This window comes from Alteromonas profundi, from assembly GCF_010500865.1.
GTDB classification, from domain to species: domain Bacteria; phylum Pseudomonadota; class Gammaproteobacteria; order Enterobacterales; family Alteromonadaceae; genus Alteromonas; species Alteromonas profundi.
Window position 1 is genome coordinate 57672 of record NZ_JAAAWN010000012.1, and the last position, 57671, is coordinate 115342.

Annotated in this window: 51 protein-coding genes and 1 tRNA gene (1 of these 52 only partly in view); 36 read left to right on the forward strand and 16 right to left on the reverse strand. The window is 44.8% G+C overall.

Features of this window, described 5'->3' with window-relative positions:
* Window positions 1-42: 42 nt before the first annotated feature.
* The 7 genes from GTH32_RS10475 to rlmE form a co-directional block, all read right to left on the reverse strand.
* Window positions 43-128 (reverse strand) — tRNA-Leu (locus GTH32_RS10475).
* A 6-nt stretch (window positions 129-134) separates the two neighbouring features.
* A complete protein-coding gene (gene secG, locus GTH32_RS10480) occupies window positions 135-524 on the reverse strand; it encodes a preprotein translocase subunit SecG (RefSeq protein WP_163085496.1) in 390 nt (129 codons plus the stop codon).
* Between the two features lie 10 nt (window positions 525-534).
* A complete protein-coding gene (tpiA, locus tag GTH32_RS10485; protein ID WP_163085497.1) occupies window positions 535-1278 on the reverse strand; it encodes a triose-phosphate isomerase in 744 nt (247 codons plus the stop codon).
* Between the two features lie 95 nt (window positions 1279-1373).
* Window positions 1374-2717 carry a phosphoglucosamine mutase gene (gene glmM, locus GTH32_RS10490; RefSeq protein ID WP_163085498.1) on the reverse strand — a complete coding sequence of 448 codons (1344 nt, stop codon included), beginning with the start codon at window positions 2715-2717 and terminating at the stop codon, window positions 1374-1376.
* 15 nt (window positions 2718-2732) lie between these two features.
* Complete coding sequence (folP, locus tag GTH32_RS10495) at window positions 2733-3554, reverse strand: dihydropteroate synthase (protein ID WP_163085499.1); 822 nt, start codon at window positions 3552-3554, stop codon at window positions 2733-2735.
* Window positions 3555-3639: 85 nt separating this feature from the next.
* A complete protein-coding gene (gene ftsH, locus GTH32_RS10500) occupies window positions 3640-5586 on the reverse strand; it encodes an ATP-dependent zinc metalloprotease FtsH (protein WP_163085500.1) in 1947 nt (648 codons plus the stop codon).
* A gap of 111 nt (window positions 5587-5697) precedes the next feature.
* Complete coding sequence (gene rlmE, locus GTH32_RS10505; protein ID WP_163085501.1) at window positions 5698-6327, reverse strand: 23S rRNA (uridine(2552)-2'-O)-methyltransferase RlmE; 630 nt, start codon at window positions 6325-6327, stop codon at window positions 5698-5700.
* 95 nt (window positions 6328-6422) lie between these two features.
* On the opposite strand from rlmE, the gene yhbY reads away from it, so the two are divergent.
* Together yhbY and GTH32_RS10515 are read left to right on the forward strand one after the other, a co-directional pair.
* Window positions 6423-6716, forward strand: coding sequence for a ribosome assembly RNA-binding protein YhbY (yhbY, locus tag GTH32_RS10510; RefSeq protein WP_163085502.1), 294 nt, complete (start codon window positions 6423-6425; stop codon window positions 6714-6716).
* A gap of 98 nt (window positions 6717-6814) precedes the next feature.
* A complete protein-coding gene (locus tag GTH32_RS10515; protein ID WP_163085503.1) occupies window positions 6815-7591 on the forward strand; it encodes an SDR family oxidoreductase in 777 nt (258 codons plus the stop codon).
* A gap of 144 nt (window positions 7592-7735) precedes the next feature.
* On the opposite strand, the gene GTH32_RS10520 is transcribed toward GTH32_RS10515, so the two are convergent.
* Complete coding sequence (locus GTH32_RS10520) at window positions 7736-10132, reverse strand: Lon protease family protein (RefSeq protein ID WP_163085504.1); 2397 nt, start codon at window positions 10130-10132, stop codon at window positions 7736-7738.
* A gap of 517 nt (window positions 10133-10649) precedes the next feature.
* Between GTH32_RS10520 and leuS the strand changes: the two genes are divergently transcribed.
* From leuS to GTH32_RS10595, 15 genes are all read left to right on the forward strand, one after another.
* Entirely contained in the window at window positions 10650-13253 is a 2604-nt protein-coding gene (gene leuS, locus GTH32_RS10525) for a leucine--tRNA ligase (protein ID WP_163085506.1), read from the forward strand.
* A 2-nt stretch (window positions 13254-13255) separates the two neighbouring features.
* On the forward strand, window positions 13256-13780 hold the full coding sequence (locus GTH32_RS10530) for an LPS-assembly lipoprotein LptE (RefSeq protein WP_163085610.1): 525 nt from the start codon (window positions 13256-13258) through the stop codon (window positions 13778-13780).
* A gap of 3 nt (window positions 13781-13783) precedes the next feature.
* On the forward strand, window positions 13784-14812 hold the full coding sequence (gene holA / locus GTH32_RS10535; protein WP_163085508.1) for a DNA polymerase III subunit delta: 1029 nt from the start codon (window positions 13784-13786) through the stop codon (window positions 14810-14812).
* Window positions 14813-14816: 4 nt separating this feature from the next.
* Window positions 14817-15470 carry a nicotinate (nicotinamide) nucleotide adenylyltransferase gene (gene nadD, locus GTH32_RS10540; RefSeq protein WP_163085510.1) on the forward strand — a complete coding sequence of 218 codons (654 nt, stop codon included), beginning with the start codon at window positions 14817-14819 and terminating at the stop codon, window positions 15468-15470.
* 12 nt (window positions 15471-15482) lie between these two features.
* On the forward strand, window positions 15483-15800 hold the full coding sequence (rsfS, locus tag GTH32_RS10545) for a ribosome silencing factor (protein ID WP_163085517.1): 318 nt from the start codon (window positions 15483-15485) through the stop codon (window positions 15798-15800).
* Window positions 15801-15880: 80 nt separating this feature from the next.
* The gene (rlmH, locus tag GTH32_RS10550) at window positions 15881-16351 is read left to right on the forward strand and encodes a 23S rRNA (pseudouridine(1915)-N(3))-methyltransferase RlmH (protein WP_163085519.1); all 471 of its coding nucleotides are present in this window, start codon (window positions 15881-15883) and stop codon (window positions 16349-16351) included.
* A gap of 14 nt (window positions 16352-16365) precedes the next feature.
* A complete protein-coding gene (gene mrdA / locus GTH32_RS10555) occupies window positions 16366-18255 on the forward strand; it encodes a penicillin-binding protein 2 (protein ID WP_163085521.1) in 1890 nt (629 codons plus the stop codon).
* Between the two features lie 2 nt (window positions 18256-18257).
* A complete protein-coding gene (gene rodA / locus GTH32_RS10560) occupies window positions 18258-19373 on the forward strand; it encodes a rod shape-determining protein RodA (RefSeq protein ID WP_163085523.1) in 1116 nt (371 codons plus the stop codon).
* Complete coding sequence (locus tag GTH32_RS10565) at window positions 19370-20248, forward strand: septal ring lytic transglycosylase RlpA family protein (protein WP_163085525.1); 879 nt, start codon at window positions 19370-19372, stop codon at window positions 20246-20248. Before rodA ends, GTH32_RS10565 begins: the two co-directional genes overlap by 4 nt.
* Before the next feature lie 242 nt (window positions 20249-20490).
* Window positions 20491-21681, forward strand: a complete 1191-nt coding sequence (locus GTH32_RS10570) for a D-alanyl-D-alanine carboxypeptidase family protein (protein WP_203565454.1) — start codon at window positions 20491-20493, stop codon at window positions 21679-21681.
* An 89-nt stretch (window positions 21682-21770) separates the two neighbouring features.
* Window positions 21771-22034, forward strand: coding sequence for a DUF493 family protein YbeD (gene ybeD / locus GTH32_RS10575; RefSeq protein ID WP_163085527.1), 264 nt, complete (start codon window positions 21771-21773; stop codon window positions 22032-22034).
* A gap of 9 nt (window positions 22035-22043) precedes the next feature.
* Window positions 22044-22691, forward strand: a complete 648-nt coding sequence (gene lipB / locus GTH32_RS10580; protein ID WP_163085528.1) for a lipoyl(octanoyl) transferase LipB — start codon at window positions 22044-22046, stop codon at window positions 22689-22691.
* Window positions 22684-23646 carry a lipoyl synthase gene (gene lipA / locus GTH32_RS10585; RefSeq protein WP_163085530.1) on the forward strand — a complete coding sequence of 321 codons (963 nt, stop codon included), beginning with the start codon at window positions 22684-22686 and terminating at the stop codon, window positions 23644-23646. The genes lipB and lipA overlap by 8 nt, the downstream gene beginning before the upstream one ends.
* 99 nt (window positions 23647-23745) lie before the next feature.
* Complete coding sequence (ansA, locus tag GTH32_RS10590; protein WP_163085532.1) at window positions 23746-24753, forward strand: asparaginase; 1008 nt, start codon at window positions 23746-23748, stop codon at window positions 24751-24753.
* Window positions 24754-24765: 12 nt separating this feature from the next.
* Window positions 24766-25608, forward strand: coding sequence for a DUF2797 domain-containing protein (locus tag GTH32_RS10595; RefSeq protein ID WP_163085534.1), 843 nt, complete (start codon window positions 24766-24768; stop codon window positions 25606-25608).
* On the opposite strand, the gene GTH32_RS10600 is transcribed toward GTH32_RS10595, so the two are convergent.
* Window positions 25605-26156, reverse strand: a complete 552-nt coding sequence (locus tag GTH32_RS10600; RefSeq protein WP_163085536.1) for an NAD(P)H nitroreductase — start codon at window positions 26154-26156, stop codon at window positions 25605-25607. The two genes, GTH32_RS10595 and GTH32_RS10600, sit on opposite strands and share 4 nt — an antisense overlap.
* A gap of 151 nt (window positions 26157-26307) precedes the next feature.
* On the opposite strand from GTH32_RS10600, the gene GTH32_RS10605 reads away from it, so the two are divergent.
* The 3 genes from GTH32_RS10605 (at window position 26308) to GTH32_RS10615 (ending at window position 28996) form a co-directional block, all read left to right on the forward strand.
* The gene (locus tag GTH32_RS10605) at window positions 26308-26517 is read left to right on the forward strand and encodes a hypothetical protein (RefSeq protein ID WP_163085405.1); all 210 of its coding nucleotides are present in this window, start codon (window positions 26308-26310) and stop codon (window positions 26515-26517) included.
* Window positions 26518-26618: 101 nt separating this feature from the next.
* Complete coding sequence (gene sppA, locus GTH32_RS10610; protein ID WP_163085538.1) at window positions 26619-28484, forward strand: signal peptide peptidase SppA; 1866 nt, start codon at window positions 26619-26621, stop codon at window positions 28482-28484.
* A gap of 17 nt (window positions 28485-28501) precedes the next feature.
* Window positions 28502-28996, forward strand: coding sequence for a SprT family zinc-dependent metalloprotease (locus GTH32_RS10615; RefSeq protein ID WP_163085614.1), 495 nt, complete (start codon window positions 28502-28504; stop codon window positions 28994-28996).
* Here the strand turns inward: GTH32_RS10615 and yfbV are convergent.
* Window positions 28993-29442 (reverse strand): terminus macrodomain insulation protein YfbV, encoded by a 450-nt coding sequence (yfbV, locus tag GTH32_RS10620; RefSeq protein WP_163085540.1) that lies wholly within the window; start codon window positions 29440-29442, stop codon window positions 28993-28995. The two genes, GTH32_RS10615 and yfbV, sit on opposite strands and share 4 nt — an antisense overlap.
* A 366-nt stretch (window positions 29443-29808) precedes the next feature.
* Here yfbV and trxB point away from each other — a divergent pair, with 366 nt between their 5' ends.
* The 4 genes from trxB to infA all read left to right on the forward strand — a co-directional run bounded on the left by trxB (window position 29809) and on the right by infA (window position 32582).
* Window positions 29809-30774, forward strand: coding sequence for a thioredoxin-disulfide reductase (gene trxB, locus GTH32_RS10625; protein ID WP_163085542.1), 966 nt, complete (start codon window positions 29809-29811; stop codon window positions 30772-30774).
* 57 nt (window positions 30775-30831) lie between these two features.
* Window positions 30832-31578, forward strand: a complete 747-nt coding sequence (gene aat, locus GTH32_RS10630; protein WP_163085544.1) for a leucyl/phenylalanyl-tRNA--protein transferase — start codon at window positions 30832-30834, stop codon at window positions 31576-31578.
* Window positions 31575-32288 carry an arginyltransferase gene (locus GTH32_RS10635; protein WP_163085546.1) on the forward strand — a complete coding sequence of 238 codons (714 nt, stop codon included), beginning with the start codon at window positions 31575-31577 and terminating at the stop codon, window positions 32286-32288. The genes aat and GTH32_RS10635 overlap by 4 nt, the downstream gene beginning before the upstream one ends.
* A gap of 75 nt (window positions 32289-32363) precedes the next feature.
* A complete protein-coding gene (gene infA, locus GTH32_RS10640) occupies window positions 32364-32582 on the forward strand; it encodes a translation initiation factor IF-1 (protein WP_008844395.1) in 219 nt (72 codons plus the stop codon).
* A gap of 111 nt (window positions 32583-32693) precedes the next feature.
* Here infA and clpA read toward each other — a convergent pair whose 3' ends face one another.
* Window positions 32694-34970, reverse strand: a complete 2277-nt coding sequence (clpA, locus tag GTH32_RS10645) for an ATP-dependent Clp protease ATP-binding subunit ClpA (protein WP_163085548.1) — start codon at window positions 34968-34970, stop codon at window positions 32694-32696.
* Window positions 34971-34994: 24 nt separating this feature from the next.
* Window positions 34995-35315, reverse strand: coding sequence for an ATP-dependent Clp protease adapter ClpS (gene clpS / locus GTH32_RS10650; protein ID WP_163085550.1), 321 nt, complete (start codon window positions 35313-35315; stop codon window positions 34995-34997).
* Window positions 35316-35511: 196 nt separating this feature from the next.
* On the opposite strand from clpS, the gene cspD reads away from it, so the two are divergent.
* The gene (gene cspD, locus GTH32_RS10655) at window positions 35512-35730 is read left to right on the forward strand and encodes a cold shock domain-containing protein CspD (protein WP_163085552.1); all 219 of its coding nucleotides are present in this window, start codon (window positions 35512-35514) and stop codon (window positions 35728-35730) included.
* A gap of 452 nt (window positions 35731-36182) precedes the next feature.
* On the opposite strand, the gene GTH32_RS10660 is transcribed toward cspD, so the two are convergent.
* Complete coding sequence (locus tag GTH32_RS10660) at window positions 36183-38402, reverse strand: NADP-dependent isocitrate dehydrogenase (protein ID WP_163085554.1); 2220 nt, start codon at window positions 38400-38402, stop codon at window positions 36183-36185.
* A 393-nt stretch (window positions 38403-38795) separates the two neighbouring features.
* On the opposite strand from GTH32_RS10660, the gene GTH32_RS10665 reads away from it, so the two are divergent.
* The 7 genes from GTH32_RS10665 to GTH32_RS10695 all read left to right on the forward strand — a co-directional run bounded on the left by GTH32_RS10665 (window position 38796) and on the right by GTH32_RS10695 (window position 45744).
* The gene (locus GTH32_RS10665; RefSeq protein WP_163085616.1) at window positions 38796-39338 is read left to right on the forward strand and encodes an rRNA large subunit pseudouridine synthase E; all 543 of its coding nucleotides are present in this window, start codon (window positions 38796-38798) and stop codon (window positions 39336-39338) included.
* Window positions 39339-39624: 286 nt separating this feature from the next.
* A complete protein-coding gene (mnmA, locus tag GTH32_RS10670; protein WP_163085556.1) occupies window positions 39625-40752 on the forward strand; it encodes a tRNA 2-thiouridine(34) synthase MnmA in 1128 nt (375 codons plus the stop codon).
* Entirely contained in the window at window positions 40752-41378 is a 627-nt protein-coding gene (gene hflD, locus GTH32_RS10675) for a high frequency lysogenization protein HflD (RefSeq protein ID WP_163085558.1), read from the forward strand. The genes mnmA and hflD overlap by 1 nt, the downstream gene beginning before the upstream one ends.
* Window positions 41379-41392: 14 nt before the next feature.
* Window positions 41393-42760, forward strand: coding sequence for an adenylosuccinate lyase (purB, locus tag GTH32_RS10680; protein ID WP_163085560.1), 1368 nt, complete (start codon window positions 41393-41395; stop codon window positions 42758-42760).
* A gap of 67 nt (window positions 42761-42827) precedes the next feature.
* On the forward strand, window positions 42828-44039 hold the full coding sequence (locus GTH32_RS10685) for an adenylate/guanylate cyclase domain-containing protein (protein ID WP_163085562.1): 1212 nt from the start codon (window positions 42828-42830) through the stop codon (window positions 44037-44039).
* Between the two features lie 118 nt (window positions 44040-44157).
* Window positions 44158-45273 (forward strand): JmjC domain-containing protein, encoded by a 1116-nt coding sequence (locus tag GTH32_RS10690; protein WP_163085564.1) that lies wholly within the window; start codon window positions 44158-44160, stop codon window positions 45271-45273.
* 12 nt (window positions 45274-45285) lie between these two features.
* Entirely contained in the window at window positions 45286-45744 is a 459-nt protein-coding gene (locus tag GTH32_RS10695) for a GNAT family N-acetyltransferase (RefSeq protein ID WP_163085566.1), read from the forward strand.
* On the opposite strand, the gene ydiJ is transcribed toward GTH32_RS10695, so the two are convergent.
* On the reverse strand, window positions 45741-48794 hold the full coding sequence (ydiJ, locus tag GTH32_RS10700) for a D-2-hydroxyglutarate dehydrogenase YdiJ (RefSeq protein WP_163085568.1): 3054 nt from the start codon (window positions 48792-48794) through the stop codon (window positions 45741-45743). The genes GTH32_RS10695 and ydiJ overlap by 4 nt on opposite strands.
* Window positions 48795-49166: 372 nt before the next feature.
* Between ydiJ and GTH32_RS10705 the strand changes: the two genes are divergently transcribed.
* The 3 genes from GTH32_RS10705 to GTH32_RS10715 all read left to right on the forward strand — a co-directional run bounded on the left by GTH32_RS10705 (window position 49167) and on the right by GTH32_RS10715 (window position 52473).
* Window positions 49167-49391, forward strand: coding sequence for a tellurium resistance protein TerC (locus GTH32_RS10705; RefSeq protein ID WP_163085570.1), 225 nt, complete (start codon window positions 49167-49169; stop codon window positions 49389-49391).
* Between the two features lie 320 nt (window positions 49392-49711).
* Window positions 49712-50218, forward strand: coding sequence for a (2Fe-2S)-binding protein (locus GTH32_RS10710; RefSeq protein ID WP_163085572.1), 507 nt, complete (start codon window positions 49712-49714; stop codon window positions 50216-50218).
* The gene (locus tag GTH32_RS10715) at window positions 50215-52473 is read left to right on the forward strand and encodes a xanthine dehydrogenase family protein molybdopterin-binding subunit (RefSeq protein WP_163085574.1); all 2259 of its coding nucleotides are present in this window, start codon (window positions 50215-50217) and stop codon (window positions 52471-52473) included. The genes GTH32_RS10710 and GTH32_RS10715 overlap by 4 nt, the downstream gene beginning before the upstream one ends.
* A gap of 73 nt (window positions 52474-52546) precedes the next feature.
* Here the strand turns inward: GTH32_RS10715 and ppsA are convergent, their stop codons facing one another.
* Entirely contained in the window at window positions 52547-54919 is a 2373-nt protein-coding gene (gene ppsA / locus GTH32_RS10720) for a phosphoenolpyruvate synthase (RefSeq protein ID WP_163085575.1), read from the reverse strand.
* 257 nt (window positions 54920-55176) lie between these two features.
* On the opposite strand from ppsA, the gene ppsR reads away from it, so the two are divergent.
* Window positions 55177-55989 carry a posphoenolpyruvate synthetase regulatory kinase/phosphorylase PpsR gene (gene ppsR, locus GTH32_RS10725; RefSeq protein ID WP_163085577.1) on the forward strand — a complete coding sequence of 271 codons (813 nt, stop codon included), beginning with the start codon at window positions 55177-55179 and terminating at the stop codon, window positions 55987-55989.
* 81 nt (window positions 55990-56070) lie between these two features.
* On the opposite strand, the gene GTH32_RS10730 is transcribed toward ppsR, so the two are convergent.
* Window positions 56071-57671, reverse strand: partial view of a tetratricopeptide repeat-containing sulfotransferase family protein gene (locus GTH32_RS10730; RefSeq protein ID WP_163085579.1) — the 3' portion only. The gene runs 358 nt beyond the window's last position; only the last 1601 of its 1959 coding nucleotides appear in the window; its start codon lies beyond the right edge, outside the window — the gene reads right to left on this strand; its stop codon occupies window positions 56071-56073.

Here is a 57671-nt window from a genome sequence, read left to right on the forward strand (position 1 = left end):
TACAAAAAAACCCGTATATCTACGATATACGGGTTTCTAAATTGGTGCGGAAAGCGGGACTTGAACCCGCACGAGCTATGCTCACCACCCCCTCAAGATGGCGTGTCTACCAATTCCACCACTTCCGCTAAAACTTAATTTGGTACGTCAGACGTATTTTCTTCCACCTGAGGAACATCATCCCCGGCTACCGGCGTGTCAACGACAGGTACATCTTGATCAGCTGATGTTTGAACAGGTGCTTCAGCTGCTGGAATTTCTAAATTTTCCCAGTCATCTACAGCACTTTCTTTATTCGCTGTTAACGCGCCAAGCGTTAAACTAATAAAGAAGAACAAACCGGCTAGAATTGCCGTGGTTCTGCTCATAAAATTACCTGAACCTGAAGAACCAAATACTGTGTTAGAGCCGCCACTACCGAAAGAAGCGCCCATATCTGCACCTTTCCCCTGTTGGATAAGTACAAATCCAATAAGCAGTAACGCTACAACCAAATAGGCTACAAGTAGCACTTCATAAACCATAATTACCTCGTCAGTTTGCCGCTTGGCAAATTGAAATAAAATCTTCTACTTTTAAGCTGGCGCCACCAATGAGGCCACCATCCACGTCGGCTTGAGCGAATAATGTCTTCGCATTATCCGGTTTTACGCTACCGCCGTATAAAATGCGCAAACCGTTCGCAAGTGCTTCGTCTACTTTAGCGAAATACTCACGAATAAATCTATGTACATCTTGTGCTTGTTCAGGTGAGGCAGTTTTACCTGTACCTATGGCCCAAATTGGTTCATAAGCAATCACACATTTTGCGAGCTCATCTACACTTAGTGCAGTGATTAACGCATCTAATTGCTCTGCAATATAACTTTCTACGTTACCTGCTTCTCGTACTGACAAAGGTTCGCCTACACACACGATAGGGGTTAGCTTACCTGCGAGTACTTTTTTTGCTTTATCGGCAATAAGGGCGTTACTCTCACCGTGGTCTTCTCGACGTTCAGAATGCCCCACGATAATATATTCACAACCCGCTTCTTTAAACATGTCTACCGACATATCACCGGTATGCGCACCATTATCTTGCGCGCTTACATCTTGTGCACCTAGGCTAAATGACGCTGAGTTAAACGATGAAAGAAGCACAGCTGGTGGACAAATTACAACATCCACATGTTGAGCTACGTCACTGTCTAGTGAAGCAACAAAACTTTCAACTAACGAACGGTTTCCGTTCATTTTCCAATTGCCTGCCACAAATGGCTTTCTTTTATTATTCACACTACAGACCTTAGCCCTGTCTTAAAGCGGGCGTGATATTAACGATTTCAGTAAAAATATACAAGCATAAAACGCAAAATTTCCTGACAGGCCAATCAATTGGCGACTTTACGAACAGTTTCTGCGATATGTTGCGCCCACTTATCCGATTCGGCGCTATCATCTGATTCCACCATAACCCGAATAAGGGGTTCAGTTCCACTTTTGCGCAGCAATACACGCCCTCGCTTTCCTAAGGCCGCTTCTGCTTCCACTTGAGAGGCTTTAACTTTCTCATGGGACAAATAGTCTACCCCCGCATTTTGATAGCGAACATTGATAAGTCGTTGTGGGAACATATCAAAACCACTACTTAAATCGTGTAAATTCATATCGGCGCGTAACATAGCAGCAATAACTTGCAACCCAGCCACTATGCCGTCTCCTGTTGAAGATGTAGAAAGGTTAAGGATATGGCCAGAATTTTCGCCCCCTATGGTCCATCCTTTTTCTTGCAGTAATTCCATCACATAACGATCGCCTACATTGCTGCGGGCAAAAGGAACACCCAGACGGCTAAGGGCAACTTCCAAGCCCAGGTTACTCATTAGGGTGCCAACCACACCGCCGTTAAGTTTGCCGCTTTTAAGCGCATCGCGAGCAATCATATACACAATCTGATCGCCATCAATTACGTTACCGAGATGATCTACCATCATAATGCGATCACCATCGCCATCCAGCGCAAACCCTAAGTCAGCCTGATGGCTTTTTACTGCCTCAACAATCGCAGCCATAGAGGTAGCGCCTACATCTTGATTGATGTTCAAACCATTTGGAGAGGTGCCAATTTCTACCACATTGGCCCCGAGCTCACGAAGCACGTTAGGGGCAATATGGTAGGTAGCACCGTGGGCACAATCTACGACAATTTTTAGCCCAGTTAATGACAATTTCGAGGGGAAAGTCCCCTTACAAAACTCGATATATCGGCCCGCCGCATCATTAATGCGCGTCGCCTTACCCAATTTATCTGACGCAACGCATGTCATAGGTTCATCAAGCATGGCCTCAATTGCAGTTTCAATATCATCATCTAACTTAAAGCCGTCCGCTGAGAAAAATTTAATGCCGTTGTCGTAGTAAGGATTATGTGAAGCACTAATAACGATACCGGCTTCCGAGCGGAAGGTTTTAGTTAGGTAGGCAATGGCAGGTGTGGGCATGGGACCAAGTAAGCCGATATCGATACCCGCTGCGGATAAACCTGCCTCTAACGACGACTCAAGCATATACCCAGAAATCCGAGTATCTTTACCAATAAGTACTTTATTGGTACCTTTTCCGGCAAGCACTTTTCCGGCTGCCCAACCTAATTTTATGACGAATTCGGGATTAATATTACTCTCACCCACTTTGCCGCGGATGCCATCAGTACCAAAATATTTGCGCTGCGCCATTTATCGTTATCCTTATTAAATCTGGTTCAACATGTTCACAATTTTTACTGCATCACTCGTTTCCTGAACGTCGTGAACACGCAGAATTTGAGCTCCCATTTGGGCAGCAATTGTAGCGACTGCCACACTCCCCGCCAAGCGTTCATCAACATTTCTATTGAGCAGGTTGCCAATCATAGATTTACGGGACATACCCACCAATAACGGAAACCCTAACTCAAGAAGGCGAGGAAGGTATTTCAATAACGCGTAGTTATGTTCTAGGCTTTTGCCAAAGCCATAACCGGGGTCGAAAATGATGTTCTCTTTTCTTATACCGGCATCAATACACACCTGTGCTTGTGTACATAAAAACGCCCCCACTTCTTCGACCACGTCATCATACTGTGGGTTTTGTTGCATACTGCGGGGCTGCCCTTGCATATGCATTAAACACACAGGAACACCGGCTGCAACCGCTGCATCTAACGCGCCCGGTTCACGCAACGCCCTCACATCGTTAACGAGCGCGGCTCCCGCTTTTGTGGCTTCTTCAATCACCACGGCTTTACTGGTATCTATCGAAATAACGCAGTCTATTTCCCGATTCAGTCGTTCAATAACGGGAATAACTCGGTCTAATTCCTCTGTTTCATTGACAGCCTTGGCGCCGGGGCGCGTGGACTCACCGCCCACATCAATAAAACTTGCGCCTTGTTCTACCATTTTACGCGCATGCGCTATTACTTGATCTAACGAAGTGTGCTGCCCCCCATCAGAAAATGAATCTGGGGTAACGTTCAAAATACCCATCACTTGCGGGCGAGATAAATCTAAGTTACGGGTGGCAAACTGCATAGTGCTCACTTTTTTATTCTAAGGTGTAAACAAAAAACGCCAGATTAACTGGCGTTTTTTTAAACTCTAAATGAAAACCAACGCGTTAGCTTGGTATATCGCCTGGCTTACCTACAGAGGGCTTATCAACGCCATCATTGGTAATTTCGCCTTCACGAGCTGGCTTACCGCCGCTTGGCTTATCGCCCCCTTTCGGCGCGCGGTCATCCCAATCTGCAGGCGGACGAACTTCTTTACGCTTCATCAAATCATCAATTTGCTTAGCATCTATGGTTTCGTACTTCATAAGCGCATCTTTCATCGAATGAAGAATATCGATATTTTCTTCAAGAATTTTATGTGCGCGATCATAGTTGCTATCAATTAACGATTTAATTTCTGCATCAATGGCTCTAGCGGTGTCATCAGACATATTCGTGGCCTTAGACATAGATTTACCTAAGAACACTTCACCTTCATCTTCCGCGTAAAGCATAGGTCCCATCTTAGTAGAAAGACCCCACTGTGTAACCATTTTACGGGCTATCTCAGTAGCACGTTCAATGTCATTAGAAGCACCCGTAGTCACCTTGTCATCGCCGTAAATAATTTGTTCGGCAATTCGACCACCAAACAAGCTAGATATCATACTTTCAAGGTGTTGCTTAGAGTGACTCACGCGGTCTTGCTCTGGCAAGTACATTGTCACACCTAACGCTCTACCGCGAGGTATAATAGATACTTTGTAGACAGGATCATGTTCTGGAACCAAACGACCTACGATAGCGTGACCCGCTTCGTGGTATGCGGTCATTTCTTTCTCAGACTCTGTCATAACCATAGACTTACGTTCTGAGCCCATCATGATCTTATCTTTGGCTTTCTCAAATTCTTCCATTGAAACCAAACGCTTGTTACCTCGAGCGGCAAACAACGCAGCTTCATTAACAAGGTTGGCTAAGTCAGCACCAGAGAAACCTGGAGTACCGCGGGCAATCACGCTGGCTTCAACGTTGTCAGACACAGGCACTTTGCGCATGTGCACTTTCAAGATTTGCTCGCGGCCACGAATATCCGGCAGACCTACAACAACTTGACGGTCGAAACGGCCAGGACGCAATAACGCAGGGTCAAGAACATCTGGGCGGTTGGTCGCAGCAATAACAATAATGCCTTCGTGGCCTTCAAAGCCGTCCATTTCTACCAGCATTTGGTTAAGCGTTTGTTCACGCTCATCGTGACCACCACCTAAACCTGCTCCACGCTGGCGACCTACTGCATCAATTTCATCAATGAAAATAATACAAGGGGCCGCTTTCTTCGCTTGTTCAAACATGTCACGTACACGGGATGCACCCACACCAACGAACATCTCAACGAAATCAGAACCAGAGATAGTAAAGAACGGAACTTTTGCTTCACCTGCAATGGCTTTTGCTAATAAGGTTTTACCCGTGCCTGGAGGACCTACCATAAGCACGCCCTTAGGAATTTTACCGCCTAGCTTCTGGAACTTAGAAGGATCTCTTAGGAAATCGACGAGTTCAGACACATCCTCTTTCGCTTCATCACACCCTGCTACATCAGCAAACGTGGTTTTAATTTGGTCTTCGCCTAAAAGACGGGCTTTACTCTTACCAAACGACATTGCTCCGCGACCACCGCCGCCTTGCATTTGACGCATGAAAAAGATCCACACACCAATAAGCAGAAGCATGGGGAACCAAGAGATAAAGATAGACGTTAAAATTGACTGTTCTTCTGGTGGTTCACCATAAACTCGAACGTCGTTTTTAACTAAGTCTGATACTAATTTATCATCGAAGTAAGGTACGTTGGTTTGAAACGTTTCCCCTGAACGCTTTGTACCACGAATCTCGCCATCATTACTGATGCGAACTTCACGGATATTTCCCTGTTCAGCTTCTCTTAGGAATGTTGTGTAATCTGTTTGTGACCGAGCTGATTCACTAGGTGAAAAGCTCTGGAATACAGACATCAACACAACGGCGATAACCAACCATAAGATTAAATTTTTTGCCATATCGCTCAATGCTACTAACCTCTAAAAAAACCGAAAGTCTGCTTGTTAGAGTAACAATATTGAATATTGTTCACTTAACCTACAACCTTTCGCAACGAAAATCGCTTACTCGAAAGAGTACTACACTTTATACCCACAAGCCACCAAATACACTTCACGAGAACGCGAGCGGGATGAATCTGGTTTACGTGTTTTTATGCTGGTAAATGAACCGCGCAATGCCCGCAAATATTCATCAAAGCCCTCTCCCTGAAAGACTTTAATTGCAAAGCTACCGCCTGGTTTAAGTACCTGATGACACATATCTAACGCAAGTTCGCACAGATACATAGATCCAGCTTGGTCAACAGATGCGTTGCCTGACAAGTTAGGTGCCATATCAGATAACACTACGTCTACGTTCTTTCCGCCAATTCTGTTCAAAAGTGCATCTAAAACTGCATCTTCGCGAAAATCGCCTTGTAAGAAGTCTACCCCTACAATGGCATCCATAGGTAAAATATCACACGCAATAACTTGTCCGTTATCGCCGACTAATTCTGCCGCTAACTGAGACCATCCCCCTGGCGCAGCACCTAGGTCGACTACTGTCATACCCGGTTTAATAAGCTTATCTTTTTGCTGCACTTCTTCTAATTTGAAGAAGGCACGAGAACGCTTACCCTGCTTTTGTGCTTTTTGCACATAATGGTCATCAAAATGTTCTTGTAGCCAACGTTTACTGCTGGCGGAGTGTTTCTTTTTTGTCATTCTATTACAATGTCATTAGGATTGTAGAGAAGATGGCGTTAGAATACGTTATTTCAAGCTAAAACTTATAGATAAATTGTAAGAATATTGACTACATGAAACTTTCAAATAAACAGAAACAATTTCTTAAAGGCCTTGCGCACCCGCTCAAGCCAATTGTGCAACTAGGTGCAAACGGCCTTACAGAGGGGGTTGTAGCGGAAATAGACAACGCCCTAAACTTCCACGAATTAATTAAAGTTAAGGTACCAACTGACGATCGCGACGAAAAATCGCTCATCATTGACGCTATAGTTCGTGAAACCAATGCTGAAAAACTTCAGGTTATTGGTCACACACTAATACTATACCGCCCAAGTGAAGAGCGTAAAATACAGTTGCCAAAATAAATCACTCACCTTTGCCGGTTTCGGCCGGCATCGTAGTTTTTCCCCGCCTTACCCGTTAAGATTATGTTAATAACTATAATCTAATTCACGGGAAATATATGCAATTAGAAAATTTAACTGCCCTTGTAACTGGCGGCTGCTCCGGTCTTGGTCATGCCACCGCAGTAGCGCTTAGAAACTCGGGGGCCAACGTTTGCTTACTCGACATGAATGGCGATGTTGGCGCGCAGCGCGTGGCCGAGTTAGGCGAAGAACATACCTTTTTCGTACAGGTAGATGTACGCGATGAGTCGAGTGTCGCTAATGCGCTCGAGGCCTGTAGCGATAAATTTGGCGATATTAGGTTATGCGTTAACTGCGCGGGTATAGCCCCGGCGAAACGAATACTCGATAGGGAAGGCACGCCTGCGCCTTTAGCCGAATTTCAATCAACCATTGATATTAACTTAGTGGGTAGTTTTAATGTCGCCCGTTTAGTTGCCAGTGTTATGGCAAAGCAAGCGCCTATCAATGATGAGGGTGAACGCGGTGTCATCATAAATACCGCCTCTGTGGCCGGCTATGAAGGTCAAATTGGTCAAACTGCCTACGCAGCCAGTAAAGGTGGCATTATTGCGCTAACGCTACCCATGGCGCGAGATTTAGCGCCTTTGGGAATTCGTGTAAACACCATAGCGCCGGGAGTAATGGGCACGCCTATGCTACTCGCGATGCCGGAAAAAGTACAAGATGCCCTATCGGCGAACGTGCAATTTCCTAAACGTTTAGGGTTACCAGAAGAATTTGCCAAATTAGTTATACATTTGGCGCAAAACAGTTATATCAATGGCGAAACAATACGTTTAGACGGTGGTTTACGGATGCCCGCTAAATAATTGAGCGCCCGTAGACACATTACCCCTCCTCTAACAGCGTAGGAATTATATCAATGGCCACTTGTTATCGTGGCCATTTGTTATCGTGGATACGGTTGCAGGCAAATTAGGCACCGGAACAAGGGGCATAGATAAAGCCTATCGCTATTCGCCCTCCCCCCCATTGACCATGAGGGAAATATTATAAAGGCGATTCAATGCATGGTAGTTAATGGTATTTTTTGGGTAGCGGCCGCGACTACTTAGCACACCAGCATCTTGTTGCATAAGAATGGCGAGCGCGTCATCTACCGTTTCCACCGTATATATGTGAAACACGCCTTTTTTCACAGCTTCAACCACAGTTGAGTCTAATACCAGGTTAATAGCGTTAGATTTCGGAATGATAACCCCCTGTTTGCCGGTTAAGCCACGGTGCTGACAGAGGTCGAAAAAGCCTTCTATTTTTTCATTCACCCCGCCCACCGCTTGAACCTCGCCATACTGATTGATAGACCCAGTAATAGCCAGTGCTTGTAAGCAAGGGATCTCGGTTAGCGCCGAGATAAGCGCGACTAATTCACCAAGCGAGGCACTATCACCATCAATATGCCCGTATGATTGTTCTAACGCTATATTTGCAGAGAGAGTTAATGGAAAGTGTTGGGCGTACTTGTAGCCAAGATAGCCAGTAAGTAACATAACCCCCTTTGAATGAATAGGTTGGCCGAGTTCTACTTCACGCTCGATGTCTACCACGCCGCTAGCGCCGGCAAATACGGTAGAGGTAATTCGCGCTGGCGTACCAAAAGCGGTATCGCCTATATCAAGCACGGTAAGCCCGTTTACCTTACCTACTGCATTTCCGTCTGTGGCAATAAGCACATGGCCTTCTTTAATATCGTTCAGTAATGCTTGGCTTACTCGCCCTGTACGTCTTTTTTTCGCTGCCAGTGCCGTCTTTACATGGTCAAGTTCTAAAGTATCACTGCCTGCTTTCACGCAAAAATAATGGGCTTCGCTAACTAACTCGATGACTTCTGCGAAATGGGCAGAAAGCTTTTCTTGGTGTTCAGCCATGCGCAGAGAATATTCCACCAAACGGCACATGGCGTTTGCCGTGATCCCAGCTAAGTTGAGGCTTGTAAGATGCATTCTTACTTTTCCAACGAAATCGAAAAGCGCTTGTCTTGTTACCGGAATTTCTAAATCAAAATCAACCAATACACGAAACAATTCATCAAATTCATCATCAAAATCTTGCAAGGTGTAATAGAGATCCCGTGAGCCCAACAGGATGATTTTCACCTGCAAATCGATGGGTTGCGGGGTTAAGGTAATAGCGTTAACCATCCCCACATCTTGTTGTGGCAGGTCCATTTTTATGCGACCGGATTTAACCGCTAGCTTTAATGTATCCCATACATAGGGTTGCTCAATAAGCTGATCGACATCTAATAACAAATAACCACCATTCGCTCTATGCAGTGCGCCGGGCTGTATCATCCTATAATTCGTATATACACTGCCGTGAATATTGGTGTACTCAATTTTGCCAAATAAATTCTGATAAGTTGGGTTAGGTTCGTAGATTATCGGTGCACTGTCGCCAAGGGTATTTGATACCAATACATTAGGTAGAAACTGCTCCTCTAAGAACAAACGTTTATCGAATTCGTCGCTCTTTTCGTCTTTACGCTCTTCTTGCACTATTACTAAAATAGCGTCTACCAATGCAGTTTTAAGTTGTTTTAAGTATTTTAAAATGCCAAGTTCTGCTGCGTACTTGTGTTCTAGCAACTTTATAAGCGGCTTAATTCCCTGCTCTGCTGTCAGCTTATCGAGGGCACGCAGGCGCTCCGAATTTTCTCTTTTCCACGACGGAAGGCTTAATAAACTCTCACTTAAACGGTTTTCGAGATCATCAATTAGCGCATAAAACCCTTCTCTGTCTGTCTCGTTAAGGGTGGCAAAATCGCTGTCGTTAATGGGTTTTCCATTTACTATAGGTGAAAACGATATGGTGCCCTCTTCTTCAAACATCGCCACGCCGTTGGCTTTTGCATAGCGTTCTAGCGCTTCAATAGCGCTATCGTATTTTTTATCAAAGTCCCGCGAAATAGCGGCACGACGGCGTTGGTAGCCTGGGTTATCGAACGTCACTGGCAATGTATCAAGTACATCGTCAATCAGCTGCTTTATATCAGCGTGAAAGGCTTTACTCCCCGCGGTAGGAAAACGCAGCGCAACAGGTTCGCGTTCGTCATCAAAATTATTTATATAGCACCAATCGTCAGGTGGATTTAATGCCATTACATGGCGCTCTATATAATCTTTAACTAACGAAAAGCGCCCGGTTGCCGGTTCACCCATTACATACAAATTATACCCTTTGGCATGTATGCCTAATCCAAAGGTAAGTGCTTCCCGCGCCCGCTCTTGCCCAATAAAAGTAGCATGGAGAGCTTCATCGTCTTTAAGCGCACTATTAATCGCTCTACGATTGATGGTGGGAGTAAGAGAAGAAGGAGTAAGTGCTGTATGCTTAATTTCGCCTGACATAGTTCTTATATTTTGAATCTTTGTGGTAAGTGAAACCCGTTAATGAAGGTCTGTCAAACCCTTATGCTGCATTATTACACTTGGCCTCTCTAATAGATGAATAAAGCAGCAAGTTTTAATAAAAAACCGAGGCTTGATCGCTAAAACACGCTTTTTTGAGGTCCCGTTTGGTAATTGTATTGCCTTCGGCTTTTTAAAAACCAAAACAGAACCCTGTTACAGTGAGGCACGAAAGCATGAGACGGTAAATAACTTTAAAAAACTCACACAGGTTCATTTCAGCGAAATTAAGCCGTCTATTAGTCAGGAATGATTAGTTTTTCAACAAGCACAGATAAATATAGCACTATAACTCCCTAAGCTATTGAGCGCGGATACGTCGCTAGGGTATTCTATAAGGCTATATGTAAGTTAAATTTCTATAAATACGTTTTCGGCTTATGCCGTTTAGCCTTTGCGCGTATTCATAGAGGATTTATTAACGTTAAACCTATATTAATGTGGAAGCCTAAGTTTCATGGCCGAAAATCAGTACAACCCTAAAGAATTAGAACAACGTGTTCAGCAATACTGGGAAAAAAATCAGTCATTTAAAGCAAATGACGATGCAGATAAAGAAAAGTTCTACTGCCTCTCTATGTTCCCTTACCCCAGTGGTAGACTCCATATGGGGCACGTTCGAAATTACACCATTGGTGACGTAATCAGTCGTTACCAACGTATGCAGGGTAAAAATGTACTTCAGCCTATGGGATGGGATGCGTTTGGTCTGCCTGCAGAAAACGCAGCTATTAATAACAAAACAGCCCCAGCAAAGTGGACTTATTCAAATATAGATTACATGAAAACTCAGCTGCGCTCGCTAGGCTTTGGGTATGATTGGGATCGTGAAGTCGCCACCTGTAAACCTGATTACTATCGATGGGAACAGTGGTTCTTTACCCGCTTATATGAAAAGGGTTTAGTCTATAAAAAGAACTCTACGGTTAACTGGGACCCTGTTGATCAAACCGTTTTAGCGAATGAACAAGTCATCGACGGCCGTGGTTGGCGTTCAGGCGCGCTGGTGGAACAAAAAGAAATTCCTCAATGGTTTATCAAAATCACAGATTATGCAGAAGAGTTGTTAACTGATCTTGAGCAACTAGAAGAGTGGCCTGATCAAGTTCGCGCCATGCAGGCAAATTGGATTGGTCGCTCAGAAGGTGTCGATATTACCTTTGATTTGGCAAAAAACGCCAGCGGCATACATGATCTTACCGTCTATACCACCCGTCCAGATACATTTTACGGTGTTACCTATGTTGCCATTGCAGCGCAACATCCTTTAGCAGAGTTTGCGGCTAACAATAACCCTGAACTTGCGGCTTTTATTGACGAGTGTAAAAACACTAAAGTAGCGGAAGCAGAGCTTGCGACTATGGAGAAAAAGGGGTGCGCTACAGGTATTGAAGCTATTCACCCCCTTACCGGCGAGTTGCTGCCTGTGTGGGTAGCAAACTTCGTATTAATGGATTATGGCTCTGGCGCAGTTATGGCCGTACCCGGACACGACCAGCGGGATTGGGAATTTGCGAGCAAGTATGGGCTAACCATTAAGCAGGTTATTCGCGCGCAAGAAGACGCACAACAAGAGTGCGATCTTACGCAAGCGGCATTTACCGAAAAAGGCACCTTAATCAATTCTGATAAATTTGATGGGTTAGCCTTTGATGAAGCCTTCGATGCTATTGCAAAAGAACTAGAAAGCAAAGGTCGAGGTAAGCGTAAAGTTAACTACCGTCTTCGCGACTGGGGCGTTAGCCGCCAGCGTTACTGGGGTGCGCCTATCCCTATGTTAAACTTAGAAAACGGCGAGTCTGTTCCTGTTCCAGCCGATGAGCTTCCCGTTGTATTACCCGAAGACGTTGAAATGGATGGCGTTATCTCGCCTATTAAAGCCGATCCCGAGTGGTCGAAAGCAACCTATCAGGGGCAGGCAGCCACGCGTGAAACTGATACCTTTGATACCTTTATGGAATCGTCGTGGTACTACGCGCGTTACGCGAGTGCAACTAATCACGATGCAATGCTTGACCCAACGTCATCGAACTATTGGTTGCCGGTAGATCAGTATATTGGCGGTATTGAGCATGCAATATTGCACCTATTGTATTCACGTTTCTTCCACAAGTTACTTCGTGATGAAGGCTTAGTAGATTCCGATGAACCATTTAAGCGTCTGCTTTGTCAAGGTATGGTACTGGCCGACTCTTATTATCGTGAAGATGAAAACGGCAAGAAAACATGGTACTCACCTACCGAAGTATCCGTTGAAAAAGATGAGAAAGGACGAATAGTTAAGGCGTGGTTAACCCGCGACGGCGAGGCGGTTATTCATGGCGGTATGACAAAGATGTCAAAGTCGAAGAACAACGGCATCGACCCTCAAGAGGTTATTAACCAATACGGCGCTGATACCGTGCGTTTGTTTACTATGTTTGCCGCGCCACCGGAACAAACGCTTGAGTGGGTAGATTCTGGTGTTGAAGGCGCAAACCGTTTCCTACGTCGTATTTGGAAGCTGGTTACCGAGCATCTTGAGAAAGGCGACGCGGTTGCAATTGACGTTAAAGCGCTGAACAAAAATCAGCAAGCACTGCGCCGCGAAGTACACAAAACAATTCAAAAGGTGAGTGATGATCTTGGCCGCCGTCAAACATTTAACACGGCCATAGCAGCAATTATGGAATTGTTAAATCATCTTCAAAAAGCGCCTCAAGATGAAGCGCAGGATATAGCCGTTATGCGCGAAGCGGTTGAATCGGTACTGCTGCTACTCAACCCTATTACCCCGCATATTTGTCATACCCTATGGCACATGCTCGGCTACGACAGCGACATCGAGCAAGCAGCTTGGCCTGAAGCGGATAAGGATGCGCTAGTAGAAGATGAAAAGCTGATTGTAGTGCAAGTGAACGGTAAAGTTCGTGCGAAAATTACGGTGGCCGCGGATGCCAGTAAAGAGAGTATTGAGGCAGATGCAAAGGCGCAGCCAAATGTACAACAATTTATTGACGGCAAAACAATCCGCAAAGTCATCGTAGTTCCTGGCCGCCTTGTTAACATAGTGGCGAACTAATGATGCGCCGTTTTTTCCTCTACACAGTAGCAATGATGGCAGCGGTAATCATTTCAGGGTGCGGCTTTCACCTACGCAGTGCCCCGAGTCTGCCTGACAACGTTAATGCGGTTATTATAGGCAGTGCCAAGGCACATGCTCCTCTTAGCCGCGCACTCTATAAGCGTTTAACTGTGTATGGCTTAAACGGCATTTATCAACAACAAATTACCGAAGAAACAAAAAGCGGCGTGGCTGTGTACCTTATGCCCGAGGCGTTAGAGCGCCGCTTACTGTCTGTATACCCGTCAGGACAGGTAGCTGAGTATGAACTTATTTACAACGTTCGCTATAAGGTCCAGTTTCCTGATAAGCAGGCTATTCTCGCGAATTTTGAAGTAATCCGTGATTATCAAGACGACCCTGATCAGGTGCTTGCAAAGTCAAGGGAACTCGATTTAGTGCTAGAAGAAATGCGCGTTGAAGCGGCCGACATCATTATTCGTCGCTTATCCAGTCAAGCCAACGTACAACAGACTAACCTCTAGTTTATGCAAATTTATCCTAACCAGTTTAACAAGGAAATAGCGCAAGGGTTGAAACCGTGTTATCTGGTATTTGGTGACGAGCCTCAACAAAAATTCGATGTTATCGAAAGTATTCGCGCCCTTGCTAAGAAAAATGGCTTCGAAGAACGTACGGTTTTAGTCGCCGATACAGGGTTCTCTTGGAACCAACTGTTAGACGCCACCCAGAGTATGTCGCTATTCTCTTCTCAGCAATTTATTGAGTTAGAGTTACCCACGGGCAAGCCAGGGGCAGAAGGCAGCAAGATGTTGCAGCAAATAGCAGACACATTGAACCCAGATATTTTATTGTTGGTTCATGGCCCCAAAATAGGTAAAGACGTGCAACGGGGTAAGTGGTTTAAAGTACTTGATGCGAAAGGCGTTTCAGTACTTTGCTATCCCTTAGAAGGACGGCAACTATCCAGTTGGTTAAATCAGCAACTTCAACATCATGGTTTGTCCGTCAGTGCCACCGGGCTTAAAATAATTGCTGATTTTTGTGAAGGGAATATGCTTGCTGCCAAGCAAGAAATAGATAAATTGGCCCTGCTCTACCCAAAAAGTACCGTGACCGATGAGCAAATTGAGTACGCAATGGTGGATCAATCCCGCTATAACGTTTTTCAATTGGTTGATGTCATGCTAGCAGGGGATAGTACGCGCTGTGTAAAAATGCTCTATAGGTTAGAAAGTGAGGGGCTAGAACCCAATATTATTATTTGGGCGCTAATACGCGAATGGGAAACCTTGTGGAAGCTTCACGCTGCTGCCCAAAGCCGCGAGCCAATACAATGGCAAAAATACGGTATTTGGCGAAACCGTCAAGCTTATTACCAACAAGCAATGAATCGTCTTAACGCGGAAAGTTTATTGAGTATACAACAGGCACTCACTGAAGCTGACTTAGCTTTTAAACAAAATGTGGTTAGCAAGCCTTTCGTAAAGTTATGTCACTTATGTATGCTATTTATGGGCATTAATATTTATCACATTCCGCTTATGGAAGCCTAGCAATATGGCGTTGCGTGCAATACTCGGTGGCACCTTCAATCCCCCGCACTACGGGCATATTAAGCCCGCCTTATCTTTACTTGATAGCATAGGCGTTTCTGCTTTAGGACTCATGCCCTGTAAGATAGCGCCGCACAAACAGGTGTCAGTGAATGAAAACCATCGGGTAAACATGGTGGAATTATGCTGTACCGAAGACCCCAGGTTATATGTAGAATCGCTGGAACTGTCATTGCCCAGCCCATCATATACCGTTCGTACACTGGAATGTTTACAGCAAAAACATCAAGATTCAATCTGCTTTTTCATTGGCGCAGATTCTCTGTATAATATTGAGTCTTGGTTTGAGTGGGAGCGTCTACTCGATTACTGTCACTTAGTAGTGATGCGTCGCGATGGCGAGCGTTTTTCGCCTCCATCGTCGATAGTAGCTTGGTTAGATGCTAATAAAACCGACGATTATTCCCAATTACATGAAAAACAACATGGTTGTGTAATACTCGCAGATACCCCACTTCACCCCGTGTCTTCAACCGAATTGCGCAGCGCCGTCGCTTCGACATCGTCAGCGCAGGCAGACCTATTGAAAAAATGGGTTCCGCCTAAGGTTATAGACTATATCGACACACATCAGTTATACCAAGATTTATCAAATTAGTGAGGAAAACACTTGGAGAGTCAACAACTCAATCAGTTCGTTAAAGACAAAATAGACGACATGAAAGGCCGCGACATTATCGAACTGGATGTTCGTGGCAAATCTAGCATTACAGATACCATGATTATTTGTTCAGGTAACTCTAAACGCCATGTGGTTGCAATTGCAGAAAATATGGTGGTAGAAGCTAAACAGGCTAATATCGCACCTACCAGTATTGAAGGTAAAGAAACTGGAGAATGGGTCCTTGTCGATTTTGGTGATGTTATTGTGCATGTTATGCAAGATGAATCGCGTGACTTTTACCAGTTAGAAAAACTCTGGTCATAGTCTACATCGTCTAAATACACGCCACCTTGCCGTATTTTTTGCGGCATAGGTAGCCATGCAAAATAGCAAAGGAACCTGTAGTGCGAATACAAATTGTCGCTGTTGGTACTAAAATGCCAGCCTGGGTTAATACAGGCGTAGATGAATTTATTCGCCGCTTCCCTGCCGACCTGCCTGTCTATTTTACTGAAATAACCGCAGGTAAACGAGGTAAAAACGCTGACATAAAGCGCATCCTTGATAAAGAAGGCGAGCAAATGCTTGCTGCCATTCCTAAAGGTAATAAAGTGGTAACCCTTGAGGTAACTGGAAAACCTTGGGATACCCCTACCTTAGCGAAACAATTGGACAGTTGGAAGATGGATGGCCGTGACGTCAGTCTACTTATCGGTGGCCCTGAAGGGCTCGCGCCCTCGTGTATTGCTGCCTCTGAACAAAAGTGGTCATTGTCTGCGCTAACCCTGCCCCACCCACTTGTACGTATCATCCTTGCTGAGAGCCTGTATCGCGCATGGTCAGTTACGCAAAACCACCCCTATCACCGAGAGTAATGGACTTCTAGCCTATGCAGCGCAAGCGTCAAATGATTCGCGATCACTCGGCAGAAGCCAATTTATTTGCGCGTCGGGCAGTGATTGCCTTTGCTGTTGTCGTGCTTATGTTAGGTATTGTGCTTAATAATCTGTATTCGTTACAAGTCGAACAGTATGAAGATTATCAAACCCGTTCTAATGGCAATAGAATAAAAGTACTGCCGGTAGCCCCTAACCGCGGCCTAATTTTTGATAGAAACGGGGTGTTGTTAGCCGAAAACCGCCCAGTGTTTAATTTAGAAATTATTCCAGAACAAACCGACGATTTAGAACAAACGTTGCGCCGTCTTACCCAACTAATGGGAATTACCACCGAAGAGCGAGAACGCTTCGAGAAAAGTTTAAAGGGCCAACGCCGTTTCAAACCAGTTGCTATTCGCACCACGTTAAGCGAAGAAGACGTCGCCCTTTTTTCTGCCAGTAAGCACTTGTTCCCTGGGGTGCAAATAGAAGCTCGCCTCGCCCGCCATTATCCGTACAAAGAAACCCTAACCCATATGCTTGGTTACGTGGCGCGTATCAATAAAAAAGATTTACAAAAACTGGTAGAAGCTGGCCAAGAAGCCAATTACGCCGCCACTCACGATATTGGTAAGCTGGGTATCGAGAAGTACCATGAAGAATTACTTCATGGCACCGTAGGGTATCAGCAGGTGGAAGTGAACAACCAAGGGCGCATAATTCGCGTGCTCGATACTACCCCGCCGGTCCCTGGCAAAGACATTGTGCTTAATATCGATATTGAATTGCAACTAGCTGCACAAAAAGCCTTAGAGGGTCAGCGAGGTGCGGTGGTAGTAACCGATGTGAAGACCGGGGGGGTTTTAGCGCTTTATTCTAACCCTAGCTACGATCCAAACCTATTTGTTCATGGCATTAGTAGCAAGAATTACTCTGCCTTACTTAATTCAACAGATCGCCCTTTGATAAACCGAGCAACCCAGGGCCAGTATCCCCCCGCCTCGACTATAAAACCACACTTAGCGTTACTAGGCCTAGAGGAAGGCGTGGTTACAGAAGACTATACTATTTTCGACAACGGCCGCTACAAGCTACCTAACGTATCTCATGTATGGCGCGATTGGAAAAAATGGGGCCACGGCGAAGTAAATGTATCAAAAGCGATTGAAGTATCTTGCGATACCTATTACTACGATTTAGCCTATAAGCTAGGGATTGATAAAATTAGTGAAGCCATGTATCAATTTGGTTTTGGTGATTTTACCGGTGTCGATTTATACGAAGAGTCAGATGCTAATATGCCTAGTAGAGGGTGGAAACGCGCCCGTTTTAATCAACCATGGTATATAGGCGATACCATTCCTGTGGGCATTGGGCAAAGCTTCTGGACAGCCACACCAATACAATTGACCAACTCGCTAAATACGCTTATTAACCGCGGCGAACGCGTTATCCCGCAAATTATTCGAGGCTATAAAAATAGCGATGACAGCGTAGATGTATTGCCGCTCAAACATCTTGCACCAATGCTAATAAAAGACCCAAATAACCTCGATATCGTCCTTAGCGCTATGCATGATGTTATCCACGGTGAACAAGGTACTGCACGGAATGCGTTCAAAGGCACTGAATACGACCCCGCCGGAAAAACCGGTACTGCACAGCTTTTTTCGGTAGGTCAAAACGAAAAATACGACGCAGAAAAAGTTGACGAGCATCTACGCGATAATGCCATGTACGTAGGCTTTGCGCCGTTCAACGACCCCGAGATCTCCCTGACTGTAGTATTAGAAAACGCCGGCGGCGGTAGCTCCAATGCTGCCCCCGTGGCGCGTCAAATTATGGATTTTTACTTCCGCGATAGATTGTTTGAACCTGCCATTGCCAAGGGGCACCCCTAAGCATGAAAAGCAATACCTTAAACCCTAACAAAACCAACTTCTTACAACGTATTCATATTGATGGTTGGCTATTATTAGGCTTACTCGTATTAATGTCTGTTGGCCTTGTTACCTTATATTCGGCTTCAGGCCAAGATGAGGGGCAGGTAGAGCGACAAATAACCCGTCTAGCTATAAGCTTTATCGTAATGATAGTACTTGCCCAGTTTCCCAGTGGCGCATATCGGCGACTCTCGCCATACGCCTATATTGTGGGGCTGTTAATGTTAGCGGCGGTGCTGCTGTTTGGTGATGTAGGTAAAGGAGCGCAGCGCTGGCTAGATTTAAAGGTTTTGCGGTTTCAGCCTTCAGAGCTAATGAAACTTGCGGTACCTATGATGGTTGCTTGGTATATCAGTCAGTTTAATCTGCCTCCCCGTTTAATGAATATTGTCATCGGTTTCGGTTTGGTAGCTGTCCCTACGGTGCTTATTGCCAAACAACCGGATTTGGGCACTGCACTGCTTATTGCAAGTTCTGGCGTGTTTGCCATATTCCTCGCCGGTATGAGTTGGCGATTAATCGGCTTCGTTAGCTTACTGGGCGGCGCATTTGCACCCATTATGTGGTTTTTCCTTATGAAGGAGTATCAAAAGCAACGGGTACTTACCTTTTTAAACCCAGAAAGCGACCCGCTTGGGTCGGGTTACCATATTATCCAATCGAAGATCGCCATAGGTTCTGGCGGTATCGATGGCAAAGGCTGGCTACAAGGGACTCAATCGCAATTAGAGTTCCTTCCTGAGCGCCACACCGACTTTATTTTCTCCGTATTTAGTGAAGAGTTTGGGCTTACAGGCGTAATGGTATTGCTTGCCATCTACCTTTTTATTATTTTGCGGGGACTTATTATTGCTAACCGAGCACAAGATGCGTTTTCAAAGTTACTCGCTGGCAGTATTACTCTTACCTTTTTTGTGTATGTTTTCGTTAATATGGGAATGGTATCAGGGCTATTGCCCGTGGTAGGTGTGCCCTTGCCGTTGGTAAGTTATGGAGGCACGTCAATGGTGACATTAATGGCTGGTTTTGGCATGCTCATGTCAATTGCCACACAAACCCGATTAATGTCACGATGAAAACCTGCTACTTTGTTATTTTTTTCGTTGCTTGTGCCTTGTTAGCTGGCTGTCAGACAGCGCCTAAGAGCCGCTACACGCAACAGCAAGATTCAGCCCCCCGACATGTGGCCAAAAAGCCTGAAACATTAGATGCGGTGCCAAGGTACGAAGCCTATCGAATGTTCAATAGCCGCCCCTATGAGGTACTAGGCAAACAATATACCCCGCTTACAACAGGCAAAGGGTTTGAACAAGTTGGCTATGCCAGCTGGTATGGTCAAAAGTTTCACGGCCACCTTACGTCAAACGGCGAAACGTATAATATGTTCGCGATGTCTGGTGCCCATAAAACGCTGCCCTTACCTTCTTACGTTAGAGTGACCAACCTAGATAATTCAAAGCAAGCCATCGTTCGGGTGAACGACCGCGGGCCATTTCATGATAACCGTATTATCGATTTATCTTATGCTGCGGCGGTAAAATTAGATTACCATCAAAAAGGAACCGCTAAAGTGAAGATTGAAGTAATTCACTTTGATGAAGACAACAATGTAACGGTAGGTAAGCAGCCTACTATTAGCTATGATGAGTATATTGGTATTACTCCCCCAACAGAACCCGCTTTGCTTTCTAATGTTGAGCAAAACAACGAAGTATCCGTGCAAGATGGTATCTATATACAAGTAGCGGCACTATCGGACATGGCCCGGGCAAAATCTATTTCAAACGTACTTTCCGCCCTCTATCAAGTGCCTACTCAGTTGCCTCTTGTGGATAATATATACAAGCTTCAATTAGGGCCTATTGCCGATGATTCAACCGCCGAGGCGTTGTTAAATCAACTTAAAGAAAATGGCTACCCGAATGCCTACACGGTAAAACGTACGTTATAAGCACACGCAGCTATGGGCAATTGTGGCGACAATAAGGCACAGCGAGGCAGAATTATCGCCGTTTACAGTTCATTAGGGGGCATTCATCGCCTAATCCCTAGTTTCTAGTAAACTTTTTCGTTAAAACCTAGTCGTAGTAGATGCCATACGTTAGAATTCCACCCTAACAGTACTTACGGCTAACATGGGTTCGCCCAACCGTTAGCTATACACGGATAATAAACGGTCAAAGAACTATAATCATGCTCAGAACAAGTCAACGCGCTAACCCGTCTTTCCTTTCTTTCGCTTTTTTACTGATGAGTGTTTTAACCCTCGTCGCTAATTCTGCGAATGGTGCTGTGGTAACACCACCGGCACCGTCAGTTGCCGCTGAAGGTTTTCTTTTAACCGACTATGAAACAGGCCATGTCATTGCCGATAAAAACGCAGACATGCAACTTGCACCAGCCAGCCTTACAAAAATAATGACCATTTATGTCATCGGTAAGGAATTGCAAGCAGGCAACATTAGCCTTGATGATGAAGTTACTATCTCAGAAAACGCCTGGGCTAAGAAATTCCCCGATTCGTCTAAAATGTTTATTGAAGTAGGCACGCAAGTTTCTGTACGCGACTTACTGCGCGGTATTGTAGTGCAATCAGGAAACGATGCGTGCGTGGCAATGGCCGAGCATGTAGCAGGTTCGCAGGCCGCCTTTGCAAGCATGATGAATGCTCACGCTGCAGCATTAGGTATGACAGGCTCAAACTTTGTTAATGCCCATGGTTTACACGACCCTGATCATTACACTACGCCCCGCGATATGGCTACGCTATCCCGTGCCCTTATCGCTGAAACGCCTGAGATGTATAAGCTATACAGCGAAAAAGAGTTTACCTATAACGGCATTAAGCAATACAACCGAAACAGCCTTTTATGGGACAAAAGCCTAAACGTAGATGGCATTAAAACAGGACACACTTCAGATGCTGGCTATAGCCTTATCACCTCAGCTGAGCAAGGGGGTATGCGCCTTATTTCAGTGGTCATGGGCACAGATAGTGAGCGCGCCCGTAAGGTAGAAAACAAAAAGCTACTAAAATATGGCTTCAGATTTTTTGAAACCCTTACCCCTTACCAAGCGGGGCATAGCTTCGTAGCCCACCGTATTTATATGGGAGACAGAGAAACAGTAGATCTTGGAATTAATCAATCTACCCCCATTACTATCCCACGCGGCCAGGCAGCTAACCTAGAAGCGAACTTTGAACTAGATAAAAAGCTTGAAGCACCGCTGGCAAAAGGTGAAGTTGTAGGTACGCTTTACCTGCAGCTAGATGGTGAAGATGTAGCAACCTATCCATTGGTTACCTTGCAAGAAGTAAAAGAAGGCAGCTTCTTTAATCAAATAAAGGATTACATTATGCTTCAACTGGGTTTCGATGACTAAATAAACCCGTTTAAAGCTAGTTCAAGGACGGCCAGATTTGTTATAATCCGGCCGTTTTTGTATTTAACGACTGTACCCGAGGATATCGCATGGATACCCGTTTTGACGAACTTCTTGATTTTCCAACCCATCAAACCTTTAAAGTGATGGGTGTGGCAGATGAACAACTCCCGCATCATGTTATTGCCTGCTTACAAGAGCATGCACCGGGCGATTACGCCCCTTCTGTAAAACCTAGCAGTAAAGGTAACTACCATTCTGTATCGGTAAGTGTGCGCGTAACCAGTAAAGAACATATGGAACTTATTTATACTGAGTTGGCAAAACTAGAACTTGTTCGGGTTGTACTATAAGTGAGTGCAGTGACCGACACGGTGCTTATTCGCCAACTGGGACTGCGTGATTATGAGCCAGTATGGCAGGCCATGCAGGCTTTTACAGATAACCGTGATGCGTCTACGCAGGATGAAATCTGGCTGGTCGAGCACCACCCGGTTTTTACCCAGGGCCAAGCGGGCAAAGCCGAGCATATTCTTATGCCCGGAGATATTCCTGTGGTTCAGGTAGACCGAGGCGGCCAAGTTACCTATCATGGTCCTGGTCAACAAGTTATCTATTTATTGCTGAATATTAAACGCCGTAAGCTAGGTGTACGTCATTTAGTTACCGCAATGGAAGAAGCGGTGGTGAATTTTCTCGCTAAATTCGATATTACGGCATACCCTAAGCCCGATGCGCCAGGTGTATATGTGGACGAAAAAAAGGTTTGCTCATTGGGGTTACGTATTCGTAACGGTTGTTCATTTCATGGGCTAGCATTAAATGTTAATATGGATCTATCACCGTTTCAGCGTATTAACCCTTGCGGTTATTCCGGTATGGAAATGATTGATACTGCAAGTTTAAATGGGCCCGACTCTCTGAAAGACGCAGGTCAGGCGCTAACCAACCTGCTACTAGACGCACTTTCAATCACGGACAAAGAATTTAAAGAAGGTTTTGATGAGTAACGCACGACCTAGAGCTGGAGTCAAACTCCGCGATGACGAAAAAGTAAAACATATTCCCGTCACCATTGTTCCTACCGAAAAGGAAGAAATGCTGCGTAAGCCTGAGTGGATTAAGATCAAGTTGCCTCGTACCACTGATCGTATTGACCATATCAAGAAAACATTGCGCAAAAATAATCTTCACTCGGTATGCGAAGAGGCCAGTTGTCCTAATTTGGCCGAGTGTTTCAATCACGGCACGGCTACGTTTATGATCCTGGGTGATATTTGTACCCGTCGTTGTCCATTTTGTGATGTTGCGCATGGGAAGCCTCTGCCCCCAAGTGCGGAAGAACCTGAAAAACTGGCTAAGACCATCGCTGAAATGAAACTACGTTATGTGGTTATTACATCAGTAGACCGTGATGACTTAAGAGATGGCGGCGCGCAGCACTTTGTTGACTGCATCAATGCTATTCGTGAGCATAGCCCTGAAACGACAATTGAAGTTTTAGTGCCCGATTTCAGAGGCCGTATGGATCGCGCCTTAGAAATATTTAAAAATGGCGTGCCTGATGTATTTAACCACAACTTAGAAACGATACCTAAGCTATATCGCGAGTGCCGCCCTGGGGCTAATTACCAGTGGTCACTCGATCTTCTAAAGAAATTTAAAGCACAACATCCTAATGTACTAACCAAGTCTGGTTTGATGATGGGTATGGGTGAAGAAATTGAAGAGATAGAAGCGGTACTTCGTGATTTGCGTGCCCATGATGTTGACATGCTAACGCTAGGGCAATACTTGCAACCTAGTCGTCACCACTACCCGGTGAAGCGCTATGTTCATCCAAAAGAGTTTGATGCCCTCGGCGCATATGCCAAAGAAATAGGCTTTACCCATGCCGCCAGCGGCCCTATGGTTCGTTCTAGCTATCATGCGGATCAACAGGCTGCCGGCAAAGAAGTTAAGTAAATAGCTTAACCTCAAAGGCGAAAAGGAAGCGGCATGTTAGCCGCTTCTTTGCGTTTTAGTATTACCTATAATTAAAAAATAGTACCCAAAGGTTACTTCATGCGTAAGCACATTTATATTGCCTATACAGGCGGCACTATCGGTATGAAGCCTTCCGCGCAAGGCTATGTGCCAGCGGCAGGCTTCTTAGGGAATACGCTTTCAAATATGCCCGAATTCCATCGGCCAGAAATGCCCTTATTCACGTTACATGAGTATGATAATTTAATTGACTCTTCTGATATGGACCCGTCTGACTGGCAACGTATAGCTGAAGATATATTAGCTAACTATGACAAGTATGATGGGTTCATTATACTGCATGGTACTGACACCATGGCTTATACCTCTTCAGCCCTTAGTTTTATGTTAGAAGGGTTGAGTAAACCGGTTATTGTAACTGGCTCTCAAATACCGCTCGCAGAATTGCGTTCAGATGGCCAAGTAAATCTTCTTAACGCTCTCTATGTGGCGGCAAACTACCCTATTGCCGAAGTTAGTTTGTTTTTCAATAATCGTTTGCTACGTGGCAACCGAAGCAGAAAAGTAGACGCCGATGGATTTAATGCCTTCGACTCACCCAACTTTCCCCCATTATTAGAAGCTGGAATAAATATTCGCATGAAGGCGGGCGAAAAAGCCCAGCCAAGTAATAAGCCATTGGTAGTATCGCCCGTAGAAGCGCAACCTATTGGCATGGTAAGCCTGTATCCAGGTATTTCTTCTGAAGTATTAAAGAACACCTTACAGCAGCCGGTTAATGCACTTATTTTGCTTAGTTACGGTGTAGGCAACGCACCACAAACAGCGTCTCTTATAGAGCAACTCGATTATGCACGGGAGCGAGAAATCCCGGTGCTTAACTGTACCCAATGTATGCGCGGGCGTGTAAATATGAGTGGCTATGCCACCGGTCACGGTTTGCAGGAAGCCGGAGTTCTTTCTGGTAGCGATATGACGCCAGAGGCGGCCCTTGCTAAGTTGCATTACCTACTAAGTAAGAAGCTGCCATTTAATGAAATGAAAACACTTCTCACCCAAAATTTACGCGGTGAGTTAAGTGAATAGGAAAGATTAATAATGACAACTGTATATACAGGGGCGCTTCGTAAGATGCGCCCTCTTGCTGATGAAAATAACCATGTGTCGTATCAATTGCCCATTGGCGAGGCAAGGGTCGAGCTGAATCCTTTGATTGGTCAACAGGTATCTGTTCGCCACCTAGGCGAGATAAACTGCGTTCACTGTAATCGCAAGACTAAAAAGAGTTTCAATCAAGGCTATTGTTACCCGTGTTTAATATCGTTGGCACAATGTGATAGCTGTATTATTAAGCCGGAAAAATGTCATTATCACGAAGGTACATGCAGGGAACCCGAATGGGGCGAAGAGTTTTGTTTTAGCGATCATTTTGTCTATATCGCAAACACCGGCACGCTAAAAGTGGGAATTACTCGCCATGTTACCGACCAAGTTTCGTCACGTTGGATAGATCAAGGCGCTACGCAAGCTACAGTGATGCTAAGGGTTCCAGACCGCCTTACCAGTGGATTAGTGGAAACCCTATGCAAAGCACACATAGGCGATAAAACGAATTGGCGTACTATGTTAAAAGGCCAACCCGAAGGAGCAGATTTAGCCCAGGTGAAACGCACGCTGCTTGATAATATTGCTGATGGCTTAGCGTCACTACAACAAGAAAAAGGCCTACAGGCGGTATCTGAAGTCGATGGCCCTATCCATGATATCCACTACCCGGTTACCGCCTACCCCGAAAAAATAAAGTCTATAAACTTAGACAAAACACCGGAATTTAGGGGTATTTTGACAGGGATTAAAGGGCAGTACTGGATGCTTGATAACGACCGTGTTATCAACATCCGTAAATACGCAGGTTACCAAGTAGAATTGGCGCTGGATTAGCGCCAAAATTCAAAGTAATCGCTGGCGTCGCGTTGCGGCTTTGGCGCTGGCTCAAAAGAAGGTGTTCCTAGGTATAAAAAACCAACCAACTCGTCTTCTTCAGCCAGCCCCAAGCCGCGGCGTACAATTTCACAGTGAGCATAACTTCCTGAACGCCACATGCCGTTAAAGCCTTGTGCTACTGCTGCCATTTGCATGGCCATGACACCACATGCCGCTGACGCGACTTGCTCAACTCTAGGCACCTTTTCATGCTCTACATATTTTGCGGTAGCCACAATAACCATAGGCGCACGATGCGGTAATTGCACTGCCCTTTCTATCTCTTTTTCACTCTTGTCATTCGCTATGGCTGACTGTTCGAATAAGTTACCTAATTTGTCGAGCCCTTTGCCTTCACATACAATGTAACGCCACGGCGTCAAACAAGCGTGATCAGGGGCGCGTAACGCGGCTTGCATAATGTTCTCTAATGCTTCTTGGCTAGGCGCTGGCGCGCTTAAACGAGGTTGTGAACTGCGGTTTAATAATAGGGTAAGTGCGTCCATGGGTTATCCTTTCTAACAGGCTTAAGGGAGTTACGTGTGATCCTACGATTTGTCTACCAAAAAGACCAGTGACAAAGAATGATTTTAATCCCGTGAATTAACACGCTACTATGGCATAGCAACAAGGCTATATTCGGGAGAAATTAACTGCGTGAAACACAAAGCAAAAACGTCCTCCAGACAAGCTATGGCCAAAAAGCCAGGCTCGGCACTTAACCGGTTATTCACCCGTGGCCACCAAAAGGTGCACTATAAAAAGGCAAATGGCGAACTAATGATGTTGTTTAGCGAGAACGAGCATAAACGTATCGCACAACTTATTGCGCAATGGATAGCACACGACGATAATAGTGACGCTTAAATGCTAGTGTCATCAGGTTACAAAGAATTACAATTAAGTTATCGATCTAACTAGGGCGCGGTAACATAATAGGGATAATCTAACTAAAGGTAGTAATATATATGGCAGCCAAAGGAAACTGGACTAAGTCCTTGTTCACCGGCTTATGGGCGGTATTAAATTTTTCACGAAAACTATTTTTCAATATTATATTCTTAGTACTTTTCATCGGTATTATCATAGCCATCGCATCCCAAGACGATAATAAACTCTCCGTTAAGTCGGGCAGCGCCTTAATGCTAACCCTAGAAGGGCGTTTGGTAATTGAAAAAGTTAGTGTCGATCCTTTCGAACAATTTTTGCAAGACGCTTTAGGTTCAGAACCAGAAGAAGCCGAAATTTTGGTTAGAGATGTCTTAAAGGTGATTGAAAACGCTAAACAAGACAGACGAATTAAAGCCCTTGTCCTTGATCTTCAAGGCTTATCCGGCGGCGGTCTAGATAAGCTTCGTACCATTGCAAATGCCCTTGATGACTTTAAAACCTCTGAAAAGCCTGTTTACGCAATTGGCGATTATTACACACAGGACCAATACTACTTAGCTGCTCATGCCGACCATATTTACCTTAACCCAATGGGTTCAGTGCTTCTTGATGGCTATGGCCGCTACGGGCTATACATTAAAGACTTGCTAGATAAGCTTAAAGTCACTACCCATATTTTCCGTGTTGGCACCTACAAATCTGCGGTAGAACCCATGATCCGCAATGACATGTCAGAAGCATCTAAAGAAGCGTCGAAAAAGTGGCTTGAAGCCTACTGGTCACAGTATAAACATGATGTAGCTGAAGCCCGTGGTGTACCACTATCAAACTTTGATGAAACCTTAGATGGTTTGGTGGCGAAGTTTGAACGTGTAGGCGGCGACTTTGCACAGTATGCCCTCGACAATAATTGGGTAGATGGATTAAAAACCCGCGAAGAAGTGCGCAGCGAACTTATTGAATTAGTGGGTGAAGATGATAACCCTAGTGGTGTAAACATTACCGCCTATGATACCTATTGGAATGTAATTAACGCCCCTGTGCCTGAAATACCTAACGATTTAGATAAAATTGCGATTGTGGTAGCGAAAGGAACGATTGTGGACGGCGACCAGCCTGCAGGCACCATAGGCGGCGATAGCACAGCCCGTCTTCTTCGCAAGGCTCGGTTAGACGACGAGGTAGAAGCAGTAGTATTACAAATCGATTCTCCTGGAGGTAGTGCCACTGCGTCAGAGGTAATACGACAAGAAGTATTAGAACTTCAAAAAGTAGGCAAGCCTGTGGTAGTTTCAATGAGTACCTACGCAGCCTCTGGTGGTTATTGGATTGCTGCGGGGGCCGATCGCATATTTGCAAGTCCCAGTACAATTACCGGGTCAATTGGCGTATTTGGTATGTTCATGACCTATGAGAACTCTCTTGATTATCTCGGTGTGCATACTGATGGCGTCGGCACTACTGAACTAGCGGGTTTCTCACCGCTTCGTCCTTTGCCGCAGCAATATGGTCAAGTTATTCAATACAGTATTGAAAATACCTATTCAAAATTTCTTAACATTGTTTCGAGCGCTCGTGAGCTAAGTATTCAGCAAGTTGACGATATCGCGCAAGGTCGCGTTTGGGTGGGAACAGATGCATTGGAACGCGGTTTAGTTGACGAACTGGGTGATCTTGATGACGCTATCGCATCGGCCGCAGAAATTGCAGAACTCGATAATTACGATACGTTTTATGTAACTCGCTCGCTTTCTCCCCAAGAATTATTTTGGAAAGAGTTTTTCGGCCAAGCGCTTGCGGTAGTCGGAAAGTGGCAGTTCGCCCATTCTAATACTGCACTTATAGGTGAAGTAAAACGTGTACTTGGTGAGTTTGATACGTTTAGCAAACTAAACGACCCTATGGGCACCTATGTGTTATGTTTGCCTTGTAACGTTGAATAATAAAGGGTAGACCCTTTATCGCTACTTACGACCTAACATCGGCACAGCGTCAGCGAATAGCGGGGCGTGTCGATGTTTTATACCAACAGGCTGATGCCTATTTCAATCGTACTTTCCCCCGCCCTACACTCTCTTTTCGACGTTCAGGAAAAAACGCCGGTACTGCATTCCTTCAGCAAAATAGAATCAATCTACATCCACTGTTATATAGCGATAATGAATCGGAATACCATGACGATGTAATACCACATGAGATTAGTCATTTACTCGTATGGCAATTATTTGGAAAGGTTAAACCCCATGGTAAAGAATGGCAATCAATCATGCTGGGTGTGTTTAAACGTCCCCCGAATACTACCCATAGTTTTGATATTAATGCTGTGTTAGGTGACAGATTTGCGTATCAATGTGGATGTGGTGAACACCGACTAAGCATCCGTCGACACAATAAAATTCAAAAGGGTACGAAATACCAATGTAAGCGCTGCAAGCAGGTTTTATCGCCGGTTTAACGAAACCATTGCTGGGTAAATACCCTATCTAAGTCGCTAAACGCAGTTTTCAACAAGGCGGCTAATTCTCGATATCGAGGTTTTGATTTTATGGCAGCAACATTGCAGCCTTGAGCGCGCATTTTACCATGAATTTCCTGATACCACTGCTTTAGTGCGGGGGGCAATTGTTGGTTTGAGCGATGACCTAACCAAAGTAAACCTTGAAGGGGTAAGCTTAGGAAGAATGCCCCAATAGCGATAGTTTGCGGTATATAACTTATCCCCATATTCTGTAAAAGTAATGCGCACGCCAATATCGCCGCGGGCGGCATGGCTTTTATTGAGAAGCGAGTAGCAGAGACCACACGACAGTCAGGAAAATGAGCGAATAGCTCCTTTCGAACCGGCCAAGTATCTAAATATTGCTGCCCATCTTTTAGCATCGTCACCATAGACACAGACATATAGCACCCCATTAACTTTTACGTAAAACACCCTTTAGACGCCCAATGTAAGCGCTTTGAGTATAATGACATTAAAGCGCATAGTAGCATAAATTGGAATACGCTTTTTGACTAATACCCTGCTTACTATCTAGGGGAACAGCATTAACAAAGCCCTTAATAAGGTTCACCCTTTAATATACGAATAAAGTATAGCCTAGCGTATACGTTAAGTGACATTTGTTTGCCATAGAGGCATCATATAATAAAGTACGAAGTATATTATCTCAGGATTGAGATAATAGGTTGAAAACAGCCGGTATCGTCCTCAATTAGCAAAGTATTATAGAATTTGTTCCTCGTGCGGAACATGAATTGGAGATAAAAATGACAGAAAGTAGACATGTTCGTCTTCTTATATTAGGTTCTGGCCCTGCTGGCTATTCTGCTGCCGTTTACGCAGCCCGCGCAAACTTAGAACCTGTTCTTTTGACTGGTATACAACAAGGCGGACAGTTAACAACTACAACTGAAGTTGAAAATTGGCCCGGCGACCCTGAAGGATTAACAGGGCCGGACTTGATGGTTCGTATGCAAAAGCATGCTGAGAAGTTTGATACTGAAATCATTTTTGATCATATCAATAAAACGGACCTCACTAAGCGCCCTTTTACCTTATACGGCGACAGCGGCACTTACACATGTGACGCACTCATTATTGCCACGGGCGCGTCTGCAAAATACTTAGGAATGGAGTCAGAGCAAGCGTTCATGGGTAAAGGTGTGTCTGCCTGTGCCACGTGCGATGGATTCTTCTACCGTAACCAAAAAGTTGCAGTTGTAGGCGGCGGTAATACCGCTGTTGAGGAAGCGCTGTACTTATCAAACATCGCCTCTGAGGTGCATGTTATCCACCGTCGCGATAGCTTCAGAAGTGAAAAAATCTTAGAACAACGTTTACGGGAGAAAGCAGAAACCGGTAATGTTGTGCTTCACTTAAACCGTCAACTTGACGAAGTATTAGGTGATGAGATGGGCGTTACAGGGGTGAGAATTAAAGATACCCAAGGTGATGGCACTGAAGAATTAGATATTATGGGCCTATTTATTGCTATCGGGCATAAACCCAATACCGATATATTTGCTGGCCAGCTAGACATGAAAGACGGTTATATTACAGTAAATAGCGGCACCCAAGGCAACGCAACGCAAACCAGTGTTGAGGGTGTATTTGCCGCTGGCGATGTGAGCGATCATATCTACCGCCAAGCAATTACTTCTGCTGGCACCGGATGTATGGCCGCGCTCGATGCAGAGAAATTCCTCGATGGCATGATGCCAGAACAAGGCTAGCCTTTAATGTAGCCAAAAGCCCTGCCCTGTTACGCAGGGCTTTTTATTTGCAAAATTATGATAACGCTTCCCAAATTAGATTCAGATACTCCTTTTCCTCCGGTAGACGAGGCGCTCGCAGAACCAAATGGGCTACTCGCATTCGGTGCAGACTTAAGTCCGCCTCGACTTTTTAGCGCCTATTCGCAAGGAATATTTCCATGGTTTAGCGAAGATGAACCCTTACTGTGGTGGTCGCCTGCGCCCCGCGCTATTATCGAGCTGGACGACTTTATTTGTTCAAAAAGCTTAGCGAAGTTAGCGCGTAAACGCCGTTTTACCGTAACCTTGAATAAGGCATTTACGGCGGTTATAGAAGCCTGCGCCAGTATTCCTCGACAGCAGCCCTCAGCAGGGAATATAAGCAACGAAACTTGGATAACCTCCGATATGCAGCACGCCTATACACAATTGCATACCCTAGGTTTAGCGCATTCCGTTGAAGTGTGGGATGGCAATGAACTCGTTGGCGGTTTGTATGGTGTAGGTGTGGGAAAAGTCTACTGCGGCGAATCTATGTTTCATCGCCAAAGCAACACATCTAAATTGGCGATGTTAGCATTAGTTAAGCACATGAAATCTCAAGAAATGGCCTTTATTGATTGCCAATTACCTACCGAGCATCTTGCGTCGTTAGGTGCAAAACCTATCTCCCGGGCTCGTTTTATTGCTATGCTGCAACAAAATAACCATACGTTGACCGAAGAAGGTAGGCTAACGCCTCGCTACCAAGCTCAATGGCAGTCACAGGATATTACTCCATGAAGTTCGGCATTACCCAAACGTTCGATTGCAGTTATTTACCTGATCGTAAAGAGCAGCTTCTCGTTTATGCTGAACAAAGCTCGCAGCAAGCTTTACGCTATGGGCAACTTATTCAAGTAGGGTTTCGTCGTAGCGGTGAACAAATTTATCGCCCACACTGTCCACAGTGCACTGCGTGTCAATCTATACGCATACCGGTTGATGAATTTGTCGCGTCTCGCAGCCAAAAGCGCATTTTAAAGCGTAACGCTTCCTTCCGTACTCAGATGGTGACTACGCCTAGCCGCGATTATTATCCCTTGTACGAACAATATATTTGCGCACGACATACCGAAGGCAGTATGTACCCGCCCAATAAAACCCAATTTGAACACTTTATTTTGTGTGAATGGCAAGGACCGGCGTATATCGAAGCCTATGATGGCGATAAACTTATTGCCGTGGCTGTTACTGATGTTATCGATAACGGCACTGGTCATCGCGCACTATCCGCTTTGTACACATTTTTTGATCCTAATTACGCCTCTGCTTCGTTAGGAACTTGGATGATTATGATGCAAGCGCATCATGCGAAATTGCAAAATCGGGAATATCTGTACTTAGGTTATTATGTTGCCGGAAGTCAGAAAATGTCCTATAAGCAGCAATTTTTCCCCTTCGAACAGTTTAACGGCAACAAATGGCAACGTTTTTGCAAAAAACCTGCTTAATTACTTTACACACACCGCAAGATTGGTTAATGTCTGCGCGGCAAAAAATTTGAATTACTGAGGTAACTGCTTTACATGGCAAAAGAAGATTGTATTGAAATGGAAGGTACGGTACTTGATACCCTACCTAATACTATGTTCCGAGTTGAACTAGAAAACGGTCACGTAGTGACTGCACATATTTCTGGTAAGATGCGTAAGAACTATATCCGAATTCTTACTGGCGATAAGGTCACCGTTGAGATGACTCCGTACGACTTAACTAAAGGTCGTATCATTTATCGCGCCAGATAATGAGCCATTAAGCGGTAACACCGAATGAAAAAAGCCCGACGTGATTGCGTCGGGTTTTTTGTTGGTATTAAAGAAAACCAAAGCCAATAGGTTTTGGTAATGAGCCTAGCGTTAGCTAGACTCAGCTTCTTCTTTTAACGAATCAACTTTGGTATAAGCAAACGACAATTTGTCATTGTCGAGATCAACTTTAACGTTACCGCCTTTCGTTAACTCGCCAAACAAGAGTTCGTTCGCCAACTCTTTTTTAAGCTCTTCTTTGATAAGACGTGACATGGGTCGGGCTCCCATCGATTTGTCGTAGCCTTTTTCAGCAAGATACGCGCGCGCTGCTGGGGTTACTTCAAGAGATACCCCTTTCACATCTAACTGGGCTTGCAGTTCGATAATAAACTTATCAACAACTTGCAAAATAATCTCTGAATCTAGGTGATTAAACCAAATAATACCATCCAATCTGTTTCTAAATTCAGGCGTAAACACTTTATTGATTTCCGATAACGCATCATGACTATGGTCTTGCTGCTTAAACCCTATCGACTTACGCACGGTTTCCTGGACACCCGCGTTTGTAGTCATCACTAGCACTACGTTTCTAAAATCGACTTTACGCCCGTTATTATCGGTTAACGTACCGTGATCCATCACTTGCAGCAGAATATTGTAAATATCGCTGTGTGCCTTTTCGATTTCGTCTAATAGCACCACCGAATAAGGGTTTTTAATCACCGCATCGGTAAGTAATCCACCTTGGTCGAAGCCAACGTAACCGGGAGGAGCACCTATTAAACGACTGACTGCGTGACGTTCCATGTATTCAGACATATCGAAACGTACAAGCTCAACCCCCATGATTTTCGCCAGTTGCTGAGTAACCTCGGTTTTACCTACACCGGTAGGACCAGCGAACAAAAAGCTCCCTATGGGCTTTTCTTCAGCCCCTAACCCTGAGCGAGAAAGTAGAATGGCGTCATTAAGGGTCTCTATCGCCTTGTCTTGACCAAACACCACCATCTTAAGGTTACGCCCCAAGTTCTTCAGAACTTCTTTGTCAGACGCTGATACAGACTTTTCAGGGATACGCGCCATTTTCGCAATAATTTGCTCGATATCACCTACCCCAATCGTTTTCTTACGCTTCGATTGTGGTAACAAACGTTGACTCGCTCCGGCTTCATCCATTACATCAATGGCTTTATCGGGTAAATGACGCTCGTTAATGTATTTCGCCGACAATTCTGCGGCAGCTTGAATGGCTTTTTGGGTAAAGCGTACACTGTGATGATCTTCATAACGGCTTTTAAGGCCAAGTAAGATTTTCGTGGTATCGCTAACACTAGGCTCGGTTACATCCACCTTCTGAAAGCGACGAGCTAGCGCACGATCTTTCTCAAAAATACCTTGGTATTCCTGGTACGTGGTAGAACCAATACAACGTAATTCACCACTCGATAGCTTTGGCTTGAGTAAATTCGACGCATCCATAACCCCACCTGACGCCGCACCGGCCCCAATGATAGTGTGAATTTCATCGATAAACAAAATGGCATCTTTGTCTTTACCTAGCTCTTTTAAAATTGCTTTTAAACGCTTTTCAAAATCGCCCCGGTATTTCGTTCCCGCCAGTAGGCCACCTAAATCTAATGAATAAACGGTACTATTACTAATAACATCAGGTACATCATCATTCACAATGCGATAGGCTAAACCTTCTGCAATCGCCGTTTTACCTACGCCAGCCTCACCGACTAACAAGGGGTTGTTTTTACGGCGACGACAAAGAATCTGAATGGTACGTTCCACTTCAGAATCGCGCCCAATTAGGGGGTCTATTTTCCCCTCTTTGGCGTGCTTATTAAGGTCGGTAGAATACTTACTTAACGCCGATGCGTTGTCATCTGCACTCTCACTCTCCTCTGATGTCTCTGGGTTGATAGGCGCATCGTCTTCAGATTTGCTCACACCATGGCTAATGAAATTTACAACATCGAGACGGGTAATATCGGATTTTTTAAGAATGAATACCGCTTGCGACTCTTGTTCACTAAAAATAGCAACCAATACATTCGCGCCGGTAACTTCATCTTTACCGGATGATTGCACATGGAAAACCGCCCGTTGCAACACCCGTTGGAAACCAAGTGTAGGTTGGGTTTCTCTTTCATTAAGTTGGTCATCAAGAATAAGTGGCGTAGTGTCTTTGACGAACGCTATCAATTCACTTTTCAATGCTTCTACATCTGCACCACACGCATGGAGTGCTTCGCGAGCTGCGGAGTTATCCAACAATGCCAACAGAAGATGCTCAACAGTCATAAACTCATGACGGTGTTCTCTGGCAAATACAAACGCATTATTTAACGTTTGTTCTAATTCTTTATTTAACATATCGCTCGCCCTCTACAAATTGACTTACGCCTGCTCCATCGTACACATAAGTGGATGGCCTTGTTTACGTGCATATTGATTCACTTGCATCACTTTTGTCTCTGCAATCTCTGCAGTGAATATGCCACACACTGCTTTACCTTGATAATGCACAGTGAGCATGAGTTGATTAGCTTTCTCAGCATCCATATTGAAAAAATGCGTGAGTACTTCAATGACGAAATCCATGGGTGTGTAGTCATCATTGTTTAACAACACCTTGTACATGGGTGGCGGCTGCGGTTTTTGCCGCTGCGCGTCTTTCTGTTTTTCCTTTTCGATATCGATAGCGTTGTCTTTACTCATAACTTAATAATAGTGCTTTGTTCGCAGTTGTCGTCATAACTTTTGAATAAAATTAATTCACATTAGCTCTTGACATAATATGGTTAAAAAATCTACATTTTGATAGTGGTACTTGCTAACAGCAATATCGCAATGCGTCCAATTCTATTGTGGGGGCATAAACGTGTGAGTTCAAGGATTAAGAGGAAGTCGAAGTATGGCGGTTGGAAAAGTTAAATGGTTTAACAACGCAAAAGGGTTTGGTTTTATTGTTCCCGAGGATGGTGGAGAAGATATTTTCGCGCACTACTCTACAATCCAGATGGAAGGATATCGCTCACTTAAGGCGGGTCAGGAAGTAACCTATGAAGTACAGCAAGGCCCTAAAGGGTTACACGCTGAAAACATCGGTTTCTTAGAAGAACCTGAACGTTAAAATAAATTAATTTTTAAAGCTTATTTCCCACACACCCAGTGTGACGGAAATAGGCTTTATTCGGCTGGTTGTTTACTTAGCTTCCGGCTTTGGTAGTGTTGTGCCAAATAAAATCATGACTCTGTTGAAATCATGACTCTGTTGTAATTGTTGTGCCTATTTTCACGGTCGATTTTTCGAATGTGTTTGCCCGTAACCAGTGGCCGTGTGGCGAATTGCGTGCTTTTTTTAGTGAATAAACCCGTGGGGCCCTGTGCCCCCAGCCGTTAAGTAGATGCTAAGTAGCTGTTACGTAGCGCCTGCATCAATTGTTGTAAACCCACGTAAAAACGCCTCAATGGAAGTAAGAAAGCCCTATTCATTGCTATTCTTACGTCTGCCTCCTCAATCGCTGCGAGGATAAATAAAAAAGCCCCTAAATAGGGGCTTTTTAGGTTTAAAGACGTTAGAACTTATGCGCCAAGGATGGCTTTAAGTGTCTGGCTTGGTGACATAGCAGCAGCCACCTTATCTTCGTCTGGGTAGTAGTAACCGCCAATTTCTTGCGCGTTACCCTGTGTGGCATCAATTTCAGCAAGAATAGTATCAATTTTTTCTGAAAGTTCGTCATAAACTGGCTTAAATTGCGCAGCCAAATCGGCATCTTCTGTTTGAGATGCTACTTCTTCTGCCCAATATAGACCTAGATAAACATGGCTGCCACGATTATCAAGTTGCCCTGCTTTACGCAATGGCGACTTACCGTTATTTAGCAGTTTTTCGGTTGCCTTATCTAGTGCTGTTGCAATGATTTTCGCTTTATTATTAGAGTGCTTAATAGCAACGTCTTCAAGCGATACTGCAAGCGCTAAAAATTCGCCAAGTGAATCCCAACGCAAGTGCCCTTCTTCCACAAACTGTTGCACGTGTTTAGGTGCAGAACCACCTGCGCCCGTTTCGTACAAGCCACCACCGGCCATTAATGGCACGATTGACAGCATCTTAGCACTCGTACCTAGTTCCAAAATTGGGAATAAGTCAGTTAGGTAATCACGTAAAACGTTACCCGTTACCGAGATAGTATCTAAGCCACGAATAGCTCGCTCCATGCTAAAACGTATAGCACGAACAGGTGACATGATAGAAATATCTACACCATTTAGGTCGTGGTCTTTTAAGTACTTCTCAACTTTCATAATAAGTTGAGCATCGTGAGCACGTTCGTCATCTAACCAAAATACTGCAGGCATGCCCGATTGGCGTGCACGGGTTACTGCCAGCTTAACCCAATCTTGAATAGGTGCATCTTTCACCTGACACATACGCCAGACATCACCTTCTTCTACGTTGTGTTCAATAAGAACGTTGCCGTCTTGATCTACAATTTGAACCGTACCGTCAGCTTCCATTTCAAACGTTTTATCGTGAGAGCCGTACTCTTCCGCTTTTTGCGCCATTAAACCAACGTTAGGCACTGTACCCATGGTTGTTGGGTCAAAGGCACCGTGTGTTTTACAGAAGTTAATCGCTTCTTGGTAAATAGTGGCGTAAGTACTTTCTGGAATAACCGCTTTGGTATCGTGTGCCTTTCCATCTGGACCCCACATTTGCCCAGAATTACGGATCATTGCAGGCATAGAGGCATCGACAATTACGTCACTTGGTACGTGTAAGTTAGAAATGCCTTTGTCAGAATTTACCATCGCGATAGGAGGACGGTCGGCGTAGCATTTGTTGATGTCAGCTTCAATTTCAGAACGTTGACTTTCCGGTAACGTCGATATTTTATCGTAAACACTGCCTAGCCCGTTATTTGGGTTTACGCCTAACTCTTCAAATAGGTCACCCCATTTATTGAATAGGTCTTTATAGAAAACTTTGACACAGTGACCGAAGACGATGGGATGAGACACCTTCATCATGGTGGCTTTTACATGCAACGAAAATAAAACGCCTGTATTTTTAGCGTCTTCGATTTGCTCTTCGAAGAATTCACACAGTGCCTTTTTGCTCATGTACATGCCGTCGATAACTTCGCCAGCTAACAAATCAACACGAGGTTTAAGGGTTTTCTTAGCACCATCTTTGCCAGTGAATTCAATGCTTACGTAACCGTCTTTTTCAACCGTCACCGATTTTTCAGCAGAATAGAAGTCCCCACCGCGCATATGTGCTACGTGTGAGCGTGATGCCTGAGACCATTCGCCCATTGAATGCGGATGTTTACGGGCATAGTTTTTAACCGCAGTAGGCGCTCGGCGATCTGAGTTCCCTTCGCGAAGAACGGGGTTTACCGCACTTCCTAATACTTTTCCATAGCGTTCACGAATCTCTTTCTCTTCGTCTGTTTTCGGCGAATCTGGGAAAGCGGGAACATCAAAGCCTTTGGCATTTAGTTCTTTAATGGTGGCACGAAGTTGAGGAATTGACGCACTGATATTAGGAAGCTTGATAATATTGGCATTGGGGTCTTGGGTCATCTCACCAAGCTGTGCTAGCGCATCTGGCACCTTTTGCTCTTCGGTCAGATAGTCTGAAAAGTTTGCCAATACACGGGCGGCAAGGGAGATATCGGTGAGCTCAATATCAATGTCTGCTGCGCCAGCAAATTTTTCGATAATTGGAAGCAGCGAATACGTCGCCAGCATAGGCGCTTCATCTGTCTTCGTGTAGATGATGGTAGACTTGGTCATTATATACCTCAATGTTGTCGGTAATAGGTTACCGTTTTCGTCCATTATGTCGCACTCATCAGAAAGCGAGGTTATGCTAACCTACGATCAATGCGAAATGTAATTGATGTTTTGTACGCCGCCAGCAGTTCGCTAACAGCACCACTTGTTGTTGTCATTGTACTAGCTTATAACGTCCCTCAACACCTAATACAATGTGCAGCGTTTATAACTAGCTGCGCCCATTAGTATAGGGTCGAAAGTTGTAGTTACAAGTCATACCATTGTCTTATCCGTTAGGATCGTTGAATTTAACTGAAATGGTTAACCAATTTAGCCACTTTCTCCCCTTCATCTGCGACTTCGTGGTAAGCTACTATGCCTAAGTTTTCCGTTTCAACTGCGACCGCAAACATGCAAAATAACAGTAAAATTGTACTTTTTAACAAGCCTTTTCAAGTCCTTTCTCAGTTTACCGACGGTGAAGGCCGAGAGACACTGAAGGACTATATTGATATACCAGACGTCTACGCAGCTGGCAGATTAGACCGTGACTCCGAGGGTCTATTGGTGCTGACCAATGATGGCAAACTACAACACAAACTCGCGCACCCTGAGGCAAAAACCAGTAAAACGTACTGGGTACAAGTAGAAGGGATCCCCCACGAAAAAGCGCTAGAGGCTTTGCGCAATGGGGTTGAGCTAAAAGACGGTATGACAAGGCCTGCAAAGGTTAAACGTATAGAGCCACCCGAGGTATGGGAGCGTCATCCCCCCGTTCGTTTTCGCCAAGCCATTCCCACCAGTTGGCTAGCTATCACTATAAGCGAAGGACGAAATCGGCAAGTTCGCCGTATGACTGCCCATGTGGGTAATCCTACGTTACGACTTATCCGTTATCGCGTAGGCAATTGGACCATTGATGGTATCGACAACGGCGCGTATCTTGTCCTGTAGCAACACAGGTATTCATGCTACGGGTTGAGGCCTGTGGGTTAAGTAAGACGTTCGATTTTTCTATGTGGTGATTTTACGTTAACGAATTTGCGGTAGTAGCGTTTTGGCATTACATATAGCCTTTTATTCCTATCCGCCCCCTATTGTTACCCTTGAAAGTAACCAAAACAGGCTTATTTAATTCGCAATCTTTGGACGGCTAAAGAAGTTTTACTTTAGACGTCTGAAATGTGTGAACTGGCTAGATTATTCTGTTAAAATCCGCCACCTTTAAACCCAGCCAAATATGAGTGTGAATCACGTTGTGACTGATATTGAATCAAATGCTAGCAAAAAAGTTATCGTCGGCATGTCCGGCGGCGTCGACTCTTCTGTTTCTGCTTACCTCCTTCAACAGCAGGGGTATCAGGTAGAAGGCCTGTTTATGAAGAACTGGGAAGAGGATGATAATGACGAATATTGCTTAGCGGCTGAAGATTTAAAAGATGCACAAGCGGTAGCTGATAAGCTCGGCATTGAACTTCACACTATCAACTTTGCGGCAGAGTACTGGGACAATGTATTTGAGTACTTCTTAGCCGAGTACAAAGCGGGCCGTACCCCAAATCCCGATATCATGTGCAACAAAGAAATTAAGTTTAAAGCGTTTCTTGAATTTGCAGCGGAAGACTTGGGCGCTGATTATATTGCTACCGGCCATTATGTTCGTCGCCGTGAAGTTAACGGCAAATGGCAATTATTACGCGGCTTAGACACCAATAAAGACCAAAGCTATTTTCTTTATACTCTTGGTGAAGAACACGTAGCAAAGACCCTTTTCCCTGTAGGCGATATTGAAAAGCCATTAGTACGCAAAATTGCCGAAGAGCAAGGCTTAGTAACCCATGACAAAAAAGACTCTACGGGTATTTGTTTTATTGGTGAACGTAAATTTAAAGACTTTTTGTCTCGCTACCTTCCAGCTCAGCCTGGCACTATAGAAACTGCCGAAGGCCAAGTGATCGGTCAACACGAAGGTTTGATGTACCATACATTAGGCCAGCGTAAAGGCTTGCATATTGGCGGACTCGCTGAGTTCGGTGATGAACCTTGGTACGTGGTTGACAAAGATGTTGAGCGCAATGTCTTGATTGTAGGGCAAGGTGCCGACCACCCTCGCCTCTACTCAAAGGGGTTAGTTGCTAAGCAATTACATTGGGTAGATCGAAAAGACGTTGACGGCTCATTTCGCGCAGTGGTGAAAACCCGTTATCGCCAAACAGACATCCCTTGCACAATTAGTCCTGTGAATGGCGATCAAATAGAAGTCATTTTCGATGAGCCACAAAAGGCTGTTACGCCCGGCCAATCTGCTGTGTTTTATCAAGATGAGGTTTGTCTTGGCGGTGGAATTATTGAGAGCTATATCCGTTGATGTTAGAAAAAGACGTTGAAAATAATTTAGCGCTGGCGGGTGTTTGCCAGTCGGCGGCACTGGTACAAAGCTTAGCGCGCAAAGGCAGCGCAGATACCGAGGCGTTAGAAGCAAGCCTTTCGAGCATATTAGTCACCGATCCTGAAACACCTCAACAGGTGTTCGGCAAACTTAGTAATTTAGACGTGGGCTATAAAACCTTAGTAGCTCAACTATCTGATAAGCAAGCCAGTAAAGACACAGAACTAACGCGGTATATCGCAAGTATTTTAGGCCTTGAGAGAAAATTAGCTCGCAAACCGGGCGCAATGAATGAACTTGGTGAACGTATATCTCACGTTCAGCGGCAACTTGCTCATGTAGATTTTCACAGCCCGCAGATAGTGTCGTCGTTAGCTAGTATATACAGTGACATTGTTAGCCCGCTGGCACCGCGTATTCAAGTTGCGGGTAATCCAGAGCACCTTGGCCAACCCGCCACGCAACATAAAGTGCGTGCACTATTGCTTGCGGGCGTTCGTGCCGCTGTAATGTGGCGTCAAATGGGCGGTAAACGTAGAAATATCCTGTTTCGTAGAAAACAAATTTTAAATAGTGCTGTAAAGGCGCTTAGGTTGATAAACTAGTTAAGGAGCTTAAGGTGGAACTGAGTCAGTTAACTGCAATTTCCCCTGTTGATGGTCGATATGCCGGTAAAAGCGTTGAATTACGTAGCATTTTTAGCGAGTACGGCTTACTGAAATACCGCGTTCAAGTAGAAGTACGTTGGCTACAAATGCTTTCGTCGAACCCTCAAATTGAAGAAGTTCCTGGGTTTTCAGAAACATCAAACCGTCTATTAGATGCCATAGTGGCAGAATTTAGCGTTGATGATGCTATGCGAATTAAGGAAATTGAACGCACTACAAATCACGATGTGAAAGCGGTTGAGTATTTTCTAAAAGAGAAGGTTGCTGATAACAGTGAACTCTCTGCTGTGAATGAGTTTATTCACTTCGCGTGTACGTCTGAAGACATTAACAACCTGTCTCACGGCTTAATGTTAACGGAAGCACGAGATACCGTATTGCTTCCTTATTGCGATAAATTAATTGATGAGCTAACCAAGCTAGCGAAAGCCTATCGTGATATTCCTATGATGGCCCGCACCCATGGTCAGCCGGCCTCTCCTACAACTATGGGTAAGGAAATGGCAAACGTAGCGATGCGACTAAAACGCCAACGACGCCAAATTGCCCAAGTTGAGTTATTAGGTAAAATTAATGGCGCGGTAGGTAACTACAATGCCCACCTTTCTGCCTATGCTGATGTAGACTGGCATAGCGTTTCAGAGCAATTTGTTACCTCGCTAGGGCTAACTTGGAACCCTTACACAACGCAAATTGAGCCCCACGACTACATTGCTGAATTGTTTGATGCAGTAGCGCGATTCAATACAATTCTTATCGATTTCGATCGCGACGTTTGGGGTTATATCGCCCTTGGTCACTTTAAGCAAAAAACTATTGCGGGAGAAATTGGTTCATCGACTATGCCGCATAAGGTTAACCCAATCGACTTTGAAAACTCGGAAGGAAACCTTGGGTTAGCTAACGCGATATTCGATCACCTTGCAGCGAAACTGCCCATTTCTCGCTGGCAGCGCGACTTAACCGATTCTACGGTTTTGCGTAACTTAGGTGTAGGCGTAGGTTATGCAGTTATCGCTTATCAAGCTACGTTAAAAGGCATAAGTAAGCTGGAAGTAAACGAGGCGAGCTTGCGGGCGGAATTAGATAACAACTGGGAGCTTCTTGCAGAACCAATTCAAACCGTTATGCGTCGCTACGGTATTGAAAAGCCTTACGAGAAACTGAAAGAGTTGACCCGTGGTAAAAAAGTAAATGCCGCAGCCATTGCAGAGTTTATTGATAATTTAGACATGCCTGACGCTGCTAAAGCTGAGCTAAAAGCGCTTAACCCAGCTAATTATATTGGTGACGCAATCAGGCTAGTAGATCAGTTATAACGAGTGCGTTAGTGCCTTATATTAAAAGCGCGGTAATTACCGCGCTTTTTTTGTTTTGGAACTTCGTATGACACCAAAAACTGACACGTTAAAAGTGAAGGCTCTGCTTATCAACACCAGCCGCCTTTATGCCGTTGGGCTGTGTTGCCAAATACCTTTACTCATCGCCTTTGCCCCTCGCCCCGCTGCGTGGATTAACTTATTAACGCATGTTGCCATTGCCCTTAGTGCGGTTATTTTTTGCTATGCCAATTTTGTGCGAACAGGGCGTACACTTCTGCTTCTTGGCTATTTTTCCTATCTTGTTGGCGCTACCTTGATATGGCAAAAAGACCTCTATATTCAACACTTTTTACTTATCGGCTGTTTGTGTAGCGCATTTTATTTTAATTACAAAGAGCAATATTTAAAACTGTTTTGGGGGTGGCTATACGCCGTTTCCTTTTGTGTTATTGATATTCACTTTAGTTTTTCGTTAGCCGGATGGGAAGCTGCTATTCGCCGCGGCAATGCACTGTCGCTTACTTTAACGTGTGTGGCAGTGATAACGGCAACCCATAAATACAATCAGCATCGTTGGAATGCGCTAAAACAACAGTTTACGCGAGCACGGGATTTGCTCTACCAATCTACGCCCGCGGTACAGCTTATCTTCGACTCCAGTGAGGTTAAGCGCCAGCATTTTCAGTTTTGCTGTGTATTGTTCGCCGATGTTAAGGGCTATCAACAGCTGGTTGAACGCTATGGAGAAACAGCGGTTATTGATAAGCTCGATGGCTTCTACAATACCCTTGATCATGTTGCTGCTACATGTAGCGTTTACCCCCTTAAAACCAATGGAGATGAATATATGGCTGTGTGCGGTATTGGTGATTCAGCACATAAGGCGGGCGTTCACGTATCCAATATTGTTGCTTTCGGCGAACAAATTAGCCATGGTTTTGCGCAATTCAGTTGCGCTCAAAATTGGCCCTGTCAAATTCGTATTGGTATTGCCACCGGCCCGGTAAGTGCCGGTATGCCCAACCGACAACACGGTACCTTTGATGTGTGGGGTAAAACAGTTAATACCGCCGCCATGCTTGAACAAGGCGCTGAGGTAAATACGCTTGTGCTTTGCCCTTCCAGTTATCAACACTTACCCGCCCATCGCCAGCAAGCATTTAGGCGCGTAAATATAACTGCCAAAGTAGGTAACTTATCTGCGTATTGCATTATTGTCAGTGGCATGTCTAAAAATAAAAGCATTATAAATGCGCTAAGCAATCCGGACGTATGACGGGGAGCAAACAGAAATTATCGAAACAGGGTGAGTTACCTAACTTGCTACCCTGCTTTACTGGTAAGGCGCTTTTGAATACCGCATAATATGCGCCTTATTTTACGTGGGCTTCGTTATGCAAACCTTTGATATCGATCATTTCCTTTCCCACTATTGGCAGCAAAAGCCAGTAGTAATACGCGGTTTATTCACTGAATTTTCAGATCCTATCGATGAACATGACTTGGCAGGGTTAGCGCAAGAAGAAGAGGTTGATAGCCGTATCATTCGATGTGTTGACGATAAGTGGGATGTTGAGCAGGGTCCGATCACGGATTTCGCGTCGGCATGTAAGGGCGCATGGACTTTATTGGTGCAAGGGGTAGACCGTTATATTCACGATGTTGCCCCCGTTATAGAGCCATTTCGTTTTTTACCTAACTGGCGCTTGGACGACCTTATGGTTAGCTTTGCCAGCAAAGATGCCGGTGTTGGCGCGCATATCGACTTGTATGATGTATTTTTAGTACAAGGCAAGGGCAGTCGCCGCTGGCGGGTAGGCCCCCCCGGGGGCTATGATGGGATATTCCCCCACCCCAAACTAAAACAGATTGCTGGTTTCGACCCTGTCATAGACGAAGTACTGCAGCCAGGGGATGTGCTTTATATTCCCCCGGGTTGGCCCCATGATGGCAAGGCATTAGAAGATTGCCTAACCTATTCAGTGGGCTTTCGAGCGCCTGATACCCATCAGTTAGCCGACAGTTTGTCATTTATGCTAGAAAGTGGCGCAGGTAACGCTATGTATACCGATGCTAAGCGCTCCCCTGCTGAACTGCCTGCCCTTATCAGTGAAAGTGAAATACAAACCCTAAAAGAGCAACTAATTAAAACCATACAGTCTGATGATTTTACTCACGCTATGTTAGCGTCATTAAGTGAACAAGGACTACCAGAGTATCCGCCAGAACAACTTTATAGTCAGCAAGATGTGACAGAGGCGTTTAACGCTGGTATTCCCCTTGCCAGTGCCCCTGGCGTACGTGGCATAGCCTTGGCCACTGATAGGAGTGGGGTGTTCTATATTAATGGTGAAGGTTTCAGTTATACGGCTGATGATGAAGATTGGGCCGAAATACTGGTTAATTCCCATATTATAGACGTACAAATGCGCGATAAGCCGCCGAGTTTTGCATTTTTCGAAACCTTAACTACACTGATTAATAAGGGTTATTGGGAATGGTTAGGTTAGTTAAATACTGTAATGACGTTTACCATAGAGAGTGTTGATTGGGAACAACATCAAAGTAGACTTAAGGCGTTAAGGGAACATGTGTTTGTGCTAGAGTGGCAAATGCCCCGGGAAGCCGAGTTTGACGAACGGGATCATCACGCTTTTCATGTGTTGGTTATAGGGGAAAATAACACCCCTATCGCCACCGGCCGCCTTACCCGCTGCGGAGAGTTAGGTCGTATAGCAGTAAAACGAAAACATCGTCATCTATCAGTTTATCGGGCACTTTTTGCCGCCCTTATCGACCTTGCTAAACAACACAAAGTTCCTACCGTAAAAGTTAATTTAACCCTCGACAGCGTTTCCTACCATCAGCAGCTTGGCTTTAAAATTGATGGCCAAGTATTTATGGACGGCGGTGTACCAAGGCAAAAAATGTGCTGCCCAGCAGAGCGTTTTCCTCTGCCAGACGTATCACAAATGCACTAAGCCACTAACTGCAATAAACATTGCAATGGGTGTAGGGGTTTGAATTTTTCTATTCTTGCTACTTGGCTACGACAGGAATAGCCCGTTGCCATTACGTTATTTGATGGGTAGCGTTTCACTGCTTGTTCCCAACTTAAACCATAAATAGCCAAGGATCTTTCCTTTTGCTCTGCCTCGTGCCCATAGGTACCGGCCATGCCGCAGCAACCTACTGCAACAATATCTACAGGTTGATTGAGCTTATTGAAGATAGATTGCCATTGTTTTTCTGACGCGGGCATTGCCGTTTTCTCTGTACAGTGACTTAGCAATGCCAATGGCTGGGTCTTGGAACCTTTGGTTTTACGTTGCACTTTTTGCTGCCAAAGTGAATCTGGCACCATGGCTAACCATTCATGCACGGTAAGTACATGAAAATCACCCCGCGCTTCCCCCAACGCCTTAACATACTCGTCGCGATAGCAATGCACCAATGAAGCATCAACGCCTACCATTGGAATATTTAGTGAAGCCACCTCGTTAAGAAAACCGGCCGTATTTTTTGCTGTATTGGCGAAACGACGTAGAAAGCCTTTTACGTGCTCAGGTTTACCATTGGGTTTGAACGGCAGTAACACAGGAGTGAAGCCTAACGCTTTAGTAAGAGAAACATAATCCTCTACTACCCCGGCATCATAAAAGCTTGTAAAAGGGTCTTGAACAATAAGTACGGTTTTACTTTTCTCATCATCACTGAGCTGATTTAGCCGGTCAAAATGATAGTGTGCTACTTTCTCTTTCACCCTATTTGCTAACGTAGGCTGGGATAAAATAGGTGTATCAACATACCCCACTGCCTTTTCAATAGCGCCTTGCATCCAGCCTTGCTTTAAAAAGCCGTTCACCAAAGAGGGGGCTTTTGCCATTATCGGTGCCATACGTTCTATATTTGCCACCAAGTGATCTTTAAGCGGGCGCATATAACGCTGATAATAAATAGACAGAAACTTAGACCTGAATTCAGGCACATCAACTTTTACCGGACACTGGCTAGAGCATGATTTACACGCCAAACAGCCATTCATCGCTTCAAGTACTTCGTGGGAAAAGTCATCTTGGTTGTGTGTCGCGCGGCTATTTCGCCATCGTTGCCACCACGAAGTATCAAACTGTTCTGCGGTGAGTGACTTGGTATCCACGCCCTCTTTACTTAACAAGCGTATCCATTCGCGGATAAGCCCTGCCCGCCCTTTAGGACTATGGCGTCTATCTTTTGTCACCTTGCTAGAGGGACACATAGGAGAGCGAGTATCATAATTGAAACAAAGGCCATTGCCGTTACATTCCATTGCTGGTGCAAAAGCTTGTTTAAACGCAATTGGGATAGTTCTATCTAAGGTGGCGCGTTTAGGATCGCTAACTTTAACCAGTTCATCATTGCTTCCTACTGGCGTACAAATTTTACCTGGGTTCATTTGGTTTAGTGGATCGAAAGCGCTTTTAATTTTGCGTAATTCGGTAAATAGCATATCGCCGAAAAATTCCGGGCCATATTCACTTCTAAAGCCTTTCCCATGCTCTCCCCACATTAAACCGCCGTATTTTGCGACCAGTGCAACCACTTCATCAGATATCTTATGCATTAATTTTTCTTGCTCAATATCGCATAAGTCTAATGCGGGGCGAACGTGCAATACCCCGGCATCAACATGGCCGAACATGCCGTACTGTAAGCCGTGGCTGTCAAGCAATGAACGAAATTCAAGAATAAAATCGGCAAGGTTTTCAGGCGGTACAGCAGTATCTTCTGCAAACGCAATGGGTTTTTGAACCCCTTTCGTTTTCCCTAGTAAGCCTACCGCTTTTTTGCGCATAGCGTAAATGCGACCTATATCGGCTTTATCAAAGGTAACTTGATAACCGATAACGCCGCCTTCACCCGTTTCAGCGGCTTTTGAGAGGCTAGCTTCAAGGGTAGCAATACGTTGTTTTATTTGCTCTTCATCGTTGCTGTTATATTCCACCATATTAAGGCCCAATAATTCTTTATTGGGCACATCGGTAATGAGGTCCGCGATGGAGTGCCAGATGATATCGGTTTTTGCTAGGTTGAGAACCTTTGAGTCCACAGTTTCAACCGACGTAGCATTTGCTGCCACCATGGCAGGCGCATGGCGAAGTGCAGATTCAAACGTGTCGTATTTAATATTAACCAATGCTTTATAGGTAGCAATGGGCGTTAGCGATAATTTAGCTTCAGCCACCATGGCTAATGAGCCTTCTGCGCCGGTAATTAACCGGCTTACATCAATAGTCTCATTTTTATCGTTATAAGCATGTTCTAAGTCGTAACCGGTTAAGAAGCGATTTAAGCGTGGAAATTTAGCAATGATAGCCTTGCGCTTATCCACACAAGTAGCGATAACTTGCCGTAAAATAGTGGCATAACTATCGCTGCCTTTTGCCATTTCTTTGGCTGCGGTTACACTCATAGGTGAGGTTTCGAGCACATCGCCATTAGCAAGCACCGACGTTAACCCCAATACATGATCGCTTGTTTTACCGTACACAAGTGAACCTTGACCAGACGCATCGGTACTTATCATCCCCCCCACGGTAGCCCGGTTACTGGTAGAAAGATCCGGTGAAAAGAAAAATCCGTGGGGACGAAGTGCATCGTTTAGCGCATCTTTTACGACCCCGGCTTGCACCCTCACCCATTGCTCATCCACATTAATCTCTAATACTTTATTCATGTATCGAGAAACGTCGACGACAATGCCGTCGGTAAGACTTTGGCCGTTAGTACCTGTGCCGCCCCCTCGCGCTGAAAACTTCACTAGCGGATGCGAGTTTACCAGTTTGCCAAGTAAGGAAAGGTCTTCAACCCCAGTGGGAAACACCACGGCTTGGGGGAGCTTTTGATACACTGAATTGTCGGTTGCTACCGCCAGTCGACTTGCATAACTGTACTCTATATCGCCCTTAAAGGCCGATGAAGACAATGCATTAATATAGGCTTGATAATGTTCTGAAAGACTCTGCTTAGGTGCAACACGTGGCAAACTCAATGCGATATAACCTCTGAAATATGTGTTGGGCGTTAGTATAACTAAGGCGCACTTGTGTCTCTATACAATTGAACTAATTTTCATGAGTTTTAATGCTATAAGCTAGAATATAAGGTAAGAATAGATAGCGTAGCGACACTGCCTGACAAAGATATTTACATATTAATACGCGAGATTTACATTTCAGCTATTGGCAAACGCTGTACCGTACTACACAATCAGTACGTAATCTAACACGTTTATAAATGGCGTTTTCTCCTGTAGCGAAACACATTTTTTCAATTGCTAGGTATACTTGTTAGTTATACAACGCTTGCCAGGCGAACCACTAAGCTCGGTTTACGCGAAGCCAACAACATTAGGTAAACAACCATGAAAATAATTCGATTAACGTTAGGTGGGTTACTTCTCATCGCGGGTATATTACTAACGTTGCTGCCAGGCTCTATTTTACTGCTTATTGGCGGGCTAATGCTATTAAGCTACGACTGGCCTCGTGCTCGAGGGTGGCTTAAATTCAGTCAAGCCACTATGCGTAATAGCGCACGTAAGCTAGACCGTTTTATGTTGCTTCGAAAGCTTAATAAATTTAAGTAGAACAAAAGCATGAGGTAAGCCGTTGCGCGTCTGAAAAAGGTGTTGCAATATTGTGTAACGGCAATGTATCTATGCCTATACCTCTTATCTATTCCTCTACCTCGCTTGCCCATTCCTCTCATCTTCATAAATTCGCGATGTTGTCATCGTACTTTACGCACTATTAATCTTTACTTTATGTTAATTTCTTCAACACGTGCTAGGGTTATAGCCTGTTGTAGGGCAATGACATTACACCCATTATTACCCACCTATGTTGTGAAACAGGCATCGCAATTTAGGGTATAAAGCTACATTCAAATACATTTGGAGACAACACCATGGTAACGTTTTCCGTAAATGGCAAAACACATGAATTTAATGGCGATCCCACCACACCTGTACTTTGGTACTTACGTGATGAACTTAACCTGACGGGCCCTAAGTTTGGCTGTGGTATGGCGCAATGCGGCGCATGTACCGTACATATTGATGGCACAGCGCAACGTTCATGTGTTTTGCCATTAGCGGCGGTAGCTGGTAAGAAAATCACCACAATAGAAGGGTTAAGTAAAGACGGCGAACACCCGGTTCAGCAAGCGTGGGTGGAACATAAAGTGCCCCAGTGTGGTTTTTGCCAATGTGGACAGATGATGCAGGCGGCCAGCTTATTGGCTAGCAACTCCAATCCCAGTGATGATGAAATAGTAGCAAACATGTCTGGCAATATTTGCCGGTGTGGTACCTACCCGCGTATTCATAAGGCGATAAAATCGGCGGCTAAAACCATGTCAGCAAATAACGGCGTTAACTACTTTAACCCAAATGACACGGAGGCATCGGCATGAGTACGTATTTTGATGTTAACCGCCGTAAATTTTTAAAAACCTCTGCTTCGGCCGCGGGCGCGCTTTTAGTAGGCACTTATTTCGTTGGTGCTGCGCCACGGGTACTCGCTGGCGTTCTTTCTGAGCCTTCAACACAAGCAAAACAAGCCAACTTATTTGTTGCATTACGTCCTGATGGCATTGTAGAAGTTACCTGTCATCGATCGGAAATGGGCCAGCAAATACGTACAGCCATTGCACAAATTGTCGCTGATGAGATGGAAGCCGACTGGAGTATGGTAAAGGTCATTCAGGGCAAAGGCGACCCTAAGTATGGCGATCAGAATACCGACGGTTCGCGCAGTATTCGCTATAACATGCAACGTTTACGCGAAATGGGCGCGAGTGTACGTTATATGATGCAACACGCAGCCGCTGCGCGCTGGGATGTGGCTCCTGATACCTGTGTGGCCAAACAACACACCGTCACCCACAGTTCTGGTAAAACACTTAGCTACAAAGACTTGGTACGCGATGCATTAACGTACACGCCGCCGGGTAACGACGCGATAGAGTTAAAAGACAGAAGCGAATGGCGCTATATTAACACTGGTATGGCACATATCGACCTTCACGATATTGTTACAGGTAAGGCAACATTTGCGGCAGACGTACTTGAGCCTAAGGCGCTCGTGGCGGTAATACTGCGTCCACCGGTTGTCGGTGGAACCATAAAAAAGGTAGATGCGAGCGCCGCTAAAGCCATTAAAGGCGTGGTAGATATTGTAGAAATTCCGGCGCCAAAAGGCGCGTTACAGTTCCAACCCAAAGGCGGCGTAGCCGTTATTGCCGAAAATACTTGGTCAGCCTGGCAAGGCAGAAAAGCGTTGAACGTTGAGTGGAATGACGGCGAGAATGGACGCTACAATTCAGAGAAGTTTAAGCAGCAGCTGTTAGATACTGTAAGCCAACCTCAGCAACACGTTAGAGAAAAAGGCGATGCTGTCTCTGTTCTTGAAAAAGCGGAGGACAAACTTGTTGCCGACTATTATATACCTCACTTGGCACAAGCGCCTATGGAGCCACCCTGCGCCACTGCAATGTTCAGCAACAACCGGGTGGAAGTATGGGCGGCAACGCAAAACCCGCAAGCTGATATGGCGACTGTGGCGACCATGGTGGGCATACCAAAAGAAAACGTTTTGGTACATGTCACCCTACTTGGGGGCGGTTTTGGACGTAAATCAAAACCTGACTTTTCTGCAGAAGCGGCTTACCTGTCGATGAAAACAGGTCAGCCTATTCGCGTACAGTGGACCCGTGAAGACGATATTCAACACGGCTTCTACCATGCGGTGTCAGCGCAACATGTTGAAGCGACTTTAGACGACAATGGCGCTATACAGGCCTACCTACATAGAACCGCATTTTCCCCCATTGCAGGGTTATTTCAAGAAAACGCAAACGCACCTATGGACTTCGAATTAGGTCTAGGATTTACCGACAACCCCATTAACACGCCCAACCTAAAACTAGAAGTGGGTAATGCTAAGGCAATGGTACGGGTTGGCTGGATGCGCTCTGTTTCAAATATATTCCATGCTTTTGCCATTCAGTCGTTTATCGCAGAAGCTGCGCATAAAGCCGGCAAAGATCAAAAAGACTACTTACTCGCAACCATAGGCCCAGACCGTATTTTAAATGTGAGCGAACAAGGCGCTGAATATGGTAATTACGGTGGCGATAAGACTGACTACCCTCTCGATATTAGTCGTTTACGTCACGTAATTGAAAAAGTGGCAGATATGGCTAGTTGGGGGCGAAAAATGCCCAAAGGTCGGGGGTTAGGTATTGCTGCGCACCGTAGCTTTTTAACCTATGTGGCCACAGTGGTAGAAGTAGAGGTGTCGGATAGCGGTGAATTAACCGTTATTAAATCGTGGTCTGCTATCGATGCGGGAACGGTAGTAAATACAGACACCGTTAAAAACCAGGTGCAAGGTGGCTCTATCTTTGGTATGACGGCCGCGCTAAGCGAGGGTATTACTTTTGATAAAGGGCGTGCACAGCAAAGTAACTTCCATGATTATCGCGTTCCGCGTATGAGCGATGCACCGTTAGAAGTAGAGGTTGAAATTGTGCCAAGCGAAGCGCCGCCAGCAGGCGTAGGCGAACCGGCTACGCCTGTGTTTGCGCCAGCTTTGTGCAATGCTATCTTTGCTGCTTGTGGCAAGCGTATCCGACATCTGCCTATTGGCAACCAGTTAAAAACGTAGCGGTTACGCTAGCCAGTTAAAGCCACACAAGCAACCAAAAAAAACCGCTTTTACAAGCGGTTTTTTGTTTTATTTAGCCGTGTTTTTCAGCTAAATACAACCAGGTTTCTACTACAGTATCGGGGTTTAGCGATACCGAATCGATGCCCTCTTCAACCAACCAAGCTGCGAAGTCTTCGTGATCAGAGGGTCCTTGCCCGCAAATACCTACGTATTTCCCACGCTTTTTCGCCGCGCGAATAGCCATAGAAAGTAACGCTTTCACGGCATCGTCGCGTTCGTCAAATAAGTGCGCAATTAAACCGCTGTCTCTATCAAGGCCAAGGGTTAACTGGGTTAAGTCGTTTGAACCGATAGAAAAGCCATCAAAAATATCAAGGAACTGATCGGCAAGTAACGCATTAGAGGGTAACTCACACATCATAATAATGCGTAAACCGTCTTCGCCCTTATGAAGCCCTTGCTCAGCAAGAAGCTCGATAACTTTGCGGCCTTCCTCGAGGGTACGTACAAAGGGGATCATGACCTCAACATTGGTTAATCCCATTTTTTTACGTACCCGTTTAATCGCCTCACATTCTAAAGCGAAACAATCACGGAAGTCTTCGGAGATGTAACGGCTTGCGCCTCTAAAACCCAACATAGGGTTTTCTTCATCTGGCTCGTACTGATACCCACCCACTAAGTTGTAGTATTCATTCGACTTAAAATCGGACATACGCACAATGACTTTCTTCGGCGAGAACGCCGCGCCAATGGTAGAAATTCCTTCAACTAACTTCTCTATATAGAATTCATTGGGGGAATCGTACCCGGCAATCATGTCATTAATTTCTTCTTTCAACTCTTCAGGCTGACTATCGAAATTAAGCAGTGCTTTCGGGTGAACGCCTATCATGCGATTGATAATGAATTCTAAGCGGGCAAGCCCTACGCCAGCACTAGGTAAGCGAGCGAAATCGAACGCTCGATCTGGGTTGCCTACGTTCATCATTACACTTAACGGTAAATCAGGCATGGCATCGATGCGCGAAGTAACCACATCGAATTCTAGCTCATCGCCATAAATAAACCCGGTATCACCTTCGGCACACGATACAGTAATACGATCACCGGTTTTAATACTGTCAGTGGCGTTTGTGCAGCCCACGACGGCCGGAATTCCCAATTCACGCGCTATGATGGCCGCATGACACGTACGTCCGCCACGGTTAGTTACAATGGCCGATGCTTTTTTCATGATCGGTTCCCAATCTGGATCTGTCATATCAGTAACGAGTACATCGCCAGCTTGAATCTTATCCATTTCATCAATAGAACCTAGTACTTTAGCTACACCGGCACCTATTTTGTGGCCTATAGCACGTCCTTCACAAACTACGTTACTTTGGCCCTTAAGCTGGAAGCGTTCAATACTTTGAGAGTCTTCGCGGCTACGCACGGTCTCGGGGCGGGCTTGCACAATGTACAGTTTACCGTCTACACCGTCTTTGGCCCACTCAATATCCATGGCACGTTGATAATGTTTCTCAATGATTTGCGCTTGCTTCGCCAGTTCCATAACCTCTTCATCGTTGAGTGAGAAGGTTTTACTGTCACTACTATCAATGTCTACGATAGACACTTGCTTACCGTGCGCTTCATCGTCTGAGTAAATCATCTTAGTAAGTTTGCTACCAAGATTACGACGTACAATGGCCGGCAAGCCTTTATCTAGCGTAGGCTTATGCACGTAGAATTCATCGGGGTTAACTGCACCCTGAACGACCATTTCGCCTAAACCGTATGAACTTGTGATAAATACAACGTCTTCAAACCCCGATTCAGTATCTATGGTAAACATCACCCCGGAAGAGGCTATGTCACTGCGTACCATTCGCTGTATACCCGCCGAGAGTGCCACCCCTTTATGGTCGTACCCTTGGTGCACGCGATACGAAATTGCACGATCATTAAATAAAGACGCAAAAACGTGTTTAATGGCTACCATTACCGAATCGTAGCCTTTCACATTCAAGAAGGTTTCTTGTTGCCCCGCAAACGACGCATCTGGCATATCTTCCGCAGTTGCTGACGAACGTACAGCAAATGATGCTTGTTCGCCTGCATCACCTTGAAGGGTTAAGAAAGCCTCTCTAATCGCTTCTTCGAGTTCTGCTTGAAATGGTGTGTCTATGATCCATTGACGAATATTGTTTCCCGCCTCCGATAAGGCATTAACATCGTCAACATCGAGGGAATCTAAGGTTTCATGAATTCGGGCTTCTAGGCCACTTTGCAATAGGAATTCATTAAAGGCATCGGCGGTTGTCGCAAAACCTCCCGGTACCTGCACCCCAGCGTTTGCTAGGTTTGAAATCATCTCGCCCAATGATGCATTTTTTCCGCCAACGCGATTTACATCATGCATGCCTAGCTCTTGATACCACAGTACGTATTCTTGCACAGCCCAAGCCTCCAGCTTATTTTTGTGTAGGGTATGAGGTTAATTTCAGACGCAATATCTGAAATAACAAATTATTGTTGTCGAAGCGTGTCAATGACACCTGTTGTTCACGATAGCTGACAGTAGTAAGGAATATCCCGCTACCAACTACAACAACTATCTAGCTTTTCGACAGAATCATCATAGAATGGGCAAATTTATAAAGTAAAATATTTATTAATCATGTAATTAAATTACAACAATGTTAAGGATATGTTGTGCGTACAGCTTTCTATATTTCTGATGGTACGGCCATCACGTCTGAGGTGTTTGGCCACGCCCTGCTTTCCCTCTTCCCTGTTGAGTTCAATCACAACACCATTCCATTTGTCGAAACGGAGGAACATGCCCATAAAGTTTTGGAGAAAATTTCCGAAAGTTTTCAAGAGACCGGAGAGAGGCCGCTCGTTTTTTATACAATTGTGAATGTAGATGTGCGCAAGATAATCTCCAAATCTGTAGGAATTAACTACAATTTTCTCGATCAATTTGTTGCGCCTTTGGAAAAAGTGCTAGGTGTTCCATCAAAACCTGAGAAACATCGTACCCATAGTATTCATGAAACCACGTACGATATTCGTATAGAAGCTGTTAACTATGCTTTGGCCAATGACGATGGTTCTAATTTAAAGGATTATGATGAGGCTGATCTCATCTTGGTGGGGGTATCACGTTCGGGTAAAACCCCCACTAGCTTATATTTAGCGTTGCAGTTTGGTATCAAGGCCGCTAATTACCCCTTTACCGAAGAAGATATGGGGGACATGTTAAAGCTGCCCCCCGCCTTAAGAAAATATAAAAATAAGCTATTTGGGCTCACCATTCAGCCAGATAGATTGCATCAAATTCGTTCTGAGCGCCGCGCGAATAGTCGCTACGCGTCTTTACAGCAATGTCGGATGGAATTAAGAGAAGTAGAAAACCTTTATAGGAAAGAAAAGATCCCTTTTCTTAATAGCACAAAATACTCGATAGAAGAGATTTCTGCCAAAATCCTTGCCGAAACAGGCTTAAAACGCCGTAAGTATTAAAGCCTGTGACCTTAACCTGAGTACGTTTTACTTCGGTAAAGGTCTTTTCTTTAACGCAAGTACTTTAATAGCGTAATAGACTTATTTAAACCGTTTCAGTAACGGCGATAAGTGTGCCTCAAACGGCTTCCACCTATCTTGTCCGCTACGGTTGATAGGTTGCCTCACCTGCTCTGCGCTGGGGGTTTTTATAAGCCTTTCAGTGTTATAAAAATCGAGACAAGCGCTATCAAAAGGCACACCAATATAATCTAGCATCCGCTTTACTTGTAACGCTAAATCGTCTAACACCTCTTCGTGTGTAACGCGCAAAATTTGACCTGGATACACCTTGTCCCAGTGTCGCATAAGCTTAGCATAAGCCTCGAAGTAGCGTCCAATTTCCTCCAATCCGTAGGAGAATTCTTGGCCATCACCAAATAACTGCTTAAAGTTGCTAAAGCAGCAATCCATTGGATCGCGACGCGCATCTATAATTTTTGCGTTCGGTAGTATCTGCTTTATGAAACCAATATGCATAAAATTGTTCGGCATTTTATCGATAAAAAATGGCGCGTTGCCCCGATAATATTTGGTTTGCTCTATATACTGTTTGCCTAGATTATAGCGTTGCTCAAAGGTAAGTTCGTTAAGACAGAACGGGTAAGGTTTTTGCTGATTGCTAATAGACGACGCTAGGCTCAGTATATTGTGTAGTTCCATGGTGCCATCAATGTCACCTTGTGAGGCTAAGATTTGCTCGAGTAACGTAGAACCTGCTCGCGGCATCCCAACGATAAATATAGGTTCAGGTGAAGGAAAACCCGTAGACTCGCGGTTAAAGTCCTGCTTACTACTCACCGCTATTTGCGATTCAACGGCCTGCTCCGTCCGCGTAATATCGAATTGAACTGAGGCAAGCTTAAATTGGTTACCACGGTTATAATATGAAAATGCGTCGTCGTATCGCTTCATATCTTCAAGCGCTTTACCAATGGCAAAACAGACATGAATTCGATCATCTAACCCAATCGAGGGTTGCTGTTCCAACTCCAGCATACGACTAACTTCTTTGTCATCAAACCGATAAGATTTTAGATTAGCAAGACTCCAATACGCATCACCAAACTGAGGATGGTAGTAAGCGGCCTGCTGATAGGCAAAAATTGCTTTATCAGTTTTTCCTTTCGATTTATAAGCGTGGCCTAACGCCAACCATACCGCGGGTCTGTCTTTTTCCTTGGCAAGTAAATCATCATATATCGCTATTGCCTCGGCGGTTTTATTCAGCCCTAAGAGCGCATTAGCTTTAGCCATAATAATTTGAAGGTTATCGGTAAACCGCTCTCGCTGCATTTCGGCGATTTCGAGCACTTTTTGATGCTTACCCAGCTTGGCTAATAAACTTAAATAGGTAATTATCGCCCGCAAATTGTCAGGATAAAGTGTGCTGCAACTTTCTAATAAAAACTCAGCATCATGGTAGACCTTAAGCTGAATACCTAGCTCAGCGAGCAGAAGCATTGCTTCAGGATGGTGCTTATTTTTTAGTAAGAACTGGCGGCATATTTGCTCAGCACTGGCGAGTTTCTTTTCGTACATTAGGTCGTACGCGCCTAAAATAGGTGCTGGCAGGCTTTCTAAGTATTCGAGTTGTTGAAGCGCTAACTGTTCAGCATCTTTATCATTATGTTTACGATAAA

Bases quoted from the DNA above. Each gene is read 5' to 3' on its own strand.
- secG (WP_163085496.1), bottom strand. From the start codon at position 524: ATGGTTTATGAAGTGCTACTTGTAGCCTATTTGGTTGTAGCGTTACTG.
- glmM (WP_163085498.1), bottom strand. From the start codon at position 2,717: ATGGCGCAGCGCAAATATTTTGGTACTGATGGCATCCGCGGCAAAGTG.
- folP (WP_163085499.1), bottom strand. From the start codon at position 3,554: ATGCAGTTTGCCACCCGTAACTTAGATTTATCTCGCCCGCAAGTGATG.
- rlmE (WP_163085501.1), bottom strand. From the start codon at position 6,327: ATGACAAAAAAGAAACACTCCGCCAGCAGTAAACGTTGGCTACAAGAA.
- yhbY (WP_163085502.1), top strand. From the start codon at position 6,423: ATGAAACTTTCAAATAAACAGAAACAATTTCTTAAAGGCCTTGCGCAC.
- GTH32_RS10515 (WP_163085503.1), top strand. From the start codon at position 6,815: ATGCAATTAGAAAATTTAACTGCCCTTGTAACTGGCGGCTGCTCCGGT.
- GTH32_RS10520 (WP_163085504.1), bottom strand. From the start codon at position 10,132: ATGTCAGGCGAAATTAAGCATACAGCACTTACTCCTTCTTCTCTTACT.
- leuS (WP_163085506.1), top strand. From the start codon at position 10,650: ATGGCCGAAAATCAGTACAACCCTAAAGAATTAGAACAACGTGTTCAG.
- GTH32_RS10530 (WP_163085610.1), top strand. From the start codon at position 13,256: ATGCGCCGTTTTTTCCTCTACACAGTAGCAATGATGGCAGCGGTAATC.
- holA (WP_163085508.1), top strand. From the start codon at position 13,784: ATGCAAATTTATCCTAACCAGTTTAACAAGGAAATAGCGCAAGGGTTG.
- nadD (WP_163085510.1), top strand. From the start codon at position 14,817: ATGGCGTTGCGTGCAATACTCGGTGGCACCTTCAATCCCCCGCACTAC.
- mrdA (WP_163085521.1), top strand. From the start codon at position 16,366: ATGCAGCGCAAGCGTCAAATGATTCGCGATCACTCGGCAGAAGCCAAT.
- rodA (WP_163085523.1), top strand. From the start codon at position 18,258: ATGAAAAGCAATACCTTAAACCCTAACAAAACCAACTTCTTACAACGT.
- GTH32_RS10565 (WP_163085525.1), top strand. From the start codon at position 19,370: ATGAAAACCTGCTACTTTGTTATTTTTTTCGTTGCTTGTGCCTTGTTA.
- GTH32_RS10570 (WP_203565454.1), top strand. From the start codon at position 20,491: ATGCTCAGAACAAGTCAACGCGCTAACCCGTCTTTCCTTTCTTTCGCT.
- ybeD (WP_163085527.1), top strand. From the start codon at position 21,771: ATGGATACCCGTTTTGACGAACTTCTTGATTTTCCAACCCATCAAACC.
- lipA (WP_163085530.1), top strand. From the start codon at position 22,684: ATGAGTAACGCACGACCTAGAGCTGGAGTCAAACTCCGCGATGACGAA.
- ansA (WP_163085532.1), top strand. From the start codon at position 23,746: ATGCGTAAGCACATTTATATTGCCTATACAGGCGGCACTATCGGTATG.
- GTH32_RS10595 (WP_163085534.1), top strand. From the start codon at position 24,766: ATGACAACTGTATATACAGGGGCGCTTCGTAAGATGCGCCCTCTTGCT.
- GTH32_RS10600 (WP_163085536.1), bottom strand. From the start codon at position 26,156: ATGGACGCACTTACCCTATTATTAAACCGCAGTTCACAACCTCGTTTA.
- sppA (WP_163085538.1), top strand. From the start codon at position 26,619: ATGGCAGCCAAAGGAAACTGGACTAAGTCCTTGTTCACCGGCTTATGG.
- yfbV (WP_163085540.1), bottom strand. From the start codon at position 29,442: ATGTCTGTGTCTATGGTGACGATGCTAAAAGATGGGCAGCAATATTTA.
- trxB (WP_163085542.1), top strand. From the start codon at position 29,809: ATGACAGAAAGTAGACATGTTCGTCTTCTTATATTAGGTTCTGGCCCT.
- aat (WP_163085544.1), top strand. From the start codon at position 30,832: ATGATAACGCTTCCCAAATTAGATTCAGATACTCCTTTTCCTCCGGTA.
- GTH32_RS10635 (WP_163085546.1), top strand. From the start codon at position 31,575: ATGAAGTTCGGCATTACCCAAACGTTCGATTGCAGTTATTTACCTGAT.
- infA (WP_008844395.1), top strand. From the start codon at position 32,364: ATGGCAAAAGAAGATTGTATTGAAATGGAAGGTACGGTACTTGATACC.
- clpA (WP_163085548.1), bottom strand. From the start codon at position 34,970: ATGTTAAATAAAGAATTAGAACAAACGTTAAATAATGCGTTTGTATTT.
- clpS (WP_163085550.1), bottom strand. From the start codon at position 35,315: ATGAGTAAAGACAACGCTATCGATATCGAAAAGGAAAAACAGAAAGAC.
- cspD (WP_163085552.1), top strand. From the start codon at position 35,512: ATGGCGGTTGGAAAAGTTAAATGGTTTAACAACGCAAAAGGGTTTGGT.
- GTH32_RS10660 (WP_163085554.1), bottom strand. From the start codon at position 38,402: ATGACCAAGTCTACCATCATCTACACGAAGACAGATGAAGCGCCTATG.
- GTH32_RS10665 (WP_163085616.1), top strand. From the start codon at position 38,796: ATGCAAAATAACAGTAAAATTGTACTTTTTAACAAGCCTTTTCAAGTC.
- mnmA (WP_163085556.1), top strand. From the start codon at position 39,625: ATGAGTGTGAATCACGTTGTGACTGATATTGAATCAAATGCTAGCAAA.
- hflD (WP_163085558.1), top strand. From the start codon at position 40,752: ATGTTAGAAAAAGACGTTGAAAATAATTTAGCGCTGGCGGGTGTTTGC.
- GTH32_RS10685 (WP_163085562.1), top strand. From the start codon at position 42,828: ATGACACCAAAAACTGACACGTTAAAAGTGAAGGCTCTGCTTATCAAC.
- GTH32_RS10690 (WP_163085564.1), top strand. From the start codon at position 44,158: ATGCAAACCTTTGATATCGATCATTTCCTTTCCCACTATTGGCAGCAA.
- GTH32_RS10695 (WP_163085566.1), top strand. From the start codon at position 45,286: ATGACGTTTACCATAGAGAGTGTTGATTGGGAACAACATCAAAGTAGA.
- GTH32_RS10705 (WP_163085570.1), top strand. From the start codon at position 49,167: ATGAAAATAATTCGATTAACGTTAGGTGGGTTACTTCTCATCGCGGGT.
- GTH32_RS10710 (WP_163085572.1), top strand. From the start codon at position 49,712: ATGGTAACGTTTTCCGTAAATGGCAAAACACATGAATTTAATGGCGAT.
- GTH32_RS10715 (WP_163085574.1), top strand. From the start codon at position 50,215: ATGAGTACGTATTTTGATGTTAACCGCCGTAAATTTTTAAAAACCTCT.